This window comes from Nostoc sp. FACHB-888 (assembly GCF_014696655.1).
Classification (GTDB): domain Bacteria; phylum Cyanobacteriota; class Cyanobacteriia; order Cyanobacteriales; family Nostocaceae; genus Nostoc.
In genome coordinates, this window is the sequence record NZ_JACJQM010000001.1 from 1 (window position 1) to 57,671 (window position 57,671).

Annotated in this window: 45 protein-coding genes and 1 pseudogene (1 of these 46 running past the window's edge); 27 read left to right on the top strand and 19 right to left on the bottom strand. The window is 40.2% G+C overall.

Annotated features, from left to right (window positions below):
- Positions 1 to 412: 412 nt before the first annotated feature.
- Positions 413 to 838: a hypothetical protein gene (locus H6G26_RS00010; RefSeq protein WP_190727307.1), complete on the bottom strand. Its 426-nt coding sequence runs from the start codon at positions 836 to 838 to the stop codon at positions 413 to 415.
- Between the two features lie 1,293 nt (positions 839 to 2,131).
- Between H6G26_RS00010 and H6G26_RS00015 the strand changes: the two genes are divergently transcribed.
- The 12 genes from H6G26_RS00015 (at position 2,132) to H6G26_RS00070 (ending at position 16,692) form a co-directional block, all read left to right on the top strand.
- A complete protein-coding gene (locus H6G26_RS00015) occupies positions 2,132 to 4,336 on the top strand; it encodes a polysaccharide biosynthesis tyrosine autokinase (protein ID WP_190727308.1) in 2,205 nt (734 codons plus the stop codon).
- Between the two features lie 75 nt (positions 4,337 to 4,411).
- Positions 4,412 to 5,353, top strand: a complete 942-nt coding sequence (locus H6G26_RS00020) for a hypothetical protein (RefSeq protein WP_190727309.1) — start codon at positions 4,412 to 4,414, stop codon at positions 5,351 to 5,353.
- A 131-nt stretch (positions 5,354 to 5,484) separates the two neighbouring features.
- Positions 5,485 to 6,462 carry a glycosyltransferase family 2 protein gene (locus H6G26_RS00025; protein WP_190727310.1) on the top strand — a complete coding sequence of 326 codons (978 nt, stop codon included), beginning with the start codon at positions 5,485 to 5,487 and terminating at the stop codon, positions 6,460 to 6,462.
- Between the two features lie 46 nt (positions 6,463 to 6,508).
- A complete protein-coding gene (locus tag H6G26_RS00030) occupies positions 6,509 to 7,831 on the top strand; it encodes a flippase (protein WP_190727311.1) in 1,323 nt (440 codons plus the stop codon).
- Positions 7,832 to 7,883: 52 nt separating this feature from the next.
- Positions 7,884 to 8,807: a glycosyltransferase family 2 protein gene (locus tag H6G26_RS00035; protein ID WP_190727312.1), complete on the top strand. Its 924-nt coding sequence runs from the start codon at positions 7,884 to 7,886 to the stop codon at positions 8,805 to 8,807.
- Positions 8,808 to 8,847: 40 nt separating this feature from the next.
- Positions 8,848 to 10,068 (top strand): O-antigen ligase, encoded by a 1,221-nt coding sequence (locus tag H6G26_RS00040; RefSeq protein ID WP_190727313.1) that lies wholly within the window; start codon positions 8,848 to 8,850, stop codon positions 10,066 to 10,068.
- Between the two features lie 42 nt (positions 10,069 to 10,110).
- The gene (locus H6G26_RS00045) at positions 10,111 to 10,938 is read left to right on the top strand and encodes a methyltransferase domain-containing protein (RefSeq protein ID WP_190727314.1); all 828 of its coding nucleotides are present in this window, start codon (positions 10,111 to 10,113) and stop codon (positions 10,936 to 10,938) included.
- 158 nt (positions 10,939 to 11,096) lie between these two features.
- Positions 11,097 to 12,368 (top strand): glycosyltransferase family 4 protein, encoded by a 1,272-nt coding sequence (locus H6G26_RS00050; RefSeq protein ID WP_190727534.1) that lies wholly within the window; start codon positions 11,097 to 11,099, stop codon positions 12,366 to 12,368.
- Between the two features lie 24 nt (positions 12,369 to 12,392).
- Positions 12,393 to 13,409: a hypothetical protein gene (locus H6G26_RS00055; protein WP_190727315.1), complete on the top strand. Its 1,017-nt coding sequence runs from the start codon at positions 12,393 to 12,395 to the stop codon at positions 13,407 to 13,409.
- A gap of 122 nt (positions 13,410 to 13,531) precedes the next feature.
- Positions 13,532 to 14,419, top strand: coding sequence for a glycosyltransferase family 2 protein (locus H6G26_RS00060; RefSeq protein WP_190727316.1), 888 nt, complete (start codon positions 13,532 to 13,534; stop codon positions 14,417 to 14,419).
- 124 nt (positions 14,420 to 14,543) lie between these two features.
- Positions 14,544 to 15,695, top strand: coding sequence for a glycosyltransferase (locus H6G26_RS00065; RefSeq protein ID WP_190727317.1), 1,152 nt, complete (start codon positions 14,544 to 14,546; stop codon positions 15,693 to 15,695).
- A gap of 187 nt (positions 15,696 to 15,882) precedes the next feature.
- Positions 15,883 to 16,692: a WecB/TagA/CpsF family glycosyltransferase gene (locus H6G26_RS00070; protein ID WP_190727318.1), complete on the top strand. Its 810-nt coding sequence runs from the start codon at positions 15,883 to 15,885 to the stop codon at positions 16,690 to 16,692.
- Between the two features lie 400 nt (positions 16,693 to 17,092).
- On the opposite strand, the gene H6G26_RS00075 is transcribed toward H6G26_RS00070, so the two are convergent.
- Positions 17,093 to 18,265, bottom strand: a complete 1,173-nt coding sequence (locus H6G26_RS00075; RefSeq protein ID WP_190727319.1) for an endo-1,4-beta-xylanase — start codon at positions 18,263 to 18,265, stop codon at positions 17,093 to 17,095.
- A gap of 187 nt (positions 18,266 to 18,452) precedes the next feature.
- Between H6G26_RS00075 and H6G26_RS00080 the strand changes: the two genes are divergently transcribed.
- From H6G26_RS00080 to H6G26_RS00110, 7 genes are all read left to right on the top strand, one after another.
- Complete coding sequence (locus tag H6G26_RS00080; protein ID WP_190727320.1) at positions 18,453 to 19,070, top strand: TetR/AcrR family transcriptional regulator; 618 nt, start codon at positions 18,453 to 18,455, stop codon at positions 19,068 to 19,070.
- A 119-nt stretch (positions 19,071 to 19,189) separates the two neighbouring features.
- Positions 19,190 to 20,479 carry an ABC exporter membrane fusion protein gene (locus H6G26_RS00085; RefSeq protein ID WP_190727321.1) on the top strand — a complete coding sequence of 430 codons (1,290 nt, stop codon included), beginning with the start codon at positions 19,190 to 19,192 and terminating at the stop codon, positions 20,477 to 20,479.
- A gap of 47 nt (positions 20,480 to 20,526) precedes the next feature.
- On the top strand, positions 20,527 to 20,862 hold the full coding sequence (locus H6G26_RS00090) for a DUF2834 domain-containing protein (RefSeq protein ID WP_190727322.1): 336 nt from the start codon (positions 20,527 to 20,529) through the stop codon (positions 20,860 to 20,862).
- Between the two features lie 14 nt (positions 20,863 to 20,876).
- Positions 20,877 to 22,043 carry an ABC transporter permease DevC gene (gene devC, locus H6G26_RS00095; RefSeq protein ID WP_190727323.1) on the top strand — a complete coding sequence of 389 codons (1,167 nt, stop codon included), beginning with the start codon at positions 20,877 to 20,879 and terminating at the stop codon, positions 22,041 to 22,043.
- A 60-nt stretch (positions 22,044 to 22,103) separates the two neighbouring features.
- Positions 22,104 to 22,865: a DevA family ABC transporter ATP-binding protein gene (locus H6G26_RS00100; protein WP_190727324.1), complete on the top strand. Its 762-nt coding sequence runs from the start codon at positions 22,104 to 22,106 to the stop codon at positions 22,863 to 22,865.
- A 371-nt stretch (positions 22,866 to 23,236) separates the two neighbouring features.
- Entirely contained in the window at positions 23,237 to 26,884 is a 3,648-nt protein-coding gene (gene nifJ, locus H6G26_RS00105) for a pyruvate:ferredoxin (flavodoxin) oxidoreductase (protein ID WP_190727325.1), read from the top strand.
- Positions 26,885 to 27,651: 767 nt separating this feature from the next.
- Positions 27,652 to 30,168 carry an FG-GAP repeat protein gene (locus H6G26_RS00110; protein ID WP_190727326.1) on the top strand — a complete coding sequence of 839 codons (2,517 nt, stop codon included), beginning with the start codon at positions 27,652 to 27,654 and terminating at the stop codon, positions 30,166 to 30,168.
- 313 nt (positions 30,169 to 30,481) lie between these two features.
- Here H6G26_RS00110 and H6G26_RS00115 read toward each other — a convergent pair whose 3' ends face one another.
- The 3 genes from H6G26_RS00115 to fni all read right to left on the bottom strand — a co-directional run bounded on the left by H6G26_RS00115 (position 30,482) and on the right by fni (position 34,784).
- On the bottom strand, positions 30,482 to 31,720 hold the full coding sequence (locus H6G26_RS00115; RefSeq protein ID WP_190727327.1) for a M20 family metallopeptidase: 1,239 nt from the start codon (positions 31,718 to 31,720) through the stop codon (positions 30,482 to 30,484).
- Positions 31,721 to 31,816: 96 nt separating this feature from the next.
- Positions 31,817 to 33,652, bottom strand: coding sequence for a signal peptide peptidase SppA (gene sppA / locus H6G26_RS00120; RefSeq protein ID WP_190727328.1), 1,836 nt, complete (start codon positions 33,650 to 33,652; stop codon positions 31,817 to 31,819).
- 82 nt (positions 33,653 to 33,734) lie between these two features.
- A complete protein-coding gene (gene fni, locus H6G26_RS00125; protein ID WP_190727329.1) occupies positions 33,735 to 34,784 on the bottom strand; it encodes a type 2 isopentenyl-diphosphate Delta-isomerase in 1,050 nt (349 codons plus the stop codon).
- A gap of 402 nt (positions 34,785 to 35,186) precedes the next feature.
- Between fni and H6G26_RS00130 the strand changes: the two genes are divergently transcribed.
- A complete protein-coding gene (locus tag H6G26_RS00130) occupies positions 35,187 to 36,134 on the top strand; it encodes a glycosyltransferase (protein ID WP_190727330.1) in 948 nt (315 codons plus the stop codon).
- A 146-nt stretch (positions 36,135 to 36,280) separates the two neighbouring features.
- Here H6G26_RS00130 and H6G26_RS00135 read toward each other — a convergent pair whose 3' ends face one another.
- On the bottom strand, positions 36,281 to 36,997 hold the full coding sequence (locus tag H6G26_RS00135; protein ID WP_190727331.1) for a chromosome partitioning protein ParB: 717 nt from the start codon (positions 36,995 to 36,997) through the stop codon (positions 36,281 to 36,283).
- Positions 36,997 to 38,376 (bottom strand): AAA family ATPase, encoded by a 1,380-nt coding sequence (locus tag H6G26_RS00140; RefSeq protein ID WP_190727332.1) that lies wholly within the window; start codon positions 38,374 to 38,376, stop codon positions 36,997 to 36,999. Before H6G26_RS00140 ends, H6G26_RS00135 begins: the two co-directional genes overlap by 1 nt.
- A gap of 259 nt (positions 38,377 to 38,635) precedes the next feature.
- Here H6G26_RS00140 and H6G26_RS00145 point away from each other — a divergent pair, with 259 nt between their 5' ends.
- Positions 38,636 to 39,007, top strand: coding sequence for a zinc ribbon domain-containing protein (locus H6G26_RS00145; RefSeq protein ID WP_190727333.1), 372 nt, complete (start codon positions 38,636 to 38,638; stop codon positions 39,005 to 39,007).
- Positions 39,008 to 39,147: 140 nt separating this feature from the next.
- On the opposite strand, the gene H6G26_RS00150 is transcribed toward H6G26_RS00145, so the two are convergent.
- From H6G26_RS00150 to purD, 6 genes and pseudogenes are all read right to left on the bottom strand, one after another.
- A complete protein-coding gene (locus H6G26_RS00150; RefSeq protein ID WP_190727334.1) occupies positions 39,148 to 39,528 on the bottom strand; it encodes a type II toxin-antitoxin system RelE/ParE family toxin in 381 nt (126 codons plus the stop codon).
- Positions 39,518 to 39,763 (bottom strand): hypothetical protein, encoded by a 246-nt coding sequence (locus tag H6G26_RS00155; protein WP_190727335.1) that lies wholly within the window; start codon positions 39,761 to 39,763, stop codon positions 39,518 to 39,520. Before H6G26_RS00155 ends, H6G26_RS00150 begins: the two co-directional genes overlap by 11 nt.
- Before the next feature lie 185 nt (positions 39,764 to 39,948).
- Positions 39,949 to 41,895 carry a two-component system sensor histidine kinase NblS gene (gene nblS, locus H6G26_RS00160; protein ID WP_190727336.1) on the bottom strand — a complete coding sequence of 649 codons (1,947 nt, stop codon included), beginning with the start codon at positions 41,893 to 41,895 and terminating at the stop codon, positions 39,949 to 39,951.
- 311 nt (positions 41,896 to 42,206) lie between these two features.
- The gene (locus tag H6G26_RS00165; RefSeq protein ID WP_190727337.1) at positions 42,207 to 42,551 is read right to left on the bottom strand and encodes a XisI protein; all 345 of its coding nucleotides are present in this window, start codon (positions 42,549 to 42,551) and stop codon (positions 42,207 to 42,209) included.
- Positions 42,539 to 42,973: pseudogene (locus H6G26_RS00170) on the bottom strand (XisH family protein). Before H6G26_RS00170 ends, H6G26_RS00165 begins: the two are co-directional and overlap by 13 nt.
- A 75-nt stretch (positions 42,974 to 43,048) precedes the next feature.
- Positions 43,049 to 44,347 (bottom strand): phosphoribosylamine--glycine ligase, encoded by a 1,299-nt coding sequence (gene purD / locus H6G26_RS00175; RefSeq protein ID WP_190727338.1) that lies wholly within the window; start codon positions 44,345 to 44,347, stop codon positions 43,049 to 43,051.
- A 503-nt stretch (positions 44,348 to 44,850) separates the two neighbouring features.
- Between purD and H6G26_RS00180 the strand changes: the two genes are divergently transcribed.
- Positions 44,851 to 45,813: an NAD-dependent epimerase/dehydratase family protein gene (locus H6G26_RS00180; RefSeq protein WP_190727339.1), complete on the top strand. Its 963-nt coding sequence runs from the start codon at positions 44,851 to 44,853 to the stop codon at positions 45,811 to 45,813.
- A gap of 111 nt (positions 45,814 to 45,924) precedes the next feature.
- On the opposite strand, the gene H6G26_RS00185 is transcribed toward H6G26_RS00180, so the two are convergent.
- Entirely contained in the window at positions 45,925 to 46,263 is a 339-nt protein-coding gene (locus tag H6G26_RS00185) for a hypothetical protein (RefSeq protein ID WP_190727340.1), read from the bottom strand.
- 285 nt (positions 46,264 to 46,548) lie between these two features.
- On the opposite strand from H6G26_RS00185, the gene H6G26_RS00190 reads away from it, so the two are divergent.
- From H6G26_RS00190 to H6G26_RS00200, 3 genes are all read left to right on the top strand, one after another.
- Complete coding sequence (locus H6G26_RS00190) at positions 46,549 to 46,770, top strand: hypothetical protein (RefSeq protein WP_242053534.1); 222 nt, start codon at positions 46,549 to 46,551, stop codon at positions 46,768 to 46,770.
- 97 nt (positions 46,771 to 46,867) lie between these two features.
- Complete coding sequence (locus H6G26_RS00195) at positions 46,868 to 47,194, top strand: DUF433 domain-containing protein (protein WP_190727535.1); 327 nt, start codon at positions 46,868 to 46,870, stop codon at positions 47,192 to 47,194.
- Positions 47,195 to 47,196: 2 nt separating this feature from the next.
- Complete coding sequence (locus H6G26_RS00200) at positions 47,197 to 47,550, top strand: DUF5615 family PIN-like protein (protein WP_190727341.1); 354 nt, start codon at positions 47,197 to 47,199, stop codon at positions 47,548 to 47,550.
- A 74-nt stretch (positions 47,551 to 47,624) separates the two neighbouring features.
- On the opposite strand, the gene H6G26_RS00205 is transcribed toward H6G26_RS00200, so the two are convergent.
- From H6G26_RS00205 to H6G26_RS00225, 5 genes are all read right to left on the bottom strand, one after another.
- Positions 47,625 to 48,011: a type II toxin-antitoxin system VapC family toxin gene (locus H6G26_RS00205; RefSeq protein ID WP_190727342.1), complete on the bottom strand. Its 387-nt coding sequence runs from the start codon at positions 48,009 to 48,011 to the stop codon at positions 47,625 to 47,627.
- On the bottom strand, positions 48,008 to 48,238 hold the full coding sequence (locus H6G26_RS00210; protein WP_190727343.1) for an antitoxin of toxin-antitoxin stability system: 231 nt from the start codon (positions 48,236 to 48,238) through the stop codon (positions 48,008 to 48,010). Before H6G26_RS00210 ends, H6G26_RS00205 begins: the two co-directional genes overlap by 4 nt.
- Positions 48,239 to 48,341: 103 nt before the next feature.
- Positions 48,342 to 52,289 carry a DUF2157 domain-containing protein gene (locus H6G26_RS00215; RefSeq protein ID WP_190727344.1) on the bottom strand — a complete coding sequence of 1,316 codons (3,948 nt, stop codon included), beginning with the start codon at positions 52,287 to 52,289 and terminating at the stop codon, positions 48,342 to 48,344.
- A gap of 165 nt (positions 52,290 to 52,454) precedes the next feature.
- Positions 52,455 to 54,038, bottom strand: coding sequence for a glycosyltransferase family 39 protein (locus H6G26_RS00220; protein ID WP_190727345.1), 1,584 nt, complete (start codon positions 54,036 to 54,038; stop codon positions 52,455 to 52,457).
- Between the two features lie 802 nt (positions 54,039 to 54,840).
- The gene (locus H6G26_RS00225; protein WP_190727346.1) at positions 54,841 to 54,978 is read right to left on the bottom strand and encodes a hypothetical protein; all 138 of its coding nucleotides are present in this window, start codon (positions 54,976 to 54,978) and stop codon (positions 54,841 to 54,843) included.
- Between the two features lie 179 nt (positions 54,979 to 55,157).
- Between H6G26_RS00225 and H6G26_RS00230 the strand changes: the two genes are divergently transcribed.
- Both H6G26_RS00230 and H6G26_RS00235 read left to right on the top strand, forming a co-directional pair.
- A complete protein-coding gene (locus H6G26_RS00230) occupies positions 55,158 to 57,269 on the top strand; it encodes a TIGR00300 family protein (protein WP_190727347.1) in 2,112 nt (703 codons plus the stop codon).
- A 43-nt stretch (positions 57,270 to 57,312) separates the two neighbouring features.
- Positions 57,313 to 57,671 carry the 5' portion of a DUF2085 domain-containing protein gene (locus H6G26_RS00235; RefSeq protein ID WP_190727348.1) on the top strand. The gene runs 166 nt beyond the window's last position, so only the first 359 of its 525 coding nucleotides appear in the window; its start codon is at positions 57,313 to 57,315; its stop codon lies off the right edge, out of view.

Consider the following 57,671-nt stretch of genomic DNA (forward strand, 5'->3'; position numbering starts at 1 on the left):
TTTCTTCATACTTGTAGCCTTGATAAACCAGTTTAACTGCCAAAGCCTTCCTCACCTCACGCGCATCTGGGCGATGATCTATAAATTCTTGTAGTTCTGCGATGGCTACGCCCGCCGCAGGCATCGCGGATTGTATATGCTGGTTTATCATTGTTCGCTGTTAGACAGATACACACCTCCGTATTATCTCGTAGTATTTTTCAGAAATCAAATATGATTCCTATATCTCTTGAATCTCTTAAGCATCTACGATTACACAGCCTATTAGAGGGTTTGGCAAAAACTCCATCAAAGCTTTTCTGCTTTGAGCTAAAGCAGCCAACATAAATATTTTAACCGTGTTTTAACGTAAATTATCTAGATAAATTACACTACCAATAATTAGTTATCTCTTGCTAAAAAAAATTCTATATCAAAATTTAGTAACTGTCACACTAATACCAGTACCAGAATCGAGTTTAGGAACCTTAAAATACTCAATTGGCTCATTACTTTGAGAAGTTTGGGTATTTGTTGGCTGTTGACATTGCTTAAAGAAAGATTCTGGGTTATTGATGAACTCAAGAGGGTTCATCTTTTCGCATACTTGCTCCTGTACTAACAAAATTGATTCAGCAGTTTGTTTGGGATTATTGGTCTGTCCGATAAAATTACTCCATGTAGCGTTAATCGTGGCTGGCTTTGTCAATAAAACTCCAGCCTGATTGCGATAGTGAAACGGCTCCATCGGAGCATCGTCTGTTGTTATAATAGGAACATTTTCTTGATTAGCATAGGCAGTCTGGGAGAGAGTCAATGCACTAATCACAACGACTAAGGTAAGGGAAGAGAATTTCATAATTCAATATCTTTACATTTAATATCAGTTTAATAATTACAATTAGCTAGATACAAAAACCAAAACATAGCAACCTGGTTTTAATCCTTAAGGTTAACACAGGTAGCAAGAAGTTTAGTTAAACTTCATTAAAAATATAGTGAAGTTTAGTCAGATGTAAATTTTTTTCTAGGAGGGGGCAGTTGAGCAACTTATGCTCTAACGATGTCGGAATTTGACATCCGCTGTTCATTGCTTTCTGCTGAAGTTTTCTAGCTCATCTTCTTTTAACCGTATTAATAAGTAGATTAGCATAAAAGTTTGTTGTTGGCATATAAGGCATGAGAGACAAGGATTGCCGCCTAATTAATCTTTCTTTATATAGTTTGGTTTTATTATACAAACTTACTTACTAGCCATTTATCTTTTCTGTATGTTAACATACATTTATACAGATAAGACTACGCATATATTGTGAGACAAAGTTTGGAAGGAATATTTTGCGTCTATTGCAGAATAAAAACAAGGTGATTGCAAGTTTACGACCTAAAATACGGGATATAAACCCAGTAGCGGGCACTCTGCTCTCATTTCCACACATAAAACCACATCAAAAAAAGTCTTGCATCGGTCTGGAAAAATTAAACTGATTGTGAGCCATTACAAGTTCGATACTTAAATCACACAATTATATTATTGTTATTCCTGTATCCCCCTCAAGATTGACCATTCATTATTCTCAGTAAGAATTAATTGTTGTTGAAAGCTTTTAAGCATCATCTTATATAAATATAGATCCAGTCGTTCTAAGCCTCTCTTCCCACTGTCTAAAGCCTTCCTATTAAGTGCTTCCATTGCTTGCTGGCTGGCACAATTGCTTAATTCCTTACTCTTAAGGAATTAATTTATCTTGTCTTTTTAGGATCATCAAATAGGCAACGAATATACTAGCATTTGTATAAATATTTTATGAAGTTCTGTAATTCAGTGTTTTTACATAATATGATGTTGATTACTAGATTATTAATCAATACTTCCATTAGTAGTTACACAAATCTAAGTTAACCAAAAAAATGGAAAGTCACTAAATCAGGGAGAAAGCTGTGAGTTATCCTGTTGTTACTATCAGGATAATATCAAGCAATATAAAGTAAGGTTTAGACTGATAAAACTATTGAGTAACGTCAATACAAATGCATTAATTGGCAATCAACGCAGATATTACTATATCAAAGTAGGCTCCAGTACTAGTGTCGGCAAAATCCTGAGAAATATTTCCTGTAAATAAACTTTTTTACAAAATTTGTATACATTATGACGATGGAATCTTTACCACAATTTGAAGAAGTAAATATTCAGAAATACTTAGAAGTTATTCAACGGCGTTGGCTACCTCTAGTCGGAATTTTTAGTATAGCTGTTACCCTTGGATGCTTGTATGCATTTTCACTAAAACCCTCATACAAGGCAGAAGGAAGTCTAATGATTAAAACAAATCGCTCTTCCTCACTTACAGGGTTATCGCAAGATATAGGACGCCTGGAAGCTTTGAATGCCAATGACAATCCTCTGGAAACTCAGGTGAGAGTTATTGGATCAAATCCAGTACTTGAGAAAACAATTAATTCCCTCAACCTCAAGGATAGCAAAGGCAAACTGCTGTCGATTCCCGATTTAGCAAAAAAAGTAAAAATAGAAGGAATCAAAGGCACCGATGTTGTACAACTTTCTTATAGAGGCAGCGATCCTCAACTGGCTGCCAAAATCGTCAATGAAGTTATCGACAGCTATATCGACCTAAATATCAAGGCTAATCAGAATGAAGCACTGATAGCCAAAGAGGTTCTCGTAACGGAAGTACCCAAAGCTGAGGAAATTGTCAGAAGAGCCGAATCAAAACTGCGGGTATTTAAAGAACAGAATAAAGTTGTTGTCCTGGGACAAGAAGCAAGCGCAGCAGTTGATACGATTTCCAAGTTAGGAAACCAAATTTCTCAAGCTTTAGCTCAATTAGATGATGTCAAAGGTCGTTTAGGACAGTTACGCAGTGAAGCTAAGATAGATTCAGTGCAAGGTGTAATCGCATCTGACTTGAGTCAAGCACCTGGAGTTCAAAAAGTACTTATCCAACTCCAAGAAACAGAAAGTCAACTAGCAATAGAGCGGACTCGTTTTTCACCTGAACACCCTACAATTACTAGCTTACAAGAAAAAGTCGTAGCTCTTCAGAGCTTACTAAAAGAGCGAACGGGACAAGTCGCTGGTAAAGCGCAGATAACAGAAGGAAATTTACAGATTGGACAATTGCGCCAAAGCCTGATTGCAGATATTACTCGTGCTCAAGCAGAACGCGTCGGTCTAGAAAGACAAATTGCCACACTTATACGACAGCAAGATGCCTATATCAAACGAGCAAATAATTTGCCAAGGCTAGAACAGAGCCAACGAGAGCTAGAACGGAAACTGCAAGCAGCTCAAACGACTTACGAAACACTCTTAAAGAAACGCCAAGAAATTGATATTGCCCAGAACCAAAAGATTCCTAATGCTCGTGTCATTTCCTATGCTTTAACTCCAGATAAAGCAGAAGGACCCCGCAAAATACTGTTTATTATTGGTGGAGGAGGAGTTGGTCTTTTCTTAGGTATCATTTTCGCCTTTGGCTTAGACTTGATAGACCGCTCGGTGAAGACGGTCAAAGAGGCCAAAGAAGTCTTGAGATATAGTGTTTTAGGTGTGATTCCGACACAAGCCAGAAATGGTAAGGCTCATTCTTCTATAGCAGGACTCGATAGAGCTATTCCCAAAATTATTGGTAGAGATATTCCTTACTTCCCTGTTGGCAACGCATACCAAATACTACAAGTGAACTTGAAGTTCCTCTGTTCTGATAAACCGCTAAAAAGCATTGTAATCACAAGTTCTGTTGCCAAAGAAGGAAAGTCTGACGTATCTGCAAATTTAGCTGTAACTATGGCTCAGGCAGGGCGGCGGGTATTGTTGGTGGATGCAGATATGCGTAATCCCATACAGCATCATATTTGGGGGCTAACAAATGCAATGGGACTAAGCAATGTCATTGCTGGACAAGCTTCTTTAGATACAGTAGTGCAAGAAGTGATGCCTAATCTTGAGGTTCTTACTTCTGGAGTTTTGCCTCCTAACCCAGTAGCAATGCTAGATTCTCAACGCATGGCAACATTAATTAGTAACTTTGGGATAGATTACGACTTGGTGATTTTTGATACTCCTCCCTTGTCAGGAATAGCAGATGCTGCTGTTTTAAGTACCCTGACTGACGGGATATTATTAGTCGTTCGTCCTGGAGTGGTTGACCTTAACAGTGCGAGTTCAGCAAAAGAGTTTTTAACTCAGTCAGGTCAGAAGGTATTAGGGATAGTCATAAATGGTGTGAATACTAAAAATGAACCTAATAATTATTTCTATGGCAATAAAAAACAACGAATTGAGCAAGATTTAGTATCTAGCAGCTTAACAAAATTTTCAAAAGAGCGTTAAGTTCTGCTAGAGATTGTAAAAGCAACCCTTACTACAAGCATTTAAACCAAATTTTTTAACTGGAGGACTAAATTAATGGTACTAAGCAAAAACCTCAAACAATTTGTAAAAGCAAACACTCCATTAGCTAAATGGAAAGGCTCTCTTTTCACAAATACAATAATTTTCAAAAATTACATAAGAAACTATGATATATATCAAAAGATTTTAGCTCCTCAAGAAAGTAATGAATTATTGACTAGCCTTATTAAAGATAGTAGACCTTTTATGATTAGTCGCTTTGGTAGCACAGAAGCTTATTGCGTAAATCAATATTTAAAAGGCGGATACAAGGGAGCTATATTTGAGTCAATATCTAATGATTCTGGATTTTTTCCAGTAGATGAAAAGCATCTAGATCGATTTAGTCAACTTTTTTTAGAATCTTCAAAATCTATAGATGCTCTAGGAGTATGGTTTCAAATTGGAGAACCAGAAATTATCAGAATTTCTTGTCGAAAAGCTTCTTTAGTTGAGTTAAATGCACTTGAACCTTATTATTACGAAGAACCTTGGAGCAAGTATCTGGAAGGAAAAAAGGTTTTAGTCATTCATCCTTTTGCAGAAACGATCTCATCACAATATAAAAATCATAGAAAGTTTCTTTTTGAAAATCAAAATATTTTACCTGAATTTGAACTAAGTACCATAAAAGCAGTTCAGTCTCTGGCTGGGACGCAAACTCAGTTTAATACTTGGTTCGATGCCTATGATTGGATGCGTAATAAGATTAAAGCTCAAGATTTTGATATAGCTATTATAGGATGTGGTGCTTATGGACTTCCATTAGCTGCTTACGTTAAATCTTTGGGTAAACAGGCTGTGCATCTTGGAGGAGCAACTCAAATTCTTTTTGGAATTAAAGGAAACCGTTGGGATAAAATTCCGTTTTTTCAGTCTCTTTATAATGAATACTGGGTGAGGTGTAGCCCTAACGATGTTCCTACAAATCCCTTAAAATATCCAGCATATTGGTAATATTAGGTTGTCAAACCTATAGCGGTATGCAGTCTTCTTAGGTACATTTACATGGCTGTAAACAATCTATAACAGGTTTTGGATGTATTTCACTCAAGCGCACACCGCTATATCTATCTTCTCTTTTTAATATGGATAAGAATAAAATCACAACATCTTGTTTAATTAATAATTATAATTACGCTGAATTTCTCCCAGAAGCAATTAATAGCGCTTTAAATCAAACAGTTAAATTTGATGAAATTATTATTGTTGATGATGCATCTACAGATAATTCTGCGGAAGTCATCGCTAAATTTACTCAAATAGCTAATGTTAAATTTATCTTTAAAGAAAAAAATCAAGGACAATTATCATCCTTTAATGAAGGGTTTTTAGCTGCAAAGGGGGACATTGTATTTTTTTTAGACGCAGATGATATTTATGAAGATCAATATTTAGAAACTGCCCTAAATTTTTATAAAAGACGTAGTGAATGTGATTTTCTATTTTGTGCGTATAAAAAATTTGGTGCAATAGAAGAAACATTCCAAACTGATAAAGTTGATCTAGATTTAGGTTATTCAGTAATCAGAACTTTATATACTGGTGAATGGATTGGCTCCATAACTTCAACATTATCAATACGTAGAGAAATAATTAGAAAATTTTTACCTATTCCAAATATAGAAGATTGGCGTGTAAGGGCTGATGATTGTTTGGTATGGGGAGCGTCTTTGGTAGGGGCTAAAAAATTTTATATGTCTAAACCTTTAGTAATGTATAGAATACATCCAAATAATCAGTATCATAATAAGAAATTTTTAGACATAGACCACAACTATGAATACAAGAGATTCTGGAAACGCAATTCTTTATTTAATTACATTATGCAAAAAAATACTTTTAGTTTACCGTTATTATTAGCTTTCACATCTATCAATGAGTTAAAAACAATACCATGTCCAAAATATGATGATTTTATTTCATATCTAAAAATAATATTTTTGTTTGAGCATAACTATTTTTGGAAAGCAAAAGGTATTATTTTCTTGTTTAGCTATTTTTTGAAAATTTTGCTAATCAAAAAGTTAAAACTAGCCGATAAATTCCACATCATTTCTAACTAAATAAAAAATGCATCATGACAATATCACATGATTAATTAATAAAATAATGTTAAAAAAATTCAAACTTACAAACGTACCAAAATTTAAATCTAGTTCTGGGCTGCGTGCAATTATTACTAATACAGGTTGGTTGTTTGCTGACCGCATTCTCCGTATGGGTGCAAGCTTGGTCGTAGGAGTATGGGTAGCACGCTACTTAGGAGTACAGCAGTATGGTCTTTTTAACTATGCTTTAGCTTTTGTTAGCTTATTTAGCCCAATTTTCACTCTAGGACTGGACGATGTGGTAGTTCGCCATATTGTTCGTCAATCATCAAACAAAGAGGAAATTTTAGGAACCACTTTTTGGCTAAAATTGCTGGGTGGAATTGCTTCTGTCTTATTGGCAATTAGCACTATGCTTTTCTTAGGTGAGCGTGAAACATTGAAGATATGGCTAGTTGCAATATTAGCAATAGCAGGAATTTTTAGGGCGGCTGATACTATCGAATTGTGGTTTCAATCACAGGTACAGTCAAAATATACTGTGATTGCTAAAAACTCAGCGTTTCTGGTAAACAGTGCTATCAAAATCATACTAATTTTAACAAAAGCACCATTGTTAGCTTTTGCTTGGGTAACATTAGCAGAATTTGCGATGAGTGCAATTGGGTTGCTGATTGTTTACCAAGTCAAAGGATCTTCATTGTGGTTATGGCGTTGGAGTTTTTCTGCTGCTAAAACTCTTATGAAAGAGAGTTTACCTCTAATGTTTTCGGGCTTCGCTATCCTGATTTTTATGAAAATTGATCAGGTGATGTTAGGCCAAATGATTGGAGATAGTGAAGTTGGCGTTTATTCTGCTGCTGCCAGGGTTTCTGAAATTTGGTATTTTATCCCAGGAGCTATTGTTTCTTCTGTTGCTCCTTCAATTTACATAGTTAAGGAAAAATCGGAAAGTCTTTACTACCAAAGAATAGGACAATTACTCAGTCTAATGACGTGTATATCTTTAGCAATTGCTCTTCCAATGACATTTCTATCAGACAGGATAATTCTGATAATGTTTGGAAGTGGATATGCAGAAGCAGGAGCAATACTAGCAGTTCATATTTGGACTTCTTTGTTTGTATTTATGGGTCTTGCAACATCACCCTGGTTTATAGCTGAAGGTTTGAACCATGTTTCTTTAGGTAAGACTTTATTTGGGGCTATATTAAACGTCATTCTCAATTTATTACTTATTCCTAAATATGCAGGGCTTGGGGCTGCGATCGCAACCATAATATCTCAAGCTGCTGCTACTTTTTTATGCAACGCATTTGATCCAAGAACACAAAAAATATTTAAGATTCAGGTGCGATCGCTTCTACCTTTTTATAAATATTGATCTTTATCATCTAACCTTTCCATATCAAAAACATTAGCCAAATCAATCAAAGATGGAAACACCAGTAACTTTTATTATCTTCAAACGTCCACAAACAACGGAGAAAGTTTTTGAAGCTATTCGTCAAGCCAAGCCAACAAAACTTTTTGTAATTGCAGATGGTCCCCGCGCTGACAGGGAAGATGAGGTAGAAAAGTGTCAAGCAACTCGGGCAATTATTGAAAGGGTTGATTGGGACTGCGAAGTTATCAAAAACTATTCTAACATCAACTTAGGCTGTGCAAAACGAGTATCTAGCGGCTTAGATTGGGTATTTAATAATGTTGAAGAAACAATCATTTTAGAAGATGATTGTATCCCTCACCCAACATTTTTTAGATTTAGTGAAGAACTGTTAGAAAGATATAGAAACGATACCAGAATCGCTACAATCTCTGCTCAAAATCTTCAATTCGGACGAAAACGCACAAATTATAGTTACTATTTTTCTCGCTACAATCACTGTTGGGGTTGGGCAAGTTGGAGACGTGCTTGGCAACATTATGATTTGACGATCAAACTCTGGAAAGAGGTGCAAGCAGAAAACCTTTTACATGACATTCTTGTAGATCCAAAAGCAGTAAGTTATTGGCGACGGATATTTCAGTCCGTTTATAACAATCCTACTGGTATAACCTGGGATTACCAATGGACATTTGCTTGCTGGATGCAGGGTAGTTTAAGCATTATTCCCAATGTTAATTTAATCTCTAATGTTGGTGTTGGTGCCGACGCTACTCATTTCACTTCTAACCAAGAATTTTCTTTTATCAATATGTCGATGCAAGCGATGGAATTTCCTTTAAAACATCCACCGTTTATTGTGAGGAGTATAGAGGCAGATAACTTTACACAAAGAACAGTTTATAAAGCAACAGCATTGGATATTTTTAAAGAGGAAGTGAAGAAAAGATTGAATTACTCAACGATAAAATAATAATGCTATATTTAGTTAATTAATAAATTAAGTTTCAGCAATGAAGGTAAAACTAACAGAAAAACTCTTAGCCATTTTACTCTTACTTATCGCTGTAGGTGCGTTAACCATACATCCTGCACAAGAAGTTTCTATGTCTCCCCTTGGAGGTGATAAAGTAGATACTTTTTTCAATATAGTTTCATATTCAATTTTATTTTATTTCGTGATTTTATACTGGAAAGGTTTTATTTATGTAATTACAAAAAGTCCATTCCAGTTTCTTTTATTAGCAATAATTATATTTTCTATATTATGGTCAGAAGACCTAAGTTCTACTCTAAAAGATATAAAAGGTCTAATCCGAATATATTTTCTTGCTATTTATTTAGCAATGCGTTATCCCCTTAGGGAACAAATGAGGCTAATAGCTTGGGCGCTTGGTGTAGCTGCATTATTATCTATGATGTTCTCTGCATTCATACCAGGTTATATTCACATATCACCCGAATTACTAAATATGTGGAGCGGGATTTATGGTCATAAAAATGAATTAGGTTACATGATGACTTGGAGTGCAGGAGTTTTTTTACATCTTGCCCTTAGTAGCTATAGATATCGTTGGTTGATGTGGGCGCTATGTGGATTATCTATCTGTCTAATTATCCTCACACGTTCAACAACATCTTTAGCTATTCTATTGACAATGATATTACTTTTGCCTTTCTATCAATCCTTTAAGAAAACTAATTACAAATTACAAGTTGTTATGATTACTTCCGCTTTAATGTTACTTATTATTTGTTCAATATTACTGATCAATAATGTTGAAACTGTAGTGGGTACTTCTGGTAAAGACCTTACTTTGAATGGGCGTTCTGATCTCTGGGAATTAGTGATAGCTAAGGTTTGGGAAAGACCTTGGCTAGGTTATGGATATTCTGGATTTTGGACTAGTAATGCTGCATCTAATCTAAGAGCTACTTATGATTGGGCAAGTAATGCTCATAATGGCTTTTTACAACTCTTATTAGAATTAGGCTTTTTAGGTTTCCTGACTTTCGCAGTAGGATTTACCCGGTTCTTCGTAATGGCGCTGACTCGAATTGTTTCAGTGGCGGAAAAACCAGAAGATTATTGGCCAATGCAGATGCTAATTATCATCGTCATAGTGAATTTCTCAGAAGCAAGATTATTAACTCCCAGTTGGAATTGGTTGATGTATCTTACAACCTCTCTATCTCTAACTCTTAGTTTTCAGAGAACGCCAATATATAAATAGATCAATAGTTTAAATACTTACATAATTGAAAGGATAAAAATCATGAGAAAGTTAAATTTTGGATGTGGACACAGATTTTCGTCGGGATGGATAAATATAGATTTTAATTCTGAGCATCCTGAAGTAATTGCCCACAACTTACTACAACCGCTTCCATACCCTAAAGATTATTTCGATGTAATTTATAGCAGCCATGTTTTAGAGCATTTTTCTAAAGACACAGGAGAAATGCTGGTGAAAGAATGCTATAGAGTTTTAAAACCTCAAGGTATTTTACGCATCGTTGTTCCTGACTTAGAAAGAACATGTCGTGAATATTTAAGAATTATCGACAGTATTGAAAATCAGGAATCAAGGAAGGAATATGAATGGATTATTATTGAGCTAATCGACCAATTGGTTAGAACAGAACATGGTGGATTGATGAAAACTTATTGGCGACAAGTGCTTGAGAGGAATGATGAATCATCCATCAACTATGTAGAAGCAAGAACAGGTATGAATATCAAAGAAGAAATAGCAATTAATAATACTAATTCTTTGTTGCAAAAGGTGTTTACTATCAATCAAAATAAACTCAGAAACAAATTTAAGTACCTCTACATCGACATGGTTAAGAAGTTAATACCACGGTATGTTCGTAAGTCTATGCTAGATGAAACTTCCCTTGGTGAGAAGCATAAGTGGATGTATGATAGCTATAGTATGAAAACTCTTTTTGAAAGAATTGGTTTTTCGGATATTAAATTCTTAGATGCCCATACAAGCGATATTCCAAACTTTAGTAATGAAGTCTTAGATATTAATGCTGATGGAACAGCATATCTACCAGGCTCGTTATATTGTGAGGGCATCAAGCCAAACAAATAATACTGATTAACGGTTACTACTCGCGTGAGGTACACTCAAACCCTTAATTGAGAAGTTTATCATTCTCATACGTGTACCTCATCCGACAGATAAATGCTATATCTGCGATAGATAAACAGTATTATCAAGTAGATTTCCTCAAGTTAGATAGTAGTAATATGAACGTCTTGCTCCTTAGCACCCAAGATGTAGCTGGTGGTGCGGCTCGTGCTGCATATCGCTTGCACAAAGGCTTACAAAATATTGGCTTACAATCACAAATGCTGGTGCAAGAAAAATCTACTGATGACAAAACAGTAATTGCGCCTAAGATCAGATTATTTCAAGGCATCGCCAAGGCAAAGTTAACATTTGAAACTTTACCTTTAAAGTTTTATTCTCAAAAACAAAATACTCCATTTTTTATTCAATGCTTACCAGATAGAGTTATTTCTCAAGTTGCTCAAATTAATCCAGACATAATCAATCTGCATTGGATTAGTGCAGCTTTTATGCAAATAGAAACTCTTGCTAAACTAAAGCGCCCTTTGGTTTGGACAATTCATGATATGTGGGCATTTACTGGAGGATGCAGCTATGCTGGGGATTGCGATCGCTACCAAATATCCTGTGGAGCCTGTCCTCAACTGAACAGTAAAAAAGATAGGGATTTATCCCATTGGGTATGGCAACGTAAAGCTAAAGCTTTAAAAAATTTAAATTTGACAATTGTTTCGCCAGGTTCTTGGTTAGCCGAATGCGCCAAATCTAGTTCTCTGTTTAATAATTTGCGAATTGAAGTAATTCCCAATGGGCTGGATACTCAGAAGTATAAACCTGTTCATCAAGGTTTAGCGCGAGAATTGTTGAATCTACCTTTGGATAAACAACTTATTTTATTTGGAGCGCTGGATGCAACCAATGACTCTAGAAAAGGTTTTCATTATCTGCAACCAGCACTACAAGAATTAAGCAAATCTGGCTGTAAAGATAAGTTGGAAATCGTTATTTTTGGTGCATCTAAACCCGAAAACTCACCTGAATTGGGTTTTAAAACACACTATTTGGGACACTTACACGATGATATATCTTTAGCAACTGTTTATTCAGCAGCTGATGTGATGCTTGTACCGTCTCTTCAAGAATCTTTTGGACAGACAGCTTCTGAATCACTCGCTTGTGGTACTCCGGTTGTGGCATTTAATTCTACTGGCTTAAAAGATATTGTTGATCATCAGCAAAATGGCTATTTGGCTAAACCTTATGAAGTTGAGGATTTTGCCAAAGGAATTACTTGGGTACTTGAAAACGAACAGAGGCTGCAAAAGTTGTCATTCTATGCTCGTGAGAAAGCAGAACAAGAATTCACTCTGGAACTCCAAGCACGTCGTTATTCAGCTTTGTTTCAAGAAATATTGATGATAACAAAGAAATCTTCATTTAGAAATTAACTTAGTAAATCAATACTTCATAATATGTCATTACCTATAGCTTTTATAATTTGTACAGAACCTGGTCGTTTAGAAGGTCAATCCTTGATGCTTGCAGAAAGTATTCGTAAGTTCTGCGGCGAATTGAAAAATACACCTATATATAGTTTTCATCCTAGAGTAGGTGAACCGATATCAAAGCAAACTCAACAAGCGTTTGAAGCATTGCAGGTGATTCATCAGCAGCTTCCTATAAATCGAGAATTTCATGCATATTATCTAGCTAATAAGCCCCTGGTTTGCGCCTATGCAGAACAAAATATTGATGCAGAAATATTAGTTTTTTTAGACAGCGACAAATGCTTTTTTTCGGAACCAAAAGAACTTTTATTACCAGTAAATTGTAACGTAAGGATGCGTCCTGAGTATGGTCAAGGAATCGGTTCTACAGGTTTACAAGATCCTCAAGAATGGTACTGGCAAAAGCTATATGAAGTGCTGGGGGTCAAGCATGAGGTATTTGTGGAGACACCAATTGGTAATAAAAGAATTAGAGCCTACTGGAATTCTGGTTTGGTTGCTGTGAGAAGGAGTGCAGGTATATTTACAGCTTGGAAAGAGAATTTTGAAAAAGTAATGCGGATGGATATTACTCCTCCTCAGGGTATTTATTTTGTTGAGCAGTCTGTTTTATCTGTAACTTTATGTGCCTTGGAAGAAAGGGTCGAACATCTCCCTCCTAATTATAGCTATCCATTACCTTTACATAACCGATTATCAAAAGAACTACAAATTAAACATTGGGATGAGATTATATCCATCCATTATTTCAACTTATTCTTTTATAACGATTGGAATGCACAAATCAAAAAATTGAAAAAACTTAATAACAATTCAGAGAAATATCGATGGTTATGTCAGGAGGTTGTCAGACTCAATATGCCTCGTGTATCAGTTTTACATCGATATATGTTGGTAGTTAGAAGAATGGAGCAAAAATTAAAAAACTTGAATTTAGATATTAATTTGAGTGGCTGGATAGAAAGGATGGCTAAACTTTAAACATAATCAAAAAAGAAAACTTAAGATATTTTTCTCTGAAGACGAAGTTAATTATGTAAAAGTTAGGCATAAACTTCTTATTTACATTGAATATTTTCATAGAAACTAGATGAGCAAATGAGATGAGAAAAGCCAATTTAGCTGTAGTGATGACTTGTCATAACAGGCGTAATACAACTCTTGCCTGTCTACATACTTTATATGAGCAAACAAATCATTGTGATGTTTATTTAACTGATGATGGTAGCTCTGATGGGACTGCACAGGCTATCAAAGCAGAATATCCACAGGTACACATTCTTCAGGGTAATGGCAATTTATTCTGGGTAGGAGGGATGCATCTTGCCTTTAGTGAGGCGATAAGAAATCAATATGATTATTATCTGTGGTTGAATGATGATACGTTTTTAGAAGCCAATGCTGTCAGCAACTTATTACAGATTTATCACAATTTAGCTGAACAAAGTTATCCAGATTCAATTGTAGTTGGTTCAACGAAAGATCCAATAACAGGAAGAGCAACCTATGGAGGAGCATTAAAATCTAAAAAGTGGTATTCTAACAAGTTTGAATTTTTAAAACCAAGTTCAGTTATCCAACAATGCGATGCTATGTATGGTAACTGTGTGTTAATCCCTAAAACTGTTGTCGCAAAAGTTGGCAATATTGATACCGCTTTTGTTCACACTTTAGGAGATTTAGATTATGCACTCAGAGCGCGTAAATTGGGTTGTCAAATCTGGGTAGCTCCTGGATATGTTGGTACTTGTACTAAAAATTCTATCCGAAATAGTTGGGTAGATACCAATTTAACTATATTAGAGCGCTTGAGAAAAGTGTTACAAATTAAAGCCTTTCCATTGAAATCATGGACTGTATTTTGTAGCAGACACTCTGGGCCATTCTGGATACTTTACTGGTTTTTACCCTATATCAGAGCAATTATTGGTTACAAAAATTTAGCAGTTTCTCCGACTTTTTCTGAGGATATTAACCCAACTAACTCATAGGTTTTATCCTTTGACTAAAGTTATTCTCTAAGAATATTTGCATAATTCTTTACCATCTGAATAAATTGATAAATGCCGCCTCAAACATGAATTTATTAACTTTTAAAATAATCAGATCGCTATTATGGGTAAACGCTTACTAATTATCTCAACACTCGATTCTAGTCAACCATTTGGTGCTTTTACTAGACCTTTTTATCTCGGACAATATCTAACTGAACATTTTGATGTGTTTCAATTAGGATTAGATTGTTCATCTATTAAATATGCACCTTTTGTTTCAATTGGATCAAGAAGTCTAAAGTCATATATTCAAACTATAAAAAAGTGCATTGAGGATTTTTGTCCAGATATCATTTATGCTCAAGAAACATTACCTGGATTAGCTGCTTTAATTTCACTCAAGCTTATAAAACGTAATAAGCCATCTCTTGTATTAGATTTTCATACATTTTCAGCATATGAATACTGGATGCGTTTGTTTTCAGTTGCTAATCCTTTCAAAGAATTTGTACAATGTATTAAAACATATATTGCTCAGGGAATTTTAATATTCTCTGGTAGCCCAATTATTGCCGCAGGTGACTCAATCCCTAAACTAATTTCCCAGTGGTATGGTAAAACTCCAGAGCAGATTTATAGTATCGGCAATGGTGTAACTGAAGACTTGCTAAATACTGAATCGTTTTTGGAAAAAGATCCCTATCAAGCATTCAGACCAGCAAAAATAGTGGTTCTTATTGCTCCTAAAACATTTCAGTTTCCAAGCAATGATATGTCTGTATTAATGACTATTGAGATTGCTAAATATCTCGAAAACCATCAGCAAAAAATACATTTTGTGGTTATTGGCAGAGATAGTAATGATATTTTAGTACCAATACCTTCTAACATTTCTTTTTTAGGATTTTTACCTAAAAGGGAGACTTTTCTTACTCATCTTAAATATGCAGATATTGCTTTGCTGCCATTCTCTAAACAAGCAGTAGCGGGTGGCGCTCGCAATAAAGCATTAGATTATTTTGCTAATAAAAAGCTAGTAGTATCAACACCAGAAGGTTTGCGAGGTTTAGAAGAATTTCGCCATTTAGAACATCTTTTAGTAACAGGATATTCCATTGAAGAAGTCGCTAATACATTACTGGATGCAGCTTCAAATCTTGATAAATACCAATCACTTGTAGATACAGCATATACCTTAATTACAGAAAAATATTCCTGGAATGCAAGAGCGCAAAATGTTGCGGAAATTCTTATTAAAGTCAGTCATTCTTAGAGAATAAGCTGTTGTGCATATAACTTGCAGCTTTTATGCGTTGGAACCTTTATTGCAAGATGCGACAGCTTATCTGTTTACCAAACATATTTAACTAAAAATAGCAATATTTAATTGCTAAAAACTGGCTTTGAATACTCACTTAGTTGTGAGTTAACCTCTCATACTTTCAAAATAAGGTTAAGTCATGAAAAAGAGATTTTCTTATAAACTTCTTGGGGTTAAAGTAGATGCACTCTCTATCCCAGAATTAAATTTATTGGTTGAAGAATCTATTGAGAAGAAGCAAAAATGGATTATTGCTAATCACAATATGCATAGTCTTTATCTCTTCCATAATGATCCAAGAATGCAAGCTTTTTATGCCAAGGCAGAGTATACCCATATTGATGGTATGCCTATATTATTTATTGGAAAGCTATTAGGTTTTCCCATGAAACGAGAACAAAGAGTAACCTATGCTGATTGGGTATGGTCTTTGATGGCGGAAGCAGCTGATAAAGGTTGGCGTGTATTTTATTTAGGTTCAAAGCCAGGAGTTGCTGAAAAAGGAGCAAGTATTTTGTGCGAGAGATTTCCTGGGTTACAGATTGCTTGCGCTCATGGCTATATTGACATGAATAAAGATAGTCAAGAAAATCTTGCTACTCTGGCTGCAATTAATGCTTACAAACCTCATGTCTTGATGGTGGGAATGGGTATGCCACGTCAAGAGCGTTGGATTTACGAAAATCTTGAACGTATTCATACCAATACTATTTTGCCCAGTGGAGCCTGTATTGACTATGTAGCAGGAGCAATACCTACTCCTCCTCGCTGGATGGGAAAGGTCGGCTTGGAATGGTTGTATCGCTTGTTGTCTGAGCCTAAAAGACTTTGGAGACGTTACTTACTTGAGCCTTGGTTTGTAGGCACATTATTTTTACGAGAAATTTGGAGTATGCCAAGTCAACAAAAAAAGAATAGAATCGTGCGATTTATCAGTACAAAATTTTAGAAGTTTCTAGCGTGATTCAGCCTCGCCAAGCCTTACCAGTAGCTCGCTCAATTCATCACGAATTGAGCGAGCTACTGTTTGTTTTAAGGCTTGACTTAACCATTAATTAGTGAGTACAGCTTATTAAACTTCTGAACTTTACTATGACTTTCCCTCCCCCTGCTCTAATACGGTTCAGTTAAGGCTAAAACTATGTTGCCAAAGTCAATTTTTTAACATAGACGAAAGCGGCTTGCCGCAGGCTACCGCTAAGGTGCAGAGGAGGCAGAGAGAAGAAAGAAATGCTTAACTAAACCGTATTGCCACCTGCTCTTAAAGCGTACTCCAAAGGGGTACGCTAGCTATGCGTAGCGTCCCGCAGGGATGGGACATTTTTTTATTCAGAAATCCCTTAAAAGCGCTATTTACCTCTAGGTGAAGTATAAGTTGCTTGCTGAAAAGCTTGGGCAATAGCATTGCGGGCAGATTTAGGTTGCAGGTTCTCATCGAAAGGAAGCGGACGCAGAAATTTCCAAAGATTCGGATTGCCCCTAAAGGTTTGTCTTGGCATCCAGTCGGGATGACGTATCCAGGTATGGCGGTCGGTAAGCCCCCATGTAATTACAGTATCAACTTTAGCCGCAAAGCACAGATCAAGATATCGTTTGTAACTATCGGCTACCATCTGGTCTAGCTTTTTAATACTATCGGGCAATGGCTTATCAATGATAATATCTAATTCTGTGATGATTGGTTTAACTTCAAGATCATTAAGCCGTTTTAAGACGGAATTAAATCCTTTCTCGTCAAAACCATAGGCAGTAGAAAACCATAGATGCGATTGGATACCTGCCCCGTCAATTTTAACGCCACTATTCTTCAGATATTCGACCATTTTTAAGAAACGATCTGATTTCCATGTAGCGCCTTCGATGCCAAAATCGTTTAGGTAAAATTTCTTGCTGTTATCAACTGAAGCGGCAATTAAAAATAAATCTCGAATTAATTCTGGTTTTACCCCTTTACGCAAACCGTAGGTAGCGTTGTCAGTTTCATTTTCATTATCAGCAATAATTTCATTGGCAATATCCCAAGACTTTAAAACGGGACTATTGCGATAATGCCCCATGACTCCTTTAACATGGCGTTCGATCATCTTAAGTGTAGGGGGGTATGTTGCCCAGTCTGGTCTTCCCATGTGCCAGAAAAGAGTATGCCCGTGCAAGTCTATATTATGCTTTTGGCAGAAATTGGCGATCGCATCTGCTGATTCAAAGGTAAATTTTCCTGGCTGTGGTTCAGTAGCATTCCATTTTAATTCACCATTTGGTGTCACAACTGAACATTCACGAGCAATCAGGTTAGCGTAATCTTTCTCTTTTAGCAAAATATCACTAGCAATTGCTGCGCCATAACGTTTTCCTTTAGCGGCAGCTAATTGCCGAAGAGGAAAATTTGTATTAGTATAATTAGCTACAAAATAGTTTGTTTGCTTATCGTCTTTTTGCTTATCCTTTTGTAAAAAACCCATAGTCAATAAGGCAGAAAGGGTAGTATATCCTGCTCTTGTTAAAAATTTTCTCCGATAAGGCATAAGTTGTATTTAACTAAAAACACATAGATTATTATATTACAAAAATAGCTTTTTATACTGTTTTAGGTCTAGTTATGATCCCCTTATTTATGTGTTCGATTAAAATCAATCAACTATGCTTTTACATATCAGCAATAAAGATGTTACTCTAATATATAACGTTTGTTCGATATAAATAAACTGAGTAATGCCTAAGATTGTTGACCATGAGCAATACCGTAAAGAACTGCTCGACAAGTGCTTTGATTTATTTGCCCAAAAAGGTTATGGTTCCATCACTATGCGCCAAATTGCTGAAGAGCTAGGGGTTTCTACTGGTACGCTGTACCACTATTTTTCTAGCAAACAAGCTCTATTTGAGCAATTGGCCCAGGAAATATGTGAGCAAGATTTAAGTACAGCATTAGCTGAACTAGAAGGAGCGCAAACGCTGCAAGAATCAATGGAAGCATTAGGAAGATATTTAGTGAAAAACGAAGATTATTTCATTAAATGGACTTATATTTGGATTGATTTTTGCCAACATAAAGACTCTAAACAAATGTTGAAAAATAGTATTTTCAAGCGGACTAATCAGCGCTATCAAGAGGCTATTTCCGATTTATTCGGTATTCAAGATTCAGTATTGGCTTCCTTTGTTTTGAGCTTTGTAGACGGGCTAATTCTGGAAAAGTTATGGGGTAATGAAACAATTGATTTTATTGAACAATGTGCGTTGTTAGGCAGAATATTGACGGTATACTTACCGCAGCATACAGTAGTGTCTAGGAGTAAGACAGCCTTTATATCAGGTTTGGAGAGCTAGATTATGTACTTTATGCTTATTATAAACTACTGTATGTAAATAAATAATTATCAGCATTTATTGAAAATTTAAAATTATTTTTACTATAGATAAAACATTTTTTTAGGAGAGCAAAAGTAATGGTTCAAAAGTTATCAGAGAAAGCTTCCAAGAAAGGGTTAGTTGCATTAGTAATTGCAGCTACTGCTATTACAGGTGGAATTATTGTTTATGGGATTTCTCAGTTTGGCCAAATAACCCAACCTGGGACATCTCAGCCAGTTGAAAGTACACCCAACATTCAAAAAGTAGCTGCATTAGGACGGCTAGAACCGGAAGCAGAGGTAATTAGCTTGTTTGCGCCCTTAGCATTGGATGGCGATCGCATTGCCCGAATTCTAGTCAAAGAAGGCGATCGCGTTAAAGGCGGACAAGTGGTAGCAATGTTAGATGCCCGCGATCGCTTGCAAACTGCTGTAATACAAGCCCAACAACAAGTCAGAGTTGCTCAAGCTAAACTCGCTCAAGTGCAAGCAGGAGCAAAAACAGGAGAAATTCAGGCCCAGCAGGCAAGCGTTGAACGTCTCCAAGCCCAATCCCAAGGAGACAAAACAGCGCAACAGGAAGCGATATTCCGCATAGAGGCACAGTGGGAAGGCGACAGAATAGCGCAAGAGGCAACCATTAAGAAACTAGAGGCAGAACTCAAAAATGCCGAAGCCGAATATCAACGTTATCAGCAGCTGTATTCTCAAGGTGCAGTTTCTAATTCTTTGTACGATAGCAAAGGCTTGACTGTAGAAACTGCCAAACAGCAAGTAGACGAAGCCAAAGCAGTTCTCAACCGGATTAACACCACTGCTAGCAAACAACTTGCCGAAGCCAAAGCAGCACTCGCCCGTACTAACGCCACTGGTAGCAAGCAAGTTAATGAAGCCAAAGCCACACTTAACAGTATTGAAGAAGTCCGACCTGTAGATGTCGCCGCAGCCAAGACAGAAGTTGAAAATGCGATCGCCACACTCAAACATGCCCAAACCGAGTTGGCGGGTGCTTACATCAAAGCACCGATGGCGGGACAAATCATCAAAATTCATACGCGAGTCGGAGAAAAAATTAGTGCTTCTGGCATTGCAGACTTAGCGCAAACAAACCAGATGATGGCAGTAGCAGAAGTTTATCAAACCGACATCGGTAAAGTGAAACTAGGACAACAGGCACTGATTAGCAGTCAGGCATTTGTCGGTGAACTGCGAGGAACCGTTGCCCAAATTGGTTTGCAGGTGAATAGACAAAACGTTTTCAGCAACCAGCCAGGGGAAAACCTTGATAGCCGAGTAGTTGAGGTGAAAATTCGCCTCAATCCTGAAGACAGCAAACGAGTTGCAGGTTTCACTAACTTACAGGTACAGACAGCAATTGAAATATAGAGTTGTTGTCTCGTGTATTCCAGCATTTTTATAAGGTGAATTCAATCATGATTAAAGTCATATACCTTTTACTGTGTGTACTTGGCTTCGTTCTACCTTACTCCCAGTTGGTTCCATTTATCTTAGAACATGGTCTTGATATAAAGCTGTTTTTTGAACAACTCTTTGCCAACAAAATTTCTGGTTTTTTTGGCATGGATGTTATTGTTTCATCCCTAGTTTTGTGGACATTCGTATTTTGGGAAGGAACACGTCTGAAAATGCAAAATCTCTGGGTTTATATTGTCTGTAGTCTTTTAGTTGGTGTGTCTTTAAGTCTTCCATTATTTCTTTTGATGCGAGAGCGCCAGCTTGAACAGCAAGCTGAAACACTGGGTTATTAAAGGGTTTTTTAAATATGTTTTCTAAAGTATTTCGCAAAACGCCTCTAGCATGGCGGCAGTTAATGAAAGAAAAAACCCGTCTGGCTGTAGCAGTTGCAGGTATTGCCTTTGCCGATATACTGATGTTTATCCAGTTGGGATTTGAAAGTGCGCTTTTTGATGCTGCTGTGAAACCTCATCGCAATTTACAGGCAGATTTGGTTTTAATTAGTCCCCAATTTCAAACTTTATTTTCTGTAAAAAACTTTTCCAGAGAGCGACTATATCAAACATTAGGTTATGAAGGTGTTCAGTCAGTTAATTCTGTCTACATCAGCACTGGACAGTGGCGAAATCCTGAAACACGTCTTGAGCGTGCCATTTTAGTTTGGGGTGTAGATCCGGCAAAATCACCATTCAAATCGCCCGAAATTAAACAAAATCAGGAGCATCTTAAACAGTTGTATCAAGTTCTGTTTGACCAGGCAGGTCGTCCAGAATACGGGGCGGTTGCCGATATCTTTAAGAATACAGGCAAATTTGACACGGAACTCAATAGTAAAGCCGTCCTAGTTAAGGGCTTGTTTACTGATGGTGCTTCCTTTGCAGCCGATGGTAATGTGATCACCAGTGATTCGACCTTTCTTCAGCTATTTCCACAGCGTCAACCCGATCGCATCGAAGTTGGATTGATTACGCTTAAACCAGATGCCGATACCGAAAAAGTGCGATCGCAACTTGTCAATGGACTACCTAAAGATGTCAGAGTCCTGACTCCAGAAGAGTTTGCCAAAGTGGAGAGAACTTATTGGGAACAAGGTACTGGCATTGGTTTTATTTTCGGTTTGGGTACAGCAGTCGGGTTTATCGTTGGCATCGTGATTGTCTACCAAATCCTTTACTCTGATGTTTCTGACCACTTGCCAGAATATGCCACCCTCAAAGCAATGGGATATACCGATAATTATCTCTTAGGAGTTCTAATTCAAGAAGCATTGTTATTGGCTATCTTAGGTTTTCTGCCTGGATTTATCCTTTCTTTTGGATTGTATCAAGTCACATACGCTGCGACGATGCTTCCTATTTTCATGAAAATGGAACGGGCGATACAGGTTTGGATTTTAACTGTAATTATGTGTAGTGTTTCTGGAGCGATCGCAATGCGGAAGTTACGATCTGCTGACCCTGCCGATGTTTTTTAAATGCGATTAATTGCGTCTGTACAAAAATTATTTCCCCATACCAATGCTTTATAAAATCCTATGTTGCAAAAATATTTACCAGAAAATTCCAACTCAACACTTTCTGTTTTAGAATCTGTAATTTCTATTAGTAACCTCAATCACTATTTTGGTGAAGGTGGGCTTCGCAAACAAGTATTATTCGACATTAATTTGGAGATTACTGCTGGAGAAATCGTTATCATGACTGGCCCCTCTGGTTCGGGGAAAACCACCTTGTTAACCTTAATGGGTGGATTGCGTTCTGCCCAAGAAGGTAGTCTCAAAATCTTAGGGGAGGAAATTCGTGGCGCTAAAAAGCTGCAATTAACTAAACTTCGCCGCCAGATTGGCTATATTTTCCAGGCTCATAACCTGATGACTTTTTTGACAGCAAAAGAAAATGTGCGGATGTCCTTAGAGTTGCACGACGATTTTCTGAATCAGGATATCAATGCCAAAGCGATCGCTATTTTGGAAACTGTCGGTTTAGGAGATCGTATAGATTATTACCCAGAGAAACTATCTGGAGGGCAAAAACAACGGGTTGCGATCGCTCGTGCTTTAGTTAGCCATCCTAAGATTGTCTTAGCAGATGAACCCACTGCTGCACTCGACAAAAAATCTGGGCGCGATGTCGTAGAAATAATGCAGAAGCTAGCTAAAGAACAAGGATGTACGATTTTGCTAGTTACCCACGATAACCGCATCCTTGATATTGCCGATCGCATCATTTATATGGAAGATGGTCAACTGAAAACTGATGGTATAGATACAACTGCAACGCTCTCAGTCAACAGTTAACTAATTTTATGTAGCCATTTCAAGGTCAATACAATTCAGATAAGACAAAAACACTTGTAGAGACGGCGATTTGTCGCGTCTCGAAAACTCTAAATCGAATTTAACGAACAAAAAGATTCCCGAACCTATACCCCACAAAAAAGAATAAATTATCTCAAAGCCTTATTTAATCAATACTTGGGTGATTGAGTACATGATTAAGACATATTAATAGATGCATTATCTCAGATGAGATATTCATATATACAGTATTTATTTCAAGTTAACTAAAAAGCGCATAATACATTGCCTACCTGACTCTGGCTATTTTTAAGTCTTCTATTTACGTGTTCTGATCATGCAGTTGAAAGACGGGGACAAAAATTCAGATTATGAACAAAACCTTTGCAACCATTGATGGGAATGAAGCTGTCGCCCGTGTTGCTTACAAACTAAATGAAGTGATTGCCATTTATCCCATCACCCCCTCTTCAGCAATGGGTGAATGGGCAGATGCTTGGTCAGCAGAAGGTCGTCCTAACCTCTGGGGTACTATTCCCAGCGTCGTGCAGATGCAGAGCGAAGGGGGAGCGGCTGGTGCTGTGCATGGAGCATTGCAAACAGGTTCCCTGAGTACCACCTTCACGGCATCTCAGGGGTTATTGTTGATGATACCCAACTTCTACAAAATTGCTGGTGAACTGACTAGCGCTGTGGTTCACGTTGCCGCCCGTTCTTTGGCTACCCATGCTTTATCTATTTTTGGCGATCATAGCGATGTGATGGCGGCTCGTGCAACTGGTTTTGCCCTGCTGTGTTCCGCTTCGGTGCAGGAAAGTCAAGATTTTGCTCTCATTGCTCATGCTGCTACCCTAGAGACGCGAGTCTCGTTTATGCATTTCTTTGACGGTTTCCGTACTTCACATGAAGTGCAGAAAGTCAAATTGCTGTCAGATGATGATTTGCGATCGCTCATCCACGATAACCTAATACTCGCCCACCGCAGCCGTGCCCTCACTCCAGATCGTCCAGTATTGCGCGGTACTGCCCAAAACCCCGATGTCTACTTCCAAGGACGCGAAGGCGCGAACCCTTATTACAATGCTTGTCCAGAAATTGTCCAGCGCATCATGGATGAATTTGGAGAACGCATGGGAAGGCATTATAAAATCTATGAATATTACGGCGTTAATGATGCCGATCGGGTTATCGTTCTTATGGGTTCAGGTTGTGAAACCGTCCATGAAACAGTAGATTATCTTAACGCCCGTGGTGAAAAACTTGGTGTAGTCAAAGTGCGACTTTACCGCCCCTTTGATGTCCAAAGGTTTGTTGCAGTATTACCAACTAGTGTACAAGCGATCGCAGTTCTTGATCGTACCAAAGAAGCAGGTAGCGCCGGTGAGCCTTTGTATTTAGATGTTGTGGCTGCTATCCATGAGGCGTGGGGAGAAGAGGCAGAGGAGCAGGGAGCAGGGAGCAGGGGAGAAGATCCTCGCCGCCTGCCCTCTGCCCCTCTGCCTAAAATCATCGGTGGGCGTTATGGTCTTTCATCTAAGGAATTTACTCCGGCGATGGTGAAGGGCATTTTTGACAACCTTGCTCAAGCTAAATCGAAAAATCACTTTACTATCGGGATTAATGACGATGTTAGTCATACTGCCTTGAGCTTTGACCCTAATTTCTCTACAGAATCGGATAACGTTGTTCGGGCAATGTTCTATGGGTTGGGTGCTGATGGTACTGTTGGGGCTAACAAAAACTCCATTAAGATTATTGGTGAAGAAACCGACAATTACGCCCAAGGCTACTTTGTCTTTGACTCCAAAAAATCTGGCTCAATGACCGTCTCTCATTTACGTTTCGGTAAAGAGCCAATTCGTTCCACCTACTTGATTGACCAAGCTAACTTTATTGGTTGTCATCATTGGGGATTTCTAGAACGCATAGATGTTTTAAAGGCTGCTACTTCTGGGGCAACTTTGCTGCTTAACAGTCCATACAATGCAGATACCGTCTGGGAATATCTGCCGCTAAAGGTGCAGCAGCAAATTATCGAAAAACATTTGAAGTTATACGTAATCAATGCTAGCCAGGTTGCCCGTGAAAGTGGCATGGGTGGCAGAATTAACACCATTATGCAAGTATGCTTCTTTGCCTTAGCGGGTGTCTTGCCACAGGAAGAAGCGATCGCTAAAATCAAACAAGCAATTGAAAAAACCTACGGTAAAAAAGGCGTAGAAGTTGTCCGCATGAACTTGCAAGCTGTAGACAACACCTTAGACAACTTGCATAAAGTAGATGTCCCCCAAACAATCAACAATCCAAAATCCAAAATCCAAAATCCAAAATTGCTAGACTCCGCTCCTGAATTTGTGCAAGAAGTTCTGGGCAAAATCATGATTTGGGAAGGTGATGACTTACCTGTTAGCACATTACCTGTTGATGGCACCTTTCCCGTAGGTACTGCGAAGTGGGAAAAACGTAACGTTGCCGAAGAGATACCTGTGTGGGAGCCGGATGTCTGCGTTCAATGTGGTAAGTGCGTGATGGTTTGTCCTCACAGTGCCATCCGCGCAAAGGCTTATCAAGCCGATGAGTTAGCCAATGCACCAGAAACCTTCAAGTCAACTGGTGCAAAAGATAAAGACTTTGCCAATCAAAAATTTACCATTCAAGTTGCCCCAGAAGATTGCACAGGATGCACTATTTGTGTAAATATTTGCCCTGCTAAAGATAAATCTGAGCCATCGTTGAAAGCGATTAACATGGCACAACAGTTGCCATTGCGGGAACAAGAGCGAAAAAACTGGGATTTCTTTTTGAGTTTACCTAATCCTGATAGGCGATCGCTAAAATTAAACCAGATTCGCCAACAACAACTGCAAGAACCTTTATTTGAATTCTCTGGTGCTTGTGCAGGTTGTGGTGAAACACCTTACTTAAAATTATTAACACAATTGTTTGGCGATCGCGCCGTCATCGCCAATGCTACAGGTTGTTCCTCAATATATGGTGGGAACCTCCCCACAACACCTTGGACAACCAACGCCGAAGGACGCGGCCCAGCGTGGTCTAATAATCTATTTGAAGATAACGCCGAATTCGGTTTTGGCTTCCGCCTCTCCCTCGACAAACAAGCTGAGTTTGCGGCGGAATTGTTGCAGCAGTTAGGGAGTGGGGAATGGGGAATAGGGAATGGGGAAATAGTTTCTGAGGATTTAGTTCAATCTATTCTCAAAGCTGAACAAAAATCTGAGGCTGACATTTGGGAACAGCGCGAAAGAATAGAACTGTTACAGCAGAAGTTAGATGAAATCGTAACTTCCGATCCTAATCTAAAATCTAAAATCCAAAATCTAAAATCCCTTGCAGATTACTTGGTGAGAAAAAGCGTCTGGATTGTTGGCGGTGATGGTTGGGCTTATGATATTGATTTTGGCGGCATCGATCATGTAATTGCTAGTGGTCGAAATGTGAACATCTTGGTGATGGATACAGAAGTGTATTCTAATACAGGTGGTCAATCTTCTAAAGCTACGCCACGAGCAGCAGTTGCGAAATATGCCGCCAGTGGTAAGCCAGCACCTAAGAAAGATTTAGGGATGATTGCCATGACCTACGGAAATGTCTACGTAGCGAGTGTAGCCCTTGGTGCTAGAGATGAACATACTCTCAAAGCTTTTCTGGAAGCAGAGGCTTATGATGGCCCATCAATAATTATTGCTTACAGCCATTGCATAGCCCACGGCATTAATATGACCACAGGGATGAATCATCAGAAAACTCTGGTAGAATCAGGTCGTTGGTTGCTGTATCGGCATAATCCAGAGTTGCTTAAACAGGGTAAAAATCCACTGCAATTGGATATGCGATCGCCTACGCAATCTGTAGAACATTCGATGTATCAAGAAAATCGCTTCAAGATGCTCACCAAGAGTAAACCTAAAGTAGCCAAACACTTGTTAGAACAAGCCCAAGCAGAGGTAGATACACGTTGGCAGATGTATCAATATCTGGCAAAACGCGATATTCTTTGAACAATTCTTTGAACATTAGCCTTGATTTTAGTTATAAAAATCGCGATAAGAAGATTTAAGCAATTTAACGGTTATAACAACCTACAGCAGTTTTTATATATTTGAACCACATCTGTGGTAAGGGCACAGCATTGCTCATACGTGTCAAGTTAACGTGAAACCCTTGTCAAAACGTGATATTCAGTTCTTTGGCTTCCCATCACGATCCGCGTTACCCCACCCTAACCCTCCCCTTGTCAAGGGGAGGGAACTGCATTTCTCCCCCCAATGCATCGGGGGGATTAAGGGGGGTAAAACGCTTGTGGGATAAGCGTTTGAGCTTAAGTTGACACCAATGAGCATTGCTGTGCAGTAAGGGCACAGTCTATTTACCTGAAAATAGCTGTAATGCCTACTATGAGGTTCCGCCTCGCCCAAAAGCATTTCCGGGTTTTACCTGGAAACGAGATTTATCAAACAACTTTAGCGTAGGCGTAGCCCGCCGTTAGGCATCGCACCAACCGATCAAACCACCAAAGATCAACTCTGTGCTACAAGACGCGCTACGAGGTGCTACGGTAATTATGGAGTATTGTTATTGGGTCGTTAATCGAGTTCTTCACTAGTGATGGATGAGATCAAAAGAGAGTTTTAGGGCGTACCTATTTTGGAATGCTTTGTAAAAAAGTGGGATGTTTTGTATAAACCCTAGATTTATCTTTTTCCGAGTTGATATATCAACCACGCAGTCAATAACTATTTAATAACTATATGTGGGAGAGGTAATTATGGCTAATTCATTATTAAATTTCCTTAACGTCTCTGATTTGAATGGCACTAATGGCTTTATAATTAACGCCATTGCAAAATCTGACTTATCAGGCACCTCAGTCAGCAATGGGGGGGACATCAACAACGATGGCATTGACGACCTGATTATTGGGGCAAGTAATGCCTCCCCCAACGGCAACTATCGTGCTGGGCAAAGCTATGTAGTGTTTGGAGGGACGAATCTGGGCAGTAGCGGCAGCCTCAACCTCTCTGATTTGAATGGCACTAATGGCTTTATAATTAACGGCATTGCAGCAGATGACTTCTCAGGCGACTCAGTGAGCAATGCAGGGGACATCAACAATGATGGCATTGACGACCTGATTATTGGGGCATATGGTGCCTCCCCCAACGGCAACTTTAGTGCTGGGCAAAGCTATGTAGTGTTTGGTGGGGCAAATCTGGGCAGTAGCGGCAGCCTCAACCCCTCTGATTTGAATGGCACTAATGGCTTTTTAATTAACGGCATTGCAGCAAATGAGAGTTTAGGCTTCTCAGTCAGCAATGCAGGGGACATCAACAATGATGGCATTGACGACCTGATTATTGGGGCAGGTGGTGTCTCCCCCAACGGCAAAAATTTTGTTGGGTATGTAGTATTTGGGGGGAGGAATCTGGGCAGTAGCGGCAGCCTCAACCGCTCTGATTTGAATGGCACTAATGGCTTTTTAATTAACGGCATAGGCAACTCAGTCAGCAATGCAGGGGACATCAACAATGATGGCATTGACGACCTGATTATTGGGGCAAGTGGTGTCTCCCCCAACGGCAAAGAGAGTGCTGGGCAAAGCTATGTAGTGTTTGGGGGGGCAAATCTGGGCAGTGGCGGCAGCCTCAACCTCTCTGATTTGAATGGCACTAATGGCTTTTTAATTAACGGCATTGCAGCAAATGACTATTCAGGCATCTCAGTCAGCAATGCAGGGGACATCAACGCTGATGGCATTGACGACCTGATTATTGGGGCACTATATGCCTCCCCCAACGGCAACTCTCTTGCTGGGCAAAGCTATGTAGTGTTTGGGGGGACAAATCTGGGCACTGGCGGCAGCCTCAACCTCTCTGATTTGAATGGCATTAATGGCTTTTTAATTAACGGCATTGCAGCAGGTGACAATTCAGGCAACTCAGTCAGCAATGCAGGGGACATTAACAATGATGGCATTGACGACCTGATTATTGGGGCAAATGGTGACTACCGCAACTACGAAGATTTTCCTGGGCAAAGCTATGTAATATTTGGGGGGAGGAATCTGGGCAGTGGCGGCAGCCTCAACCTCTCTGATTTGAATGGCACTAATGGCCTTTTAATTAACGGCATTGGATCGGGTAACTCTTTAGACAGCTCAGTCAGCAATGCAGGGGACATCAACGCTGATGGCATTGACGACGTGATTATTGGGGCACCTTTTGCCTCCCGCAACGGCATCTCTGGTGCTGGGCAAAGCGATGTAATATTTGGGGGGAAGAACATCGGCAGTGGCGGCACCCCTGGTAAGCTGACTGGAACTCCTGGTGCAGATACCCTCTTTGGCATACCTAGCAACAACATAACTGTTAACGAAACCCTGACAGGCAACGGTGGTGAAGATAAGTTTGTATTTCGCGTTGGCGATCGCAATGACATTATCACTGATTTTGGTGGCGTAGATCAGGGCTACAACCCATCATCGGCTGTGATTGCGAATGTTGACACACTACAATTTATCGGTTCGGGCTTAACTGCCCGAAATCTGCAACTAACTCAAAAAGGCAACAACTTAGAAGTCACCTTTGAAAATGTGGCTAATACCAAAGTCCAATTGCAAAACTTCCTTTTAGAAAACCTGGATAACCTGCCAGCAATTTCTTCAAGACCTGCACTTGGCAATATTTTGTTTGATGGGCAAACTAGCATTACTGATAGCTTTGATGTGATTAATGCCAACTCCACTCAAACTAGCATTTTCAACAAAAACACTGTCACCTTCCTCAATGACTTAAACAATAACATCACAGGTTTTGACAACTCCAATGATGTGATTAATGGTCAAGAGGGTAATGATATTATCAATAGCTTGAGTGGTGATGACCTGTTGCGGGGCGGGTCAGGCAATGATACTCTTGTGGGTGGTGTAGGCAATGATATTCTGATTGGTGGTGTAAATGCTGACAGATTCGTTTACAACATAGATGGTGTTGGTGTAGATACCATTACGGACTTCAACAGTTCTGAAGGTGACAAGATTGTACTAAATAAAACTACATTTAGCGCCATTATTTCTGCTGCGGGAATTGGTTTTTGTAACAAGAGTGATTTTGAAATCACAACTTCCGCCGCGACTAGCACAGCGAAAATTGTCTACGATTCTGTGAGTGGGCAGTTGTTCTACAACCAAAATGGCAGCGCGGCTGGTTTCGCTAGTGGTGGTCTATTTGCGACTCTAACTGGTGCGCCAAACCTCACGGCATCTGATTTTGTGTTGCAAGCATAGTTTGCCCAAAACATGGAGTTCCAAGTTTGAAGTTTCATGTTTAAGCGTGACAACTCTCACCGCTAACTGCTCTTCAGTTAGCAATTTATTTATGGGATTTATAATGGACGCTGTATTTTTTGCGCTGCGCGTCTCAAAATACATTTTTTATCTTTATTCATAAATAAATTTAGGGGCTTTAAACCCTTGATTGCTGAGGGCAAAAAAATATATTTTCTTTCTCCTGCCTTCTGCCGACGCTCGCGGACTCGCTAACGCTGCGCTATCCTGCCCTCTGCCTTTCTTCGGTAAAAAACATCTAATCTACACCCACTCAACTAAAAAACTTCTCCACGCATCTCACAAATATTTCCACACCCATTCCCAAGGCGGTTTCGTCAAAATCAAACCGGGGATGATGATGGGGATACGCCAAATCTTTCTCTGGATTCGCAGAACCTAAAAAGAAATAGCAACCAGGAACCTCTTGCAAGAAAAATGACATATCTTCAGCAGCCATAGTTTGGCATTCTGGCACAATACCCAACGGGGTTTCTACCACTTCTTCTGCTACAGTTCGCACCAATTCCGCCATTTTCATATCATTAATTACTGGTGGATAAAGTGCCCAGTATTCTAAGTCATAACTCGCACCATGACTTTGACAAATTCCAGCAATAATCTGCTGGACACGCTGATTGAAAAATCCTTTCAAACTAGGATTAAAATACCTGACAGTAGCGCTCATTCTCGCTGTATCAGCAATCACATTCCGCTTGGTTCCAGCATGAAGTTCGCCCACTGTCACCACAGCCGAATCAATGGGATTAACATTCCGAGCGACAATGGTTTGCAAGGCATTTACGATTTGGGCAGCAACTACAACCGAATCTACAGTTTGATGGGGTAATGCGCCGTGTCCACCTTTGCCTAAAATTGTGCAGTTAAAGCACTCCACAGCTGCCATCAACGCCCCAGCCCGAACACCCACTGTTCCCAAGGGCAAATTATTCCACAAGTGCAAACCAATAATTGCGTCAACATCAGGATTTTTCAGTACCCCAGCTTCAATCATCGGCTTTGCGCCACCGGGTGATTCTTCTGCTGGCTGGAAGATAATTTTCACAGTACCGGAGAAGTCTTGACGATGCTGTTGGAGATAATAAGCTGTACCTAAAGCGATCGCAGTATGTCCATCATGTCCACAAGCGTGCATCACTCCATCATGCTGCGATTTGTACGGCACTTCGTTAAGTTCTTGGATTGGCAAAGCATCCATATCTGCCCGAATCGCTAAAACTTGGGGAGTGGGGAGTAGGGAGTGGGGAGTGGGGGGTTGATTGCCTTTGATGGTGGCAACAATGCCAGTTTGGGCAATGCCAGTTTGGTGGTCAATTCCCCATTCTTGCAGCTTTTGTGAGACAAACTCAGCCGTCAGTTTTTCTTGAAAACCCAACTCTGGTTGTTGATGCAATCGCCGCCGCCACTCCACTAATTGTGGTTGCAATGAGCGGATTGAAAGCCGAATGCGAGATAGATCAACAGAAGAGGGATTGGGAAAGGTAGAAACCATAATGCACGTGTCGTTAGTATAAAATTGTATGAAGGACAGTCTGTAGGTTAAGACAGACCCCCTTCAGTGGAAGATGAGAGAAGCTCAAAAAAGCATCTACTCAATCTTCAAGTTGAAAGGCAAGCGGGCATAAATTCCCTGTGGATCGTTCATCTTTTGCAGAATCTCTACTTCTTGTTGCAATTTCTGGAATTCAGTGGTGAGAGGATTGGATTGTTTGAGTTTTGCCCCCTCAATTCCTAAAGCAGTCTGCGTCTCTTCAGTTACACGCCCAAAAAAGCGTTCTCCAAAGCTGCTAGTGCGAGGATATTCTTGCACTTCCCAGTCTTCTCCTAATTTCGCCTCTTTGACAGCATAGGCGATCGCAGTATTCAAACCACCAATTTCATCTACCAAACCAATTTCCTTGGCCGCCACACCCGACCAAACCCGTCCTTGGGCAATTTCTGCTACTCTTTGTTCTGGGAGTTTGCGACCTTGAGAAACTTTATTCAGGAACATATTATAAATCCGGTTAACACTGCGCTGATAAAGTGCCAACTCTTGGGACGATTTCGGACGCGAAACTGTTTGAGTATCAGCATAGGTTCCAGTTTTCACCGAATCCCAAGTGATGCCATTATCATTGGCTAACTTTTCACCATTAAATAGCACCCCAAACACACCTATTGAACCTGTAATAGTATTGGGTTCGGCAAAAATGCGGTTTGAGTCGCTAGCAATCCAGTAACCACCAGAGGCGGCGACATCACCCATTGACACTACAACTGGTTTTGCCTGACGAGTTAATTTCAATTCTCGCTGCATAACTTCAGATGCTGTAGCGCTACCACCAGGACTATTAATCCGTAATACAACAGCTTTCACATCCTTATCTTGTCGCAGTCGGTTGAAGATTTTGGCAAACCGTTCGCCTCCTACTTCACCAACATCACCTTTACCATCGACAATCTCGCCCTCAGCATAAACAACAGCAATTTGATTTTTTGAGCTACGTTCTACACCCAAAGATTTGCCGGGAACTTGTGCGTAGCTATTCAGGCTAATTTGTCGGAATGTTTTGTCGTCTTTATTGCTATCTGTTAACTTTTTGAGGTCAGTCACCACTTCATCTGGGTATGCTACTCGATCAATTAAACCGTTGGTTTTGGCTTGTGTTGCTTCTAGTAGCGCCTGATTATCTGCGATCGCTTGCAACTGGTTAGGTTCAATTTTCCGACTTGCACCTACAGTAGTGCGCCATTCTCCCCAAACATCATTTAACAATTTCTGAGTTTGTTCGCGGTTTTCTGGACTCAACTTTGTAAGCAGAAGCGGTTCAACAGCTCCTTTAAATTTTCCTACCCGCACGACTTGAACACCAATGCCATATTTCTGTAATGCTCCCGCTAAGAATATCGGTTGTGAACTCAAACCGTTAACTTCCATCATTCCCAGAGGATTAAGTACAATGGAATCTGCCACTGAACTAACGTAATATTCCTTTTCACTCCAGTCACTGCCATAGGCCACAATCTTTTTCCCAGCAGCACGAAACTCTTGCAACGCTTTCCGAATTTCTTTAAGGGAGGCATAGCCGACGTTACTAGCTTGGCTTGTTTTTGTTGCATCCATGTAGATCCCAACAATTCGCGGATCGCGTCGCGCCTTTTCTAAAGTTTCCACAACTTTGCGGAGTGCCATCCTATCTTCATCTACACCTGATATTGTGTTTTGAAACAGTTCACCTGAACTAGGTTCGCTATCAGTAATTTTCATCGACAAGTCAAAAACTAGCATTGACTTATCTTTCACATTTGGCCCAGTATCTTTAGAAGAGCTAGCAGCCATTATCAATAAAAACAGTCCAGTTGTTCCCAGACCACCGAAAATAATTAGTCCTAGTAATGTGCCAATTAAACTAGCAAAAGTTTGTTTGATAAAATTACGCATTAGTTATTGGGGATTGGGCATTGGGCATTGGGCATTGGGCATTGACAAAGGACTAATGACTAATAACCAATGACCTATTTAACTATTCTATGCGCTGTAAACTACCAGAGTGCTTTAACTGATATAACGTAGGGTTGCCAGTACAGAACAATACCGTGGTGATTTCGGCGATTAATACTTCAGCCAGTTCAGAAACTGCTGTTTCTGATGTTGCTGCTGCTTGCAAAAAAGGCATCGCTAAACCCGCTATATCTGCTCCCAAGGCGATCGCGGCTGCGACATCCAACCCATGACGCAAACCTCCCGAAGCAATTAAGGGCACATCTGGAGCGATCGCTCTAATAGTTGTAATGCACTCTGCTGTCGGTAAACCCCAATCAGCAAATGTCCTTCCTAAGCGACGTTGCAAAGCATTTTCTGCCCGTTCACTTTCTACTTTTGCCCAAGAAGTACCCCCCGCGCCTGCGACATCAATTGCTGCTACTCCGGCGGCAATGAGTTTGTTAGCGATCGCTGCTGAAATACCGTTACCAACTTCCTTCGCAATCACTGGCACTGATATTTCGCTGCATAATTTAGATATTTTGTCAAGCAAACCTTGAAAATTAGTATCACCTTTGGGTTGAATGCACTCTTGTAGAGGGTTAATGTGTAAAATCAGGGCATCAGCCTCTAGGATATCAACTACCCGCAAACATTCATCTAAGCCGTACTTGTAGTTAAGTTGCACAGCGCCCAAGTTCGCAAATAGCAGAACATCGGGGGCATACTTGCGGACAGCAAAAGTATCAGCCACCTGGGGTTTTTCTACCGCTACCCGTTGGGAACCAACACCCATTGCAATTTTGTAGTGTTGCGCGACTTGCGCCAAACGTTGGTTAATTATTGCGGCTTGTTCTGTTCCTCCAGTCATGGAAGAAATTAATAAGGGTGCGCCAAGATGTTTCCCCAAGAAAGTTGTACTGAGATCAATATCGTTGTGGTTTAGTTCAGGTAAACAAGAATGGGTAAAACGATAACGTTCTAGTCCATTGGTGATTTGACGACACTGAACATCTTCCTCTAAACAGATCCGAATATGATCGGCTTTGCGATTTTGAGTTTGTGCAGAGATATTGGTAGGGGCGTTCACTGGTGGATATGGCTAAAAGTATTTGCGATCGCTATTGTTACATTGTATGTAACCAATCTTTTTATAACAAAAATATTTCTTTTGCCTATCGATAGGGTACGTCACCCTATTGATAACAGAACCATTCCTCCTTTTTGTAAGCTTGGGAGAAGCGATAGTAAAGCACGGGTTTTACCAATGCAGACAAACAACGGGTAATGTTATTATCATTCAAACTATAAGCAAAATAGCATGACACTTGCTCTGAGTTAAGACCGCTATAATTGCAAAAGCTAATAAATTGTTAAATAAGACAATGAATAAAATTCAAAAACATATCTGATAAATATAGTTTAGTTGGCGATTGATTAAATTAGAAACTGATATAAAATTCCTGTTTACTGTATTTTCTAAATTAGTAATATGCCTAAGATTACTGTTTCCATTCCGACTTTTAATCGTGTTAATCTCCTTCCTTATGCCATTGACAGTGTACTCAATCAGTCTGAGCAAGACTTTGAGCTAATTGTTTGTGATGACGGTTCTAGCGATGGTACACCTGAGTTGATGTCACAGTACACAGACCAGCGAATAAAATATATTCGGCATCTGGAAAATATTGGTAAAAGTAATAATATGCGCTCTGGCTTTGATGCTGCCAGTGGTGAATATTTTATGAAGTTTGATGATGATGATCGGCTAACACCCGATTTTCTCGCAAGTACCGCAGCTATTCTTGCTGAAGACTCTAGTATTGATTTTGTTGGTACAGATCATTGGATAATTGATATTAACAATGTGCGGGATGAAGCCAAAACTCAAGAAAATTCTTATCGCTGGGGTAGAAAGAATTTACCAGCAGGTATTGTAGATAATTTATTGGAAGTTGTATTTATTAACCAAAGCTTTCAAATTGGAGCAACATTATTCCGTCGTAAAACTTTGCAAGAATTAGGATATATGCAGCCAAATCTGCAAAATTGTGAGGATAATGATTTATTTGTGCGTCTGGCTTTGGCTGGAAAAAAGGGCTATTACTTACCAGAATTATTGATGGAATATCGCAACCACGCAGAACAGCAAGGTATCAATAGAGCTATTCCTTATTTATTTGATAAAATGCGGTATTTAGAAAGTTATAAGTTTGAGCCTGAAAAACTAGAGACAATCAGGAAAAATCGTCTAACTGAAACGCAATTATTATTAGGTTTGCGTTTAATTGAAAAGGGTGAAACGCAAAAAGGCAGAGAGCTAGTTTTAGCAGGACAGTCTTTTTCGGTTGCTAAAGCTTGGACTGGTTTAAGTTTATCGTTGTTACCAGTTGGGTTACGAGGTAAGGCGTTTAATGCACTGCGGCAGGTACGGGGTTAGGCTATAAAAATACGTTAATGCAACCCACCGCAGGCATCTAGATTTTTTTATTAAGTACGTCCTTAAAAGTGGGTAATGGCTCGCCTAGAGGCGCAGAGAAGGCTATGCAGAGTTTTTACACAGCGAAGAACTTATTTGACTAAGTACTAACTTCTTGACCATTCATCAATAATAGTCAAAATTGTTTTATCACCCAAGTTCTTAACAGATTTTACTACATCACGATAATCTTCAAACTCTTGCTTTGGTTTCTTATGTCGAGCATCTTCTATAGCATTTGCAAGTTTTTCCGCCCCAGGAATCCTAGAGCGTTGTAACTTTCTAGATAACTCGTCTCTATCCAAAGAATTCAATAAACTAAGTGGATTACTCTGTTTACCTTTTTGGGGAATAAGATTTTCAAGTTGCTTGAACTGACTATCTATTCTCTGTCTTTCTTGTATAAATTCTGACTTAAATTCATTGAATTGCTTCTCAAGACGCAATTCTAGATTTGCCAAACGTGGTTCTAACTTTGTTGTTTCAGGGTGTGATATTACTGCCTTATCAGAAGAATTAGTTTTTTGAAGAGATACAACCTGCTTTAGTACTAAATCTTCTAATTTTGGGGCGATGACAAAGGCATTAACCATTTCAGCTTGCCGAGGATTTTTTTCTCGTGCCTTAACAGCAGCATAATATTCAAAATGTCCATCAACTACTGTATAGCTCTCTACTCCTGTCACTTTCACAACTAATGGTCTGATAATTCCTCCAGTTTCTATAATTATGTCTGCGAGGTTTTCCAAATCAGCCTCTGAAAAATTTGAACGAGGTTCATTAGAAGTAATACTTTTTACGTCTACCAAAGAGAAATTAATCATTAATCAACCCCCATTTTTTGGATAACTTCATCTGCTAATACATTAAATTCTTCAGCAGAAATTTGAGCAGAAGTTTTTATTTCGGCAAATTTAATAATAGACTTAGGGTCAGGATATTCTAAATCTCCAACTAGGATAGTCTGATTCATACATTCTGATAACGCTGTTCTGTCATAAATTACAGATTCCATAAGTGGCAATTGATAGCGCTCTGAAATTACTTCTCTCTGTTTAGGAAAATTGTATTGTAAAAACTTAGCATTTGTTGAAATTTTAGAAGCAAGAACACCCATTATGCTAATGGGCGGTTTACCCATCATTTCCCTAGATTCATTAATTTGATTAACAAAATTTTTGACTGTTGGTAGACCTTGATTAGCAAATGGTTTCAAATCCGATGGAATTATCAGGTAATCAGTAGCAATCAGTGCAACTTCAGCATACAAATCTCTAGAGGGTGGAGTATCAATGATTACAACCTCATAGCTGTCTTCTACCTTTTTTAATTTTGTTACTAGCCTGCTTCTACTAGCTAATATTTTAGTTAGTTTGTCTTGAGATTCAATCAAGGTGATATGTGAAGGAATAACATCAATTTCTGGATTATTGAAATAATCAGATGTACGCACTAATTCTGAAATAAAATTGAAATCTCCTGATTCTAATAAATGGTATACGTTCCGCTCTCTTAAATTATCATCTTCTTCAAATTGAAATTTGATTAATCCTGTAGCAAAAGTAGTATTTGCTTGGGAGTCTATATCAATCAAAAGTACTTTTTTACCTTTTTTACGTAATGCTGCTGCAAGGTTGACTGCAATAGTAGTTTTCCCAACACCGCCTTTATTGTGGTAGATTGCAATCGTTTTCATTGAATGTTTCCTTTTTGTTTCAAAATTTGAATTAGTTTCATTGATTTGAACTTCTGCTTTATCTACTAACTGTCCTTCTTTTAAACTCTCTCTACCAATTAAAGCTTTAATATTCTCTAATTTATGCTCAACTTCTTTCCCAGTACATTGAAATACTAATTGAATATCGGTCTGCAATTTTTGATAAATTCTAATCTCTTTGCCATTGGTCAGCAATCCATACCTGACATTCAAGCTGGTTAAATAATGCCTGAGTCGGGGGACATGATTATTTAAGTTTTGTTTGGGATGCTTTGCCTCCATGACGACACTCAACGGCGAGTTGGCATCTAAGACAAAAGGAATCACTTGTGCGGCAAATGCTAAAAAATCTAAGCGGATGCTACCAACGGCAACCTCTTGATGCCAGGTGTCAGGAGTATAACCTAGCTGTGGTAGCAAATATTGCACTATGAGTTTGCTTTCAACTTCGCTTTCGTTACGGCACAGCTCAGGATTAAAAGGCAATATTTTTCTACCTCGGAATAATTATTGGACTTGAGACAAAACCTCATATTTGCTAGATTATGGCATAGCCTTAATTATGTTGAGTGATATCAATCACTTAGAAAGATATAAATAATCATCATAAAATTAGTACTTTTACTGATAAAATAGCCAATTCTGAGAGCTAGGCATATTCAAAATTAACAGGCTACGCATATATTTCCCCATTATTTTTGTAAATGGATAGAATCAAAGTGTTTACCTATTTGCGCTAAAGGTTTTGGCTACTGTATCTTGTCCCCGCTGCCATCAACTCGTTGATAGTCAAGCTATTAGTTGTCCTAATTGCCGGACGACACTCAAAGCTTACGGTCATCCCGGTATTCCATTGCACCGCGCTACTGGGGACGGGTATCTGTGCGACACCTGCACCTATCACGCTGATGATACTTGCAATTTTCCTCAGCGTCCCTACGCTAAAGACTGTACCCTCTACCAAAATATTGAAGAGACAAAGTTAGAGTTGCAACAGCAGCGTTACACTAACGGTTTTGCAGTAACTGTGAAAAGTTGGGTAAAACGCAATCAGGGTTTGTTATTGCTATTAGGTCTATTATTGGTCTGTTTATTGTTCGTTATACTAAGGACTTGATTTGGTTTTTCTGGGGAGTGGTCAATATAACGCTTTTGTGTTGAGTCTAATATAAATCTAAAATAGTTACGATTTTATATTTCAATTGTCTCCCCAGCTAAATTGGAATTTATTTTTTATTGCTTGTGAGAAATCCGGGTTTATGCATCTGAATTATCGGCTATTTGAATTTCTTGCTCGTATTGCGCGATTGCTTCTTCAATTGTTTCATTACTAACATCTGAAATATCGGATTTGGAATAAATTGTAGTGAGTATAATTCCTTGATCAGTTTTCAGATAATAAATGACTCGATAGCCTCCACTTTTTCCTTTTTGAATGTTGCTATTTTTGAGACGAACTTTGAAAACCTGATATTTAACTCCAGGAATTCTATCACCGAGGATGTCACCTGCTTGAAGTTGGTCAATTAAGGGTTGGAGATCAGTACGAATTGAACGATAGCGTTTGGCAAGTTCTCGAAGATCCCTTTTGAAACGAGGTGTAAGAGCGATCTGGATTGGCGATGTTTCACTCTGCATCAATGCCTGACCACATTTCTGAGAGGGGAAGAGTTTGTCCAGTTAAAGCTTCGTGTAAACCTTGGCGAATACCTTCTATAACAACTTCTGTAGGTGTTTCATCAGGATCGGTTTCGTCATCTTCGGAAAGTAAGACGATAACACGAACACGCTGTGGTTTGATGAATCCCAGTGATTTATCAAGCGTAAGTTGTCCACTCTCATTAATTGTCGCTGTGGTTTCAATTGCTTTCATAGATAATGATAGTGTGAGTCAATTCAACCTACTTATAGTCTAGTGCAGCTATCCCCCATTCATCCGGCAACCTTAAACGCTTCCGCTTCATCCAAAATCGCCACTATAGGAAATGGTCAAAAATAACAAACCATGCCCAATTCCTAATCTTCAAGCTGTGATGATTTTGGATGCTGCTGCAATCCTTAAACTGTGGTAATTTTGGGTTCTTCGGCAATAGGTTCAACTTGTATCGCTGGCGCTTTTTCCTCAAAGGCGGCTAAGTCGAACCAAAAAGTGGTGCCTATACCAACTTCACTCACTAAATGGACTTTACTACGATGTCTGTCGATGATATTTCTGACAATCGATAAACCTAAACCCGTACCTTCTAGGGTATGAACTCGGTTTTCTACGCGAAAGAAGCGTTCAAAAATTGCGTGTTGATCTTCTGTAGCAATGCCAATTCCTGTATCGGAAATTTCAATCCGCACTGGAGGAAATTGGGTGTGATTGGGCTTGAAATCTAGTTGGTAAGCGCGGATTGCCACTTTACCACCGGCTTTTGTGAATTTGAGGGCATTACCAATCAGGTTGCCAAACACTTGTACTAACAGATCATAATTACCCATTACCAGGGGCAAATTAGGAGCAACTTCTTGAACAAGTTCAACACTTTTATCTTTAGCATTCAGTTGGTAAGTACGTAGTGTTTGCTCGATCGCTTGGGCTAAATCTACGCCATCGAAGCTGTAGTTGCGACCAGATTCGAGTTTTGACAAATCTAAAACATCGTTAACTAGGCGGGTTAGGCGATCGGTTTCATGATTTACTGTTTGCAGATACTCTTGCCGTTTCTGTAAATCCAAGTCTTCGGCGTAGTCGTACAGGGTTTCAATATGGGTTTTGATGTTGAATAAAGGCGTCCGCAGTTCGTGAGAAACGTTGCTGATAAATTGGCCTTTTGCCTCGTTTAATTCCACCTCACGGGTTATATCTTGGACAGTAATCGCAATGCCTTTGATGCTTTCCCTTTGCACATTGAGTACTGTAGTCAAAAGAATACGGATCGTTCGCGGGGTAGGTTGGTTAATAAAAATTCGGAATTCGGCACTTTCGCATTCGCCTGCTGCCATTTCGTACAAAGGATTAGCGATTTCCATTTGTACTGCTGGGGGCAAGTGATGTAACAGGTTTTGGCCTACCACATCAGCGTTTTCCCAGCCAAAAATTCGCTCTGCTGTGGGGTTAGCTAAAATCACCTGCATGTTGTTATCAATCAACACAGCACCATCTGCGATCGTTGAAACTAGGGTTTGTAGCTTGGCTTTTTCTGCGGTCAGTTCCTCAATATTTTGTTCTTCATAGCGCTCTAACCGCTCTCCCATTTCATTAAAGCTTAAAATTAACTCCCCCAGTTCGCCCCCTAAAGGTAAATCAATGCGCTGCTTGAAATTCCCGGTAGCAATTTGCTTCACTCCCACCAGCAGTTCTTTAATGGGCTTAGTGATGGTCAAGGCGTTTATCACTCCTGCCAAAATCACCATTACCCAAATGGTAATAAAAACGGCAATGGTAACATCGCGGGTAAAATTGGTGGAGATGACAGCAGTCTGATTGGGGTTAATACCGATCGCTAATACACCTAAGTATTTTTTATTAACAATCAAGGGAACAAATACATCGGTGACTATTCCATCTGGGGTTGTATGTTGCCGCACCATCGGCTTTTCGCCATCACCAGGGTAATCTTCTGGCAGTTGTATCCGCCGTTTAATGGTAAGAGAGTTTTCTACCTCCGCTTCCCAAAAAGGAATGCCAAAAAAGATTTCCCCGTTTTCGTCGGCGTAAAGCATATAACGCACACTAGAGGTGCTGCTGTAGAAGCGTTGAGAAAATTGGGCAACCTCAGTCAGATTATTGTCAGCGATTAGGGGAGCAACGTTGGCAGCAAGCAGCAGCCCCAAGTCACGGCCAAAGCGGGTGTCATTCATCCGCGCATCCTGCTGAATTGTATTCACAGCCCAGAAGGTCAGGCCACTCATCACTAATGAAACTACCATTGTGACCACAGCCAATAATTTGGTCTGGAGTGTGAACTCCGACCACCAACTAGCGATCGCATGTCGAATTGTTTTTAATAGACTTAGCATCTTAAATAAAGTTGTTAATACTCTTTGTTATAAAGCCCAACAACTAAAAAATTAACAGTTAATTTAATAAATATGTTAGGGGAGAGGGAGAGATGGGAAACTCCAGGGGATATTCATGTAAGGTAGTCTTAACGAATTTACCTCATTTCAGGCATCTGAGTTGATATCCAGTTGAGGATTAAGGCGTTAAACTCCATTTTTGTAACTATTGGTTATGCACAGATGAGCAGTCTAACAAAAATTCAACCTGTCGTGATTTTAGGCTAGTTTTCCGGCTCAGGTTAGTGGCTGCTAGTACCGACACACCACCGTTACGATGCTACTGCAAAATCTGTGTACTGCCGCATTTTAGGCTCATGGAATGCCAACACTATATCTTCCTTGGAAACACCGGCACGAACTAGGTCTGTTGCGATCCCATCTTCAGTCCAATCTTCCTCGATCCAGAATTTGCAATCTCGAATCCGAACGTAGACGGTCATGCCAGTAATGCGTTCGCCATTTTGCCAACCAAGATTCATCCAAATATAGTGACCCTTTGGCTCATCCATAATCAAAAATGTTTCTATATCTTGCTTAGGACGACGGTTACATATTTCTATATACTCCGTCAAGATCCGCTTAATTATCTTGGGATACTCAGTTAATTTATCCATTGTGTGATCTCCTCTGTTTCTGTATCGACAACAATGAGTGGAAGTTGATGTTTATGGAGGATGAGTTGAATTACATCCTGGTTGAAAAAACTTTTATAAGCGATGCCTACGGCGGCAAGCTACGCACCAACAGCAAGGTAAAGTTTACGGTTTGGCGCTGTTTCTTCTAAAAGATAACGGTAGATGTCATACTGTCCGAGAGCTTCTTTCAAATCTTGTATTTTTGATGCACCAACAAAGCTTTTCACTTCAATAACAAGTTTTTGCCCATCTCGTTCAGCCTCGATGGGACGTTCAGCACCGAGATCAGCGTATAATGTTGTTCTTCGATACTGAATTATGTAGGGATCGTCCGTAATCACCCAACCGTCTTTTATCAGTGCGTTTTTTACCGCATTATGAATAATGTCTAACTTGGGCATAGCTTAAGTATAAGTCAGCCTCACAGATGTAATGGAAATCAGTGCCAGCCTTAAAGCTGACATCAGATTGGATAGTTATGGAGCTTCCCTCTGCTTTACGCTGACTACTCTATGCCCAATATCTCTCCGGTAATATATCCCATCAAACTGAATATGTTTGATCCCTGCGTAGGCTTGGGCGATCGCTTGCTCAAAATTTTCTCCGATTCCAGTCACATTTAATACTCGACCCCCATCTGTTACTACTTTTTGTTGCTGGTTCAATTTTGTACCTGCATGAAATACAGTTGCTCCGGTTGCCTCTGCTTCACCAATGCCAGTAATAACCTGGCCTTTATTATATTCTCCGGGATAACCACCTGAAGCTGCAACTACACTAGCAGATGCTCCCCCTTTCCAAGCAATGGGCGGCAATTCACTTAATCGCTGTTGTACACACGCTAGAAGCAAGTCTTCTAGAGGTGTTTCTAATAGTGGCAAAATTACCTGGGTTTCGGGATCGCCAAAGCGACAGTTAAATTCCAAAACCTTCAAGTCCCCATCGGGTGCAATCATTAATCCAGCATACAATACGCCTCGGTAATCAATGCCTTTAGCTCGTAAGGTTGCGATCGCTCTTTCTAATACTTCCGTTTGAATGCGTGCCATCAACTCTGGCGTAGCTATGGGTGCTGGGGCATAGGCTCCCATCCCACCAGTATTTTCGCCCGTATCCCCCTCACCAATCCGCTTATGGTCTTGAGCTGGTAGCAAGGGTCGAATTGTTAGCCCATCCGTTAATGCTAAAACTGATACCTCTTGCCCAATTAAACATTCTTCAATGACAACAAATTCACCAGCACTGCCAAATTGTCCCTGAAAAATTGCATCAACGGCACTTTCTGCCTGTGCAACTGTTTCAGCTACCGTTACGCCCTTACCAGCCGCCAAGCCATCAGCTTTGATGACGATTGGCACTCCCTGAGATTTGACATAAGATTTTGCTGCCGCCGCCTGCGTAAATACCGCAGCCCGTGCCGTCGGAATCCCTGCTTCTTGCATTAGGGCTTTTGCCCAAGCTTTACTCGCCTCAATTTGCGCTCCCGCTCTAACTGGGCCAAATACCATCAATCCTTTGTCTTGGAGGTAATTTGTGATTCCCTTTGCCAAAGGCACTTCTGGCCCAACTATCACTAGAGTTATGCCATTTTCTAGAGCATATCGGCTCATGCCCTCAAAATCATCGACTGCTAAGGGCAAGTTCTGACAACGTTCCATACTTGCTGTGCCTCCGTTCCCTGGTACACAGACAACTTGCTCAATTTGCTTAGATTGCAACAGCTTCCATGCCAGAGCGTGTTCGCGCCCCCCATTACCTACAACTAAAACTTTCACTGATTTCCTCGTGAGTTCCTTGCAAAACGAGAATACCTAATTCGGTTCTCGCGGATCAATTTTTTCATCAATTTTTACACTTGTGCAAGCCTCTTATAAAAAGGTGTCGAGAAAATCCACTCTTTTTAAAGATGGGATGAGAGATGCCCCGATGCAGTTGACGGTTGACGGTTGACGGTTAACAGTCAACTTAAAATTCCATCCCCTTTTATGGGTGGGATGAGCTTAATTTGATCTACTGCCTGTTTTAGCTATTGAATTTTGACTGTATTTTTTATAAAAATTAAATTTCATTAATTAGTAAATTTATGATTTATATTGCTAGCAATTAGTCAATTCATCTAACCATGTTTTTGAAGCAAAAATCAATTGTTTTAATTATTTGTCATATTAAAAACACTATAACAATCAATTAAAAAAATCCTCAATTAAGAACGTATTATTGATTATAATTATTAACTTGTGAATATAGAGATTAATCAGGATATAACAAAATAGGCAACATGGCTAAAATTATCGTTACTGGAGCCGCCGGTTTTATTGGTTCTCATCTTGCAGAAACATTGCTGCAACAAGGAGAAGAAGTAATCGGGATTGATGAATTCAATGATTACTACGATCCTATGTTAAAGCGTAAGAATGTTGCACCCTTACATCAGTTGCCTAGTTTTACATTAATTGAAGGAGATATTCAGTTTTTGGATTGGCAGAAACTCCTAAAAGATGTAGATGTAGTTTACCATCAAGCGGCACAAGCAGGGGTAAGAGCAAGTTGGGGTAAAGCTTTCCGAGGTTATACAGAACGAAATATTAATGCTACACAAGTTTTGCTGGAAGCAGCTAAGGATGCTAAACACTTGAAAAGGTTAGTGTTTGCCTCTTCATCAAGTGTATATGGTGATGCAGAAACCTTACCTACCCACGAGGGCATTTGTCCTCAACCAGTTTCTCCTTATGGCATTACGAAGCTAGCAGCAGAGTTTTTGTGTGAGCTGTATCACAAAAACTTTGGCGTGCCTTGTGTGGCACTGCGCTATTTTACAGTGTATGGCCCCAAACAGCGCCCAGATATGGCATTTCATAAGTTCTTTAAATCGATTTTACAGGATGAAGCGATTCCTATTTACGGCGATGGCCAGCAAACGCGGGAATTTACGTTTGTTAGTGATATTATCGCCGCTAATTTAGCCGCCGCGATCGCTCCCGTTGCAGTAGGAGAAATCTTTAATATCGGTGGCGGTAGCAGGGTAGTTTTAGCAGAAGTCTTGGATACGATTGAAGAAATTGTTGGGAAACCAATCAAAAGGAACCACATAGAAAAAGCGATGGGAGACGCGCGCCACACGGCTGCTGATGTATCTAAAGCCAAGAAAATTCTGGGATATCAGCCGCAAGTTTCCTTGAGAGAAGGTTTGATACAGGAATGGGAATGGGTGAAATCTTTATATTCTCTATCCAATTTCTGAACTTTACTACGACTTTCCCTCCCCCTGCTCCCTGCTCCCTGCCCCCCTGCCTTTAAAACGTTGGGATATTTTTTATTTGGAAGTCCCTTCGCTGGGAATCAAAACAACATCTTAGCGCACAGTACGCTTGCGATCGCTTTTACGAGTACCTCCAGCCATCTGATACTCATGGCTATTTTTACCAAATTTATGAGCAACACCAAGCAAAATCTTTTCAGAATAGTCTGCCAAATCTCTTTCATTTTCAGTGATTTGGGTTAATAAAACATCAATAGTAGAGAGAGTGGTATTGTAGGCTTCTAAAGATTGACGAAGACTTGCAATTTTGCCTGTGTAATCTTGAACCGTTAAATTATCTCCGACATTTAGGCTAGAACTGATAGATTTAATACTTGCCAAGCGCATCTCAGCTTTGCTAAGAATACGTGAATCGCGTTTTTGCCTTGCCATTATTAATACTCCTTCGCCCGAAAAAATAACTTAAATTTTTAGTAATTCTATAGTGGACAATTTTTTACAAGGTTGTCCTGCGTAAAATTGTTGATTTTTCTTCAGAAAACTAAAATTTGAGTAATTTCAGCAATTTTCATCTCCCCTCTCGCTTTTATAAACGCAGCTGTTCTTTACTCACGACTCACGACTTAGCACTGAGTTAAAGGAGAAGTTGCTACAGGAAAAACGGAAGTTCTTACAGGGAAGGCAGAAGTTGCTACAGACTGCACGAAACACCGAAACGTGAAGACAGAAGTTCTTGCAGGGAAGACGGAAGTTGTTACAGACTGCGCGAAACACCGAAACGTGAAGACAGAAGTTCTTGCAGGCAAGGCGGAAGTTGCTACAGACTGCGCGAAACACCGAAACGTGAAGACAGAAGTTCTTGCAGGCAAGGCGGAAGTTGCTACAGACTGCGCGAAACACCGAAACCTCAACCCTGGAGCAATATTTTTTGATGGATAGTAACGAATTTTATTAGGATTTACGCATGAGTTACGGATTGGTTCTTACCTATAATGGAGAACAATCGTCATCTCAAGTATTCAGCTTGATACCCACAATGACCCTGAAAGAGCTACAACCTCAACTTTTAGCCCTGTCTTTGGAAGAAAAGGCACAGGCAATTCAGATTTTGGCGGCTAGTCTGGGCAATGGGTTGATTGGCATTGAGAAAACACCAGGGGTGATGGGGGGCGATGCCTGTATTCGGCAGACTCGGATTCCGGTTTGGCTGTTGGTTAGCCTGCGCCATCAAGGGGCAAGTGAAGCCTATTTGTTAGAAGATTACCCGACACTAACTGCTGCTGATTTGGTGAACGCATGGCTGTACGCTGAGGTTTATCCTAAAGAAATTGAAGCGGCAATCGCACGGCAAGAGGCGGCTTAAGGGTGGTACTGCTTTATGCCGATGAAGGGTTTCCCAAAGTGGTTACGGGCCTACTGCGTCAATTCGGTCACGATGTGCTGACGGTACAAGAAGCAGGGCAAGCTAACCAGCAAATTCCTGATGATCAAGTGCTTGCATTAGGGACGATTCAGGGGCGGGCAGTGCTGACAGTAAATCGAGATGATTTTATCCGCTTGCATTGCATGAGTCCAGATCATGCAGGTATCATTGTTTGCACAGAGGATTTGGATCGGCAGCGATTAGCCACCCGGATTCATGAGGCAATTGCGGCTGAAGAATCTTTGTTTGGAAAACTGATACGAGTCAATCGTCCGCCTGCTGAGAAAAGTAGATGAGGTGAAGCGCGGCCCATGATTGTAAGGTACGTTAACAGTGCCATACCACTGCGGTTGATCGCAGGTTCTTATACTTACCAATAACGAGTGACTGGATAATTGTCTAGCGCTGCATCCACGCTAATGATCGGGATCTTTTCTGTGAGTGCTTGGGCAACCAAAAGCCGATCAAAAGGATCTTTATGATGAAAGGGCAGAGTCACGATCGCGGCTACATGAGCAACTTTAATCGGTAATATTTCCAATTCGTTAACTTGGATTTGATGTTCTATCCACGTTTCAAAATTTCCAGGAATTTGATACTTACCAATACTAACTTTGATAGCAATTTCCCAATAGGAAGCAGGACTGAGCAAAATGTCATTAAGGGGATCGACAATCAAATCACAGGCGACTTGACTAAGGGCGCGATCCTTGAGTACAAACCAGAGGAATGCCTGAGTATCGAGCAGAAACTTCATGGCATATAGTCGTGAAAGTCTTCCAAGTGGGTTTCATCTTCGGACAGAATGGTTAGGGTTCCAATTGCACTACCGGGCTGGCGAGGTTTCCGGGGTGATTGGAGTTCGCCAATCAGTCTGGCGACAGTGCGCTCACCGGAAAAAATCTCCACTTCTTCACCGGGTTGCAGACTTGCAATCAGTTCGGGTAAACGAAGTTGAGCTTCTGTTAATGGAATTCGTGTCATTGTTTTGTGCTTCTATGCCATCGCTCTTTTTTAATTTTACAGATATCTTGAGTTTGGGCGATCGCCTGTCTAATTAGTTCAACCCTTAGCTTAATATAAACCCCTATTCCCATGATTGAAATTCATCAATGGCGCTACGAATTAAGGAAGTTATTTGAGCGCGACGGGTTTCAAAGTTAGCGGCGATGTAAATGAGTAGAATGCCAACTAGTAAGCCAACAACCCATTTTAAAAAGGAGTACTGCAAGCTAAAAATGACTGATTGATAGATTGTAGTGATTAAAAAAGTGGCTGTACCAATGTAGAGAAAAGCCCTCACTCGTAAAGCTAATCCGGCAAAGATAGCGATGAGGCTGAAAATTCCTGGTATCCAGGGTGTATTCTGATTAAATAAAATTGCCCACCCACAAATTAAACCACTACCTAGCAATCTAACAAGATGACGAGCAGCTTTATATTCTGGTAACTTCAGTTGAAAATCTACTTGAGCTATATAAAGCAGTGATAACCCAATTGGCGTTACATACCACAAAGCATCAGTCAGTCGTAAGGAATCAAACCAACGGTAAAGTGCCCAATCAATCAACGCCACACTAATATATGTAAAACGGATGTTTTGACCCACCTTTGCAAGGAAGATGTAAAATCCAGCTGCGAGTAGCAAGGTAATGGGGTAAGTTTGCAGTCTGGTTTCCCATAAAATTATCAGTGGTATGATGTAGGCGGCTTGCTGCCAAGGTCTTTTAGACCAACCCCAACTTTCCCAAGGTAGAATGTACAGAAAATAAGCTACCACACAAGCGATCGCACCGTTCCAAGGAACCAATGGCCCAGCCCAAAATCTTCCTACTGCTGTCTCGCGCCAATAAACTCTCATGGCGGCTACCTCTAATAAGCCAAGGTAAACCCACATCTCGGCTATTGTGATTCCTCCCAAGATGCTGGGGGAAGTGCGCGAGTTTCGTCCCTGGAAAATGGCATAACGAATTAAAAATACTCCAGTTGCTAATCCCACCAAACGGTTAACTCCAATGGGGAGAGGAATGGCAGCCATTAATAAACAGCTACTCCAAGCCCAATGAATATGGGCAATTCCTTTCAATTCTTGGGGAGTCAAGCGTAAGTAACTGACTAGCCTTGGCGATAGGATGCGATAAGCATACATGATACTAGCGCCAAGGGCAGACATGGCAATCAATCCATCACCTAATGCTCCTCCTGAAGCTTGTAACATTTGATAGAACAAAAGTTCGTATGCAGAAATTGATACGCCAATGATGCCTAAGTAAAGCAGGGGTTTAAAACTCTCACGCCGTCGCCCCACGCCAATGATAATTAAAGCTACACCCAAGGAATACAAACCTGTCCACTCGGTGAAGGTGTTTACACGCAGCAATACACTGAATAGGCCATAAATTAATGGCAAAATGTGAAAGCTGCTAGGAAGCCTTTCTAATTGATGTCGTCGTCGCCACCACTCTCCGACAAGTTGAGCAATTAAACCCAAGGCAATATTTGCAATTGCAACTTTAACAATTGAGCGTTCCCCAAATCCCAACACCTGGGCAGTCAACAATTCTAAACACCAACCGATGCCATAAAATGCCCAATTTGCCGGTTGTCGCCAACTGCGATAAACAATGGCTGCCAAGGTGATTGCAGTGGCAACTAAGTACAAAAATCCTGAAGTAATAAACCCTGAGTAAATCAGTATTGAGTGTACCGTCAAACCAAACAACTCAAAACCACACAAGGCGATCGCCCATTTATCACTAGCGTCTGCATATATAACTCCTAACTCGTTAGCGCGTCTGTTCAAAACTGTCCGCGCTAACCATAGACTTAGGATTGCGATCGCTCCTACGATTAACCAACCTCCTAGTGCGAGGCGAGGTAAACCAGGCACACCTATCCACAGCAATGCCCCAATGAAACTTAAAGCAAATCCTTCTGTAATTAGCGCAGATGCTTGGTTTCGCAAATAGCGCGTATTTACGAACATCAACCCCGTACCTACTGCCAAACCGATTAATCTAGTTTCTGGTAGTTGTAAAGTAAGTAGCTGGGCAACTCCTACAGCTAAGATACTTAAGTAACGGGTAGTAGTCCGCCGTTGGATTATGGTGCAATTGGCAACACCCGTGAGAGCTATAGGCGTAACTAGCCATAAGGCTCCCCAATGAGCTTGGCTATCAGCTACACCATACCAAGATGATTCTGCATTCATCCACAATAAGAAAAAGCTAGCGGCAGCTAGTCCTAAACCGATATCCCATGCACTACGTTGCCATAGTCCTTCTTCTACACTGAATCGCCATTCTGCAACCATCAGAGCTAATAAAATGCTTGCCCAGACTTGTTGACTTAGGGTTGGTGCTAGCCAATTAATCGTAGAGCAAAATGTCAGCACCCCCATGATGTGAGTTAGATATACCAGGGGAAGGGATAAGGGGGGACGGCGTTGAGTGACGAATGCGAGAGTAATTGTGGAAAGTAGCAGATTTAGCGATCGCAATATAGGATTTACTAGAGCTATCGTTGTTAAAAAAGTTCCAAATAAGAGGGTGAGCAGTTCACCAAATTTAGCCAATTCTCGCTTTTGGCTACGATGCAGGCTATCTGTGAGCGCCACCATTAAAATTAAGTAGGGAAACAACGCTACACTCAGCAACGCCCAAGGTTCATTTTGAGAATTCGTGAGTTGAGTACCAGTTGCGATCGCTAATTTCTGTAAGCTATCAGGTAATAATCGCCAAAATAGCCAAATTGTTTGTAAGCCAATGGCGAAAACTGCTGCGAAGTCAGCCTTGAAACTATATCGCCGCAAGCCACTTCCCACAAACCACAAACCCAAACCACTGACAACAATTGCTTGCCAAGGATAATTTACTACCGAAACCAGCCAACCCAGAAAGAGTAAAATGCCACCAAGTCTTTCCCAGAGTAATAGCGATGAGGGGGATGAGGAGAATATTTCCCCTGCTCCCTGCTCCCTGCCCCCTGCCCCCTGCCCCCTGCCCCCTACCCTCCCCTGTGCCAGCCAAGTTACTAGCCAGCCACAAATACCAATAGCTAACCCCAACTGCGTTACATCTACGTTGGCAACAAAAATTGCCCGCACTAGTAGCACTATCAAAGCATAAATAATTACAGTAGCAGGTAAGCTAATACTTAACCTTTGGCGATAGCGCCTATCTTCCTCGCTGATAGGATTAGGGTGTTGGAAAAGATTGTGATAAACGGTAATAATAGTTGTGCCGAGCATTGCTAAATAAACGGCAATTAAGGGAAACCCTGGAAATTGCCAACCCCAATGCAGATAACTCAGCCCCAGAATATTTGCTAAAGGTAATTTCGCCCTATTATATAAATTAGGAAAAATAGTCCGATTTTTGCAGAGTAAAACAGTTATGCCAGTCAGGGTTGGCCAGGCGATCGCAACTACAATCCAATCCACAGGATTTTGCCACAATCGAAAGCTATCCATTGCCCAAAAGTTCACTGGGACTAACAAAAGGGTGACAATCAATAAAGTTTGAGCCGTCAATCTGAGATTGTTTTGCCTAGTTGCCCAAAAGCTTAAACCCCAAAAACTCAAAGTATAAGCAAATAAAACTCCGTATTGTCCAGAAGCAGGAAACCTTTCCCACTGACTCGCAGCTAGTACCCCAGAAGACACCACTACTAGGAATACCCCTAGAAAAAGCAGCCAACGGACACTCAATTCTGCCCCTAATGACTGCAACATTGTGCTGAGAAAGTTGGGTTTAACTGGTAGTTCTTGTTGCGGTTGTCTACGGCTATTAGATTGTAAAGCTGCTACGGGTAACTGCTGCACAGGATCGGAAGTTACAAACGCTACCTTTGTTTCAGCTTGAGGCTGGGGTTGCAATACCACCGTACACGCCAGAAACTCTCGGCATAGCTGCCTAACTTGGGTATCGGATATCAAACCTAAGTGCAGCCATATATCTAGTCCTTCTAATAAATGAGGATGGGAAGATGGTAGCTTGATTTCAAATTTTAGTGGACGCTCAAGGGGCGATGACATAAGCGATAGCAGTATAACTATATACTAAAGTATATTTTGGCTGCAATTGTGCCACTTATGAGGGTAATTAAAATTAATTGTTAATCTACGAAGGATATAAAACTATGTTACGCAATGTAAAATTAATTACTCACGGACTTTTACTCATGCGCCTATATCTTCTATTTAGGTGGATTTTGTTACTTTCCAAAGTAATTTGTTTATCTGCTGTAACTTTGAGTTATAAATTTTCTCAATTCCAGCTTTTAAAAAGTCAGAAGGACTAAACAAGAATATGTCAGTGAAGCCATTAGTAATCTCTGGTAACTGATTTTTCTCTACAATTTGAAGTCGCACTTTTGGATCAAGTAAGTGACCAAGAACTTGTATTGATGGAATTATGCTAGTATCACTAATTACAAGCGGTTTATTACCTTGACTAACAATGTTAGCAATTTGGGGAAATGGTTGGTAGTTTTCCGGGAATTTGTTCCACCACATTTGGGCTTGAGAACTGATTGTACAAGATATGATTCCGCTCAGAAAAACCATGAAGGCTACAAGTGACCAAAGCTTTTTTTGCCAAACTTTAGTATAAATAGACGTGAGTTTAGTACTAAATAGGTAAGCAACAGCTAACTGTATACCTAAAACTGAAGGAAGTGTATATCGACTAGTAGTATATCGCTTTTGAAAAACGAAATCCGTTACCAGTAATGGAAGCACTACAGATCCAATCAAAGTTAAAACAAATAACCAAACTTCTTTAGAGGTTCTTCGGCAGAGAAAATAAATTGAGTAGAGTATTAAAATTAAAGTAATTAAAATAAAAGGAATTAAAGCAATCTTAAGTTTTCCTGGGTCGCTAGGGCTAATACCTAAATCAATAAATGTACGACTAAAAATCCCAGCCCACCTTGTAGCTGACGCAAATACTGATTGTTTAGCATTTGCCCAACTTACTGATTCTGCCTGAGGGTTGGTAATAATAATCCAAATCCAAGGTACAAATGTGATAAACCCCGCAAGCGATGAAATTAGGTAATAAATCGATGTTTTACTCAATCGGAAGCGTTCGATTGTAATTACATAAATTCCCTGTGCAAAAGCAACCAAGATAAAAAATAGATGAGTATAAAACCCTATTGATAATGTTGCCGCATAAATGCACCAACTAACCTTTGTTTTAAGGCGCATGGCTCGCAGCAGTACTACGCTCGATATTAAGATGGTTGCTATCCATAAACTGTATCCTCGTACTTCTTGTGCATACAGCACATGAATAGGTGAAACAGCTACTAATGCGATGGCCATCCACCCTACTAGTGAAGACTCAAATAATTCTAGGCATAGCCAATAAATAAAAGGAAAGGTGAGCAGACTAATAAATGCCGAAAACAGTCTCGCCACTGCTATAGAATTACCAAACCACTCTAACCAAAACCGAGCCATTACAATGTATAGCGGCAAAATTTGTGAGTCTTCTGAAATAATCCCTTTAATTGTATCAACTAAGTTTTTGTCAGGATTGGGATACTGATATTTATGCAAATCTTCTATGGTGAGCAAACGACCATTACTTAACTGCTGATTCATTTCTGAATGCATATAGCCAGACATGCGTAATGATGAGAAAACCTCGTCGCTCCAATAAACTTTTTTGTCAATATTGACGAAGCGAAAAAATACACCTATTACTAATATAATAATGAGTAAAACACGTAACCATGATTTAGAAATAGCCCAATTTTGTAACAATCGCTTTTTCATACAAGTTTCAATATACTCAAAGTTTTCATCAACGGTGGCAAAATTGTATTATTGCCAGAATCGTTTCTTAAGAGGCATTTTTTGCTTCCGACATTAATCTCAAAGATATTGCAATATGCTACCAACTACTTGACCTAGTTTAATTTGAATATTTACTTAGGGTTTGATATACAATTTTGATTTATTAAAAACATACTATAGGAATCCAATTTAATTTCTGTTCGCGCGACGTGGCGTAGCCATACTTATTTGCATGGTGCGCGTTCGCGTTGGCAAAGCCTCTCTGCAAAGAGAAGCGTCTCGCACAGAAGCGCAGCGCAAGCGCGATAGGCAGGAAGTAGGAAATAGGGAATCAGGCTTTTCAACTTGTATGACGGAGTTTTTTCAAAAATCAAATACTAGTCCTATAAAAGTTAAAAGTGCTTTTTGTTGCCGTTTTTTAACTATAAATTGTATTGAGCATGATAATTATAAGCTAGCAAGTAAACATCTAGATGTTCTCTTTCACCTTAACAATTTGACTCAAAAGTATCTTATAATATCACATTCGAGGTATTTGCAGCTTTTGGCAATAACATCCTACACTAAATACAATTTGTTTGTTTTTTATCGTAATAGTATAGATTGAGCTAGATGTAAAATACTTGTATTAAAAACAAAAAGATTGCTTGAAGAAGAATTCAGAAGCCAGAATTCAGGAGCGTCTATTCTGCTTTGTTGAAACCAAGCGGAATATGCTGAGTTTGGTTTATCGAGTAGACTCAGCTAGCGATCGCCCCCGCAGGTATTTCTGATTCAATTCTTACATCCCCCACTTCTCCACCAGTAGTTCTCGAATTGATTGGGTTGAATCCCCTTGCTGTTCTATCCCCTTTGCTTCCTGCTCCCCTGCCTCTTTTTCAACACTACTGATACAGCCAAGGGAAGCCGTTCGGCCCATTTTGTCACCTTCTCGACTTAATTCCCATCTTCCAGTAATAGAATTAAGAACGAAGCCTTTGTAAAGCCTTCAACTATCAAAAGATAGAAACTCTAGTAGCAGATTTTACCAAATGTTAGTAAATCGAAAATCTGCATCCAAAATAGGCTTGTAGCATATAAAACGCTTGTAAGATTTTTATGACTTCCCGTATTCGCTTTTTGATGTGCCCTCCTGACCACTATGATGTGGACTATGTGATTAATCCTTGGATGGAAGGGAATATTCACAAATCATCGCGCGATCGCGCCGTGGAACAGTGGCAAGGACTACACCAGATCCTTAAACAACACGCCATTGTAGACTTAGTACCACCTGAAAAAGGTTGGCCAGATTTGGTTTTTACCGCCAACGCTGGCTTGGTACTGGGGAATAATGTCGTCCTCAGTCGCTTTTTGCACAAAGAACGTCAGGGAGAGGAGCCTTTCTTCAAACAATGGTTTGAGGCAAATGGTTATACAGTCAATGAACTTCCTAAAGATTTACCCTTTGAGGGAGCAGGAGACGCACTGCTGGATCGAGAAGGACGCTGGTTATGGGCGGGATACGGTTTCCGCTCGGAATTAGATTCTCACCCTTATCTAGCTAAATGGCTGGATATTGAGGTGCTATCCCTACGATTAATAGACGAACGTTTCTATCATCTGGATACCTGCTTTTGTCCCCTAACAAATGGCTATTTGCTGTACTATCCCGGCGCTTTTGATTCTTACTCCAACCGCTTAATTGAAATGCGAGTCGCACCAGAAAAACGGATCGCAATTGAAGAAGCCGATGCAGTCAACTTCGCTTGTAATACAGTGAATGTGGATAACATCGTCATCATGAACAAGGCGAGCGATGCTTTGAAAACCCGCCTTGCGGATGTAGGTTTTCAAGTGTTGGAAACACCGCTTACCGAATTTCTTAAAGCTGGTGGTGCGGCTAAATGTTTAACTTTGCGGGTAACGGAACCAGTTAGAGATGAACTTCATGCCAATGTCTCGGTAGAAAGCCGCGTCATTCGCATGGAAGGACACTTGCTCGATGCAGGCTTAATTAACCGCGCCTTGGATTTGATTATAGATGCCGGGGGAAGCTTCCAAGTTCTGAATTTCAACTTGGGAGAACAACGGCAAAGTACCTCAGCCGCCGAGGTGAAGGTATCAGCACCATCCCATGAGGTGATGGAAGAAATCATCTCAATGTTGATTGATTTGGGTGCAGTAGATTTACCACATGATGAGCGAGACGCTATCTTGGAGCCGGTAATCCAAGATGGTGTTGCGCCCGATGATTTCTACGTCAGTACAATTTATCCCACCGAAGTGCGAATTAATGGTCAGTGGGTGAAGGTAGAAAATCAGCGCATGGACGGCGCGATCGCAATTACCCAAACTGCCAATGGCTTAGTCGCTCGGTGTAAAATACTACGCGACTTAAAAATTGGCGAACAGGTAATTGTAGACGTGCTAGGTATCCGTACCATCCGCAAAACTGAATCGCGCGAACTCCGAAATACCCAAGAATTCAGCTTCATGTCGGCGGGAGTTTCCAGCGAACGGCGCGTGGAATTAGTCGTTGAGCAAGTAGCTTGGGAATTGCGAAAAATCCGCGATGCTGGTGGTAAGGTAGTTGTCACGGCTGGGCCGGTAGTGATTCACACTGGTGGCGGCGAACACTTGGCGCAGCTAATTCGGGAAGGATATGTACAGGCGCTACTAGCTGGTAATGCGATCGCAGTTCATGACATCGAGCAAAATATGATGGGCACTTCCTTGGGTGTAGATATGAAGCGGGGTGTTACCGTTCGTGGTGGACACCGCCATCACCTCAAGGTAATTAATAGTATCCGCCGTTATGGCAGCATTCCCAAAGCTGTGGAAGCGGGGGAAATTAAAAGTGGCGTGATGTATGAGTGCGTCCAAAACAATGTGCCTTTTGTGCTTGCGGGATCGATTCGGGATGATGGGCCTTTGCCTGATACCCAAATGGATTTGATTCAGGCACAGGAGGAATATGCTAAACACTTAGAAGGTGCGGAGATGATTTTGATGCTGTCATCGATGCTGCACTCCATTGGCGTGGGAAATATGACTCCGGCGGGGGTGAAGATGGTGTGTGTGGATATTAATCCAGCTGTAGTGACTAAGTTAAGCGATCGCGGTTCTGTGGAATCTGTTGGTGTAGTGACGGATGTGGGATTGTTCCTCAGTCTGTTAATTCAGCAGTTAGATAAGTTGACAAGTCCTTATGTGAATAAGGTAGGTTAAAGAGAAGAACCGCAAAGAACGCAAAGGACGCAAAGAAAGGGAGATGACAAGAGTAGCTTTTAATGAAGAGTTGCAGGTTAATTGGGTCAGTTTGATTGCTGATTTTATGCTGGTGGGAATGGTTTTTGGCCCACCAGTGGCTCCCTTTCTGGCTGCGTCTGGGGTGTATTTGTTTCCTAGTATTGCGGACATCATTTATTTCATGGGTAATCATGTCTGTCCGCAACCAACTATGGGGTTAGATTTAGCACCACCGTTTATGATGGCTGTGTGTATGCGCTGCTACGGCACTGTAACGGGTTTGCTGATTACTCGCCTGCTGTATGGGGTAACTGGTGGTAAGGGATTTTACTGGTTAAGTCAGTATGGCTTAGGTGGTGCAGCGATCGCTAGTGTGCTGAT

What these genes read in the sequence shown, in the direction of transcription:
- H6G26_RS00010 (WP_190727307.1), bottom strand. Translation starts at nt 838, where the DNA reads ATGAAATTCTCTTCCCTTACCTTAGTCGTTGTGATTAGTGCATTGACT.
- H6G26_RS00015 (WP_190727308.1), top strand. Translation starts at nt 2,132, where the DNA reads ATGACGATGGAATCTTTACCACAATTTGAAGAAGTAAATATTCAGAAA.
- H6G26_RS00020 (WP_190727309.1), top strand. Translation starts at nt 4,412, where the DNA reads ATGGTACTAAGCAAAAACCTCAAACAATTTGTAAAAGCAAACACTCCA.
- H6G26_RS00025 (WP_190727310.1), top strand. Translation starts at nt 5,485, where the DNA reads ATGGATAAGAATAAAATCACAACATCTTGTTTAATTAATAATTATAAT.
- H6G26_RS00030 (WP_190727311.1), top strand. Translation starts at nt 6,509, where the DNA reads ATGTTAAAAAAATTCAAACTTACAAACGTACCAAAATTTAAATCTAGT.
- H6G26_RS00035 (WP_190727312.1), top strand. Translation starts at nt 7,884, where the DNA reads ATGGAAACACCAGTAACTTTTATTATCTTCAAACGTCCACAAACAACG.
- H6G26_RS00040 (WP_190727313.1), top strand. Translation starts at nt 8,848, where the DNA reads ATGAAGGTAAAACTAACAGAAAAACTCTTAGCCATTTTACTCTTACTT.
- H6G26_RS00045 (WP_190727314.1), top strand. Translation starts at nt 10,111, where the DNA reads ATGAGAAAGTTAAATTTTGGATGTGGACACAGATTTTCGTCGGGATGG.
- H6G26_RS00050 (WP_190727534.1), top strand. Translation starts at nt 11,097, where the DNA reads ATGAACGTCTTGCTCCTTAGCACCCAAGATGTAGCTGGTGGTGCGGCT.
- H6G26_RS00055 (WP_190727315.1), top strand. Translation starts at nt 12,393, where the DNA reads ATGTCATTACCTATAGCTTTTATAATTTGTACAGAACCTGGTCGTTTA.
- H6G26_RS00060 (WP_190727316.1), top strand. Translation starts at nt 13,532, where the DNA reads ATGAGAAAAGCCAATTTAGCTGTAGTGATGACTTGTCATAACAGGCGT.
- H6G26_RS00065 (WP_190727317.1), top strand. Translation starts at nt 14,544, where the DNA reads ATGGGTAAACGCTTACTAATTATCTCAACACTCGATTCTAGTCAACCA.
- H6G26_RS00070 (WP_190727318.1), top strand. Translation starts at nt 15,883, where the DNA reads ATGAAAAAGAGATTTTCTTATAAACTTCTTGGGGTTAAAGTAGATGCA.
- H6G26_RS00075 (WP_190727319.1), bottom strand. Translation starts at nt 18,265, where the DNA reads ATGCCTTATCGGAGAAAATTTTTAACAAGAGCAGGATATACTACCCTT.
- H6G26_RS00080 (WP_190727320.1), top strand. Translation starts at nt 18,453, where the DNA reads ATGCCTAAGATTGTTGACCATGAGCAATACCGTAAAGAACTGCTCGAC.
- H6G26_RS00085 (WP_190727321.1), top strand. Translation starts at nt 19,190, where the DNA reads ATGGTTCAAAAGTTATCAGAGAAAGCTTCCAAGAAAGGGTTAGTTGCA.
- H6G26_RS00090 (WP_190727322.1), top strand. Translation starts at nt 20,527, where the DNA reads ATGATTAAAGTCATATACCTTTTACTGTGTGTACTTGGCTTCGTTCTA.
- devC (WP_190727323.1), top strand. Translation starts at nt 20,877, where the DNA reads ATGTTTTCTAAAGTATTTCGCAAAACGCCTCTAGCATGGCGGCAGTTA.
- H6G26_RS00100 (WP_190727324.1), top strand. Translation starts at nt 22,104, where the DNA reads ATGTTGCAAAAATATTTACCAGAAAATTCCAACTCAACACTTTCTGTT.
- nifJ (WP_190727325.1), top strand. Translation starts at nt 23,237, where the DNA reads ATGAACAAAACCTTTGCAACCATTGATGGGAATGAAGCTGTCGCCCGT.
- H6G26_RS00110 (WP_190727326.1), top strand. Translation starts at nt 27,652, where the DNA reads ATGGCTAATTCATTATTAAATTTCCTTAACGTCTCTGATTTGAATGGC.
- H6G26_RS00115 (WP_190727327.1), bottom strand. Translation starts at nt 31,720, where the DNA reads ATGGTTTCTACCTTTCCCAATCCCTCTTCTGTTGATCTATCTCGCATT.
- sppA (WP_190727328.1), bottom strand. Translation starts at nt 33,652, where the DNA reads ATGCGTAATTTTATCAAACAAACTTTTGCTAGTTTAATTGGCACATTA.
- H6G26_RS00130 (WP_190727330.1), top strand. Translation starts at nt 35,187, where the DNA reads ATGCCTAAGATTACTGTTTCCATTCCGACTTTTAATCGTGTTAATCTC.
- H6G26_RS00135 (WP_190727331.1), bottom strand. Translation starts at nt 36,997, where the DNA reads ATGATTAATTTCTCTTTGGTAGACGTAAAAAGTATTACTTCTAATGAA.
- H6G26_RS00150 (WP_190727334.1), bottom strand. Translation starts at nt 39,528, where the DNA reads ATGCAGAGTGAAACATCGCCAATCCAGATCGCTCTTACACCTCGTTTC.
- H6G26_RS00155 (WP_190727335.1), bottom strand. Translation starts at nt 39,763, where the DNA reads ATGAAAGCAATTGAAACCACAGCGACAATTAATGAGAGTGGACAACTT.
- nblS (WP_190727336.1), bottom strand. Translation starts at nt 41,895, where the DNA reads ATGCTAAGTCTATTAAAAACAATTCGACATGCGATCGCTAGTTGGTGG.
- H6G26_RS00165 (WP_190727337.1), bottom strand. Translation starts at nt 42,551, where the DNA reads ATGGATAAATTAACTGAGTATCCCAAGATAATTAAGCGGATCTTGACG.
- H6G26_RS00180 (WP_190727339.1), top strand. Translation starts at nt 44,851, where the DNA reads ATGGCTAAAATTATCGTTACTGGAGCCGCCGGTTTTATTGGTTCTCAT.
- H6G26_RS00185 (WP_190727340.1), bottom strand. Translation starts at nt 46,263, where the DNA reads ATGGCAAGGCAAAAACGCGATTCACGTATTCTTAGCAAAGCTGAGATG.
- H6G26_RS00195 (WP_190727535.1), top strand. Translation starts at nt 46,868, where the DNA reads ATGACCCTGAAAGAGCTACAACCTCAACTTTTAGCCCTGTCTTTGGAA.
- H6G26_RS00205 (WP_190727342.1), bottom strand. Translation starts at nt 48,011, where the DNA reads ATGAAGTTTCTGCTCGATACTCAGGCATTCCTCTGGTTTGTACTCAAG.
- H6G26_RS00210 (WP_190727343.1), bottom strand. Translation starts at nt 48,238, where the DNA reads ATGACACGAATTCCATTAACAGAAGCTCAACTTCGTTTACCCGAACTG.
- H6G26_RS00215 (WP_190727344.1), bottom strand. Translation starts at nt 52,289, where the DNA reads ATGTCATCGCCCCTTGAGCGTCCACTAAAATTTGAAATCAAGCTACCA.
- H6G26_RS00220 (WP_190727345.1), bottom strand. Translation starts at nt 54,038, where the DNA reads ATGAAAAAGCGATTGTTACAAAATTGGGCTATTTCTAAATCATGGTTA.
- H6G26_RS00225 (WP_190727346.1), bottom strand. Translation starts at nt 54,978, where the DNA reads ATGGGCCGAACGGCTTCCCTTGGCTGTATCAGTAGTGTTGAAAAAGAG.
- H6G26_RS00230 (WP_190727347.1), top strand. Translation starts at nt 55,158, where the DNA reads ATGACTTCCCGTATTCGCTTTTTGATGTGCCCTCCTGACCACTATGAT.